The following is a 57671-nucleotide window of genomic DNA, read 5'->3' as shown; positions in this document are numbered from 1 at the left end:
CCGGGCATGAAGACCATCGACGATGCGCTCGAGCTGCGCGGCCGAATCCTCGGCGCGTTCGAGGCCGCGGAGGTCACCACTGACCCCGCCGAGCGGGAACGCCGACTGACCTTCGTCGTGGTCGGCGGCGGGCCGACCGGCGTCGAACTGGCGGGCCAGATCGCCGAACTCGCCAACCGAACGCTTGCCGGAGCGTTTCGCAGGTGCTCTCCCAGCGACTGCCGGGTGGTGCTGGTCGAAGGAGCCGGCGCGCTGATGCCGCCGATGGGTGCCAAGCTCGGCGCGCAGGCGCAGCGCCGGCTGGAGAAGCTGGGCGTCGAGATCCAGCTCGACTCGCTGGTCACCGACGTCGACTACATGGGCGTGACCGTCAAGCACAAGCAGGGCGGCGAACAACGCATCCAGTGCGCCTGCAAAGTCTGGTCGGCGGGCGTGCAGGCCAGCCCGCTGGGCGCCATGATCGCCGAGCAGTCCGCCGGCACCGAGGTCGACCGCGCCGGTCGCGTGGTGGTGGAACCGGACCTCACCGTCAAGGGTCATCCCAACGTTTTCGTCATCGGCGATCTGATGTCGTTTTCTGGCGTGCCCGGTATGGCCCAAGGCGCGATCCAGGGCGCCAAGTACGCCACCAAGGTAATCAAGCGATCGCTGGCCGGCCACGACGATCCGGGCGCCCGCGCGCCGTTCAAGTACTTCGACAAGGGCAGCATGGCGACCGTCTCACGGTTCAGCGCCGTCGCTCAGGTCGGCAAGCTGGAGTTCGGCGGCTTCGTCGCGTGGCTGGCCTGGCTGGTTCTGCACCTGGTCTATCTGGTCGGCTTCAAGAACCGCTTCACCACGCTGATCAACTGGTTCATCACCTTCCTCAGCCACAGCAGGGGCCAGATGGCGATCACCAGTCAGATGATCTACGCCCGGTTGGCGATGGACATGCTGCAGAACCAACACATCTCCGGCGCCCAGCGTTCGGCACTCGCCGCCGTCGAGGAGGCCGAGAAGCTCGAGCGGGAACGAGGCGCGTAAGACCGCTTCAGCCGGCCACGGGCCTCGGTTCGGGGGCATACGGCGCACCGAACGCCGGCACCGGCCGGTAGCCACGCCTGCGGGCCGCCGCGGCGCCCCGCCGGATCAACGCCGCCGTCGCGACGAAGCCCGCCTGGTCGGTCAGCACGAACGGGGTGAGCAGCCGGTTATGCACATAGCCGAAGGACAAGCCGGTGCTCGGGTCGGCCCACCCGATGGAGCCGCCCAGACCCGCGTGGCCGAAGCCCGGCATCAGGTTCCCCAGCGGGATCGAGTGGTAACCGAGGTGAAATGCCATGGGAAACACGATGTTTCGATCGGGCTGCAGGTTGGGCTTTCCGACCAGGCCGGCCGTCAGCTCCCCGGACAGGAACTGCTTTCCGTCCACCCAGCCGCCGCATGCCAGCGGCGCGTACATCTTCGCCAGGCCACGTGCGGTGGCCGAGCCGTTGGCGGCGGGGATCTCGCCGTCGAGGAACGGGGTGTCGCCCTGCACGACCGAGACCATCTCGGGGAAGTACAGCGCTCCGACGCCGGCCGACCACTGCATCGCGGCGAGCTTCGGTACGAAATTGCCCAGCAGCGCGTTCCTGATGGTGCCCTGCGGGATGATGATCTGCGCCGTCTTCGTGGGCGCGTCGACGGGCGGACGACCCAGGTGCAGGCCGTCGGTGTTGAGCGGTTCGGCGAGCTCCTCGCGGATCAGCTGCCGCATGCCCTTGCCGGTGACCGACCGCGCCAGACCCGACATCAACCAGCCGTACGTCAGCGCATGGTAGGCACCCTTGCCGTAGAGGACCTTGTTCACCGGCGCGGCGGCGAGCCGCTCCTCCATCTTGAGGTGGTCCATCAAGTCGGCCTTGGTGGCGCCGTTGAGGTGGGACAGCCCGGCGCGGTGCCGCATCACGTCGCGGACGGTGATCTTGGCCTTGCCGTTGGCGCCGAACTCGGGCCAGTACTCGGCGACCGGCGCCTCGTAGTCGATCAGGCCGCGATCGGCGAGTCGGTGAATGACCGTCGACGCCATGCCCTTGGTGGCCGAGAACACCATGGCACCGGTGTCGGCCGACCAGTGCGTGGTGCCGCGCCGATCCGACCACCCCGTCCACACGTCGACAACGGGCTCACCGTCGAGATAGACCGACAGCGCCCCTCCGCCGAATCGGGGACCGGGGAACATCGCAGCGAAGGTTCGTACCGCACAGGCGAAGTGCGGGTCGGCCGCGCCTTGGACACCGTGTGGGAGTGCCGCGCTGCGCTCCCCGCTGTCAGAGTGCATCACAATGGATCTAATTTACCTGCAACCCCGGCAAATAAACTCGCCGTTACCAATAAGTTGTCGCTTCGCACGTCAACAACGCCGACACTCCATCGAACAGCAACCTTCGGCCTCAGGACCGCCCGGCGGAGGCGTCGAGAATTCGTTGGGCGGCGAGTGTGGGCGTCAGTTCGCCGTCGCGGACCTGGCGCTCCACATCGGCGCGGATCTTGCGCACGTCGGGGTTGTTCACCACTCGGTCGAGCACGGTGTCGCGGACCATCGACCACGTCCAGTCCACTTGCTGGTTGTTACGACGGGCCTCGAACTCCCCCGCTTCGGTGAGTACCCGGCGGTGTTTGAGCACCGTGTCCCACAGCTCGGCCAGGCCGGTGCCTTCGATCGCGCTCATCGTCAGAACCGGTGGGCGCCAAAGTGTTTCGCGCGGGTAGATCAGCCGGATCGCACCGGACAGTTCGCGGGCGGCCGCCTTGGCCTCGGTGGCGTACTCGCCGTCGGCCTTGTTCACTACGACGATGTCAGCAAGCTCGAGGACGCCCTTTTTGATGCCCTGCAGCTGATCGCCGGTGCGCGCCAGGGTCAGGAACACGAACGTGTCGACCATGTTGGCGACCGCGACCTCCGACTGCCCGACGCCGACCGTTTCCACCAGGATCACGTCGAAGCCCGCCGCCTCGAGCAGCACGATGGTCTCCCGCGTGGCCCGCGCGACCCCGCCGAGGGTGCCCGACGTCGGCGAGGGCCGGATGTAGGCGTCGGGGTGCACGGCGAGCTTCGGCATCCGCGTCTTGTCGCCGAGGATCGAGCCTCCGGTCCGCGTGGACGACGGGTCGACGGCGAGCACCGCCACCCGGTGCCCCTGTTCTATGAGGTGCATGCCCAGTGCCTCGATCGTCGTCGACTTGCCGACGCCCGGCACACCGGTGATGCCAACGTGCATGGCGTTGCCCGCTTCGGGCATCAACTCCATCAGGAGCTGCTGTGCCTGCTCGCGGTGATCGGCGCGGGTCGATTCGACGAGCGTGATGGCTCGCGGCAGCGCTGAGCGATCGCGATCTCTGATCGCGGCGGCGAGGTCGTGTGTGTCGGCCATTCCCGCGGGCGGGCTAGGTCAGCTCGTAGCCCGACCGTTCGGCGAGCTTGTGCAGCAAGCCGATCGCCGCGTCAGCAATCACGGTGCCGGGCGGGAAGATCGCGGTGGCACCCGCCTGATACAGCTCATCGAAGTCGTCGGGCGGGATCACCCCACCCACCACGATCATGATGTCGGGACGTCCGACCTCGGCCAGCGCGTCGCGCAGCGCGGGCACCAGCGTCAGGTGGCCGGCCGCCAGCGATGACACCCCGACCACGTGCACGTCGTTGTCGGCGGCCTGGCGCGCGACCTCGTCCGGGGTGGAGAACAGCGAGCCGACGTCGACGTCGAACCCGATGTCGGCGAACGCCGTTGCGATAACCTTCTGGCCGCGGTCGTGGCCGTCCTGGCCCATCTTGGCGACCAGGATGCGGGGCCGCCGGCCGTCGGCCTCGGCGAACTTCTCCACTAACTCTGTTGCGCTCGCGATGTTGCTGACCTTTCCGACTTCGTCGCGATAGACCCCGGCGATGGTACGGATTTCGGCCTGGTGCCGTCCCCAAACCTTCTCCAGCGCATCGGAGATCTCGCCGACGGTGGCTTTGGCGCGCGCGGCGTTGATCGCAAGCTCGAGCAGGTTGCCGTCGCCATCACCGGCCGCCTTGGTCAGCGCGGCGAGCGCGGCATCGACCGCGGACCCGTCGCGTTCGGCGCGCAGTCTCTCCAGCTTGGCGATCTGCTCGGCACGCACGCGGCTGTTCTCGACCTTGAGGACCTCGATCTCGTGGTCGGTGCCGTCGCCGGTGGCAACCTGGTACTTGTTGACGCCGATGACCGGCTGCTGACCCGAGTCGATGCGGGCCTGCGTGCGGGCGGCGGCTTCTTCGATGCGCAGTTTGGGGATGCCGTCGTCGATCGCCTGCGCCATGCCGCCGTGCTCGTTGACCTCGCGGATGTGCGCGCGCACGCGTTCGGTGAGCTGATGGGTGAGCCACTCCACGTAGTAGGAGCCGCCCCACGGGTCGATCGGACGGGTGGTACCTGACTCCTGCTGCAACAGCAGCTGCGTGTTGCGCGCGATACGCGCGGAGAAGTCGGTGGGCAGCGCCAGCGCCTCGTCGAGGGCGTTAGTGTGCAAGGACTGCGTGTGCCCCTGCGTCGCAGCCATCGCCTCGATGCAGGTGCGCGCAACGTTGTTGAACGGGTCCTGCGCGGTCAGCGACCAGCCCGAGGTCTGCGAATGGGTGCGCAGGGAGAGCGATTTCGGGTCCTTCGGGTCGAACTGCGCGACGAGCTCGCTCCACAGCAGCCGCCCGGCCCGCAGCTTGGCGACCTCCATGAAGAAGTTCATCCCGATGCCCCAGAAGAAGGACAGCCTCGGTGCGAACTTGTCGATGGACAGGCCGGCATCGAGGCCGGCCTTGATGTATTCCACTCCGTCGGCCAGCGTGTAGGCCAACTCCAAATCCGCTGTCGCACCAGCCTCTTGGATGTGATAGCCGGAAATCGAGATCGAGTTGAACTTCGGCATCCGCGCGCTGGTGTAGCCGAAGATATCGGAGATGATGCGCATCGACGGCTTCGGCGGATAAATGTAGGTGTTGCGGACCATGAACTCTTTGAGGATGTCGTTCTGGATGGTCCCGGCCAGCTTCTCCGGAACAACGCCCTGTTCCTCGGCCGCCACCACGTACAGCGCGAGGATCGGTAGCACCGCGCCGTTCATCGTCATCGACACCGACACAGTGGACAGATCGATACCGTCGAACAGCTGGCGCATGTCGAGAATGGAATCGATTGCCACACCGGCCATTCCGACATCACCGGCGACACGCGGATGGTCGGAGTCGTAACCGCGGTGGGTGGCGAGGTCGAAGGCCACCGACAGGCCCTTCTGACCGGCCGCGAGGTTGCGCCGGTAGAAGGCGTTGGATTCAGCGGCGGTGGAGAAACCGGCGTACTGCCGAATGGTCCACGGCTGGTTGACATACATCGTCGGATACGGCCCGCGCAGGTACGGCGGCGCACCGGGGAACGTGTCGAGGGGGTACCCGGCCGTGGCTGCGGCGTCGCGGTCGGCGGCAATGTAGACCGGCTTGACGTCGATGACTTCTGGGGTCGACCACTGCAACTGCTCGGGCGCATATCCGTGCGCCTCGGCCGCGGCAGCGATGTGCTCGGTGACCGCGGACTCGGTGGCGGGTTCGGTGGCGCGCTCGCTGTGCAACGGGACGTCGGCGAAGCTGCCGATGCCCGTTGTTTCGATATCGTTTTCCGGAGCCGCACCGGCGGCGACATCGTTTTCCGGAGCCGCACCGGCGGCGACATCGTTTTCCGGAGCCGCACCGGCGGCGACATCGTTGGAAGTCATTTCAGGCCCCCAATCGGGTGAGCAGGTCCGACAAGGCGGCGACGGCGTCGATCTTGGCCGTCAGGTAGTCGTCGGGCTTCGAATCCGCTTCAGCCACGGCCTTTTCCGAGCCGGCCAGCAGCACCCGCGTGATGCCGGCCTTGCGCGCGGCATCGACCACGCCGGCCGCTTCTGCTCCGTACCGGGCATCGGTGCCGCAGATGACGGCGACGGCCGGCCCATCGGCGGCCGATACGGCGTCGGCGACGCCGGCCGCGTCGACGGGCCCCGGATTGACCGCCTCGATGCCGCCCGAGGCGAGCAGGTTGGCGGCGAAAGTCGCTCGGATGTTGTGCTCGGCCAGCGGTCCCAGCGGCAGCAGCAGAACCTTCGGCCGCGACCCTGTCGCGGTCAGATGCGCGTCGGAGCGGTCCCGCAACGTTTCGAAGCTTGCGGCGTACCGCGCAACGGCGCTGATCGAATCTCTGTGAGGCAGTGGCGCTTCGGCGAGGTTCGGGTATTCGTTGACACCGGTGAGCGCCTTGCGGCGGTGGTTGATGTCGTCGATGCGCCGGTCGCGCACCTCGGCGATCTGGGCGGCGACGAATTCGCTGGCGGCGGCGAACCCGCCCTTGGCCTCGATCTGTTGGAAGTGCTCCCACGACTTTGCCGCCAGCTGCTCGGTGAGATCCTCGACGAACCACGATCCGCCCGCAGGGTCGAGCACTTGACCGAGGTGCGACTCCTCTAACAGAAGCAGCTGCGTGTTGCGAGCGATGCGACGCGCGAAACTTGCTGCCGTGCCGGGCAATCCACCAGGTACGGCCGCATCGAAGGGCAGCACCTGGACGGTGTCCGCGCCGCCCACACCGGCGCCGAAGGCGGCCACCGTCGTGCGCAGCATGTTCACCCACGGATCCCGCTGCGACATCATCGGCAGCGACGTGACCGCATGTACCAGGGCGGCGCCGGCGTCGGGCTCGCCGACCACCTCGGCCACCCTGGCCCACAGCCGGCGCAACACTCGCACTTTGGCGATCGTCATGAATTGGTCGTCGTCTGCCGACAGCCGGAAGCTGATCTGCCGCAACGCATCCGCCGTGCTGAGTCCGGCCTCACCCAGCGCCCGCAGGTAGGCAACGCCCGCCCCGACTGCCCCTGCCAGCTCCCACGCCGCGTTCGCGCCGAGGTTGTGCAGGGCCGGGCCGTCGACGGTGATGGCCCGCACGCCGCCCGCATACTCGGTGACCTTCTGCGCGGTCGCGACGACATCGGCGAGGTCGGCCGCGGCGCGTCGACTCAACGGTGCGGTGAGCGGGTCGGAACCGAGATCGATCGACAACCGCGCGCACTGCTCGTCGTCCATGCCGGTCAATTGCGGCAGCAGCGCGTCGGCGGCGGCGACGAAGTCCGCACCCGCTTCGAGGATCACCGGGACCAGATCGAGGAATACGCCCTCGAGCAAGCGGTCGAGTTCGCCGGCCGGGACGCCGCCCGCCGCGCCCACGCGCAGCACGAGCGCGCTCACCCCTTCTGTGAGGGCGACCAACACCGCGCCGTTGCCGTCGGTAACGGCCTTCTGGCCCGGCGCGGGAAACGCCTCGGCGACCTTCCATCCCGACTTGACGTCGCGCAGCCCATCGGCCCCGCGGACGAACGGCCACGCGCCCGGCAGCGGCGGTTCCCGCAACGCGTCGAGGCTCGTGTACAGCGCCCGAATGGCAAAGCCTTCATAGGTCGGCGAATCGAGCAGGGTCTCGGGTTCGGGGGGCAGGTCGGCCGGATCGCGCCGAGTTGATTTCGCCAAGACGCCCGCAACCGCCGAGCGCCATTGCTGCCGTGATTCAGCCAAGCCCGATTCCTGCACGTCTTTAGGCTAAATGATCACCATAGGGCCAGCGGGCGCCGGGCAGCCGACTCGCGCTCGGCGCGGGGACAGGGATCAGCGTGCGGGCCGTAGTCTTAGTAGACGTGAAGTCCGTCGTCAGCACACTCGCCGCGCTGAGCGCTGCGGTGATCTCGACGGCCAAACAAATCCCCCGTCGCCAGCTGACCGCCATCACCACGACGATTGTGATCCTCGTCGCAGTGTTGTTTCTGGTGCCGCGGCCCGGCGCGGTGGAGCTGCGGGATTGGGCCTCATCGCTCGGCCCGTGGGTGCCGCTGGCCTTCCTCGCCGCGCACATCGTCGTCACCGTTTTTCCGTTCCCCCGCACGGCGTTCACGCTGGCGTCGGGCCTGCTGTTCGGCCCGTGGCTGGGCATTGCGATCGCGGTCGTCGCCAGCGCGGTCAGCGCGTTGCTCGCGCTGCTGCTGGTTCGCGCGGCGGGCTGGCGGCTCGAGCGACTGGTCCCCCACCCGCGGCTCAAGAGCCTTGATACCCGGCTGCGCCAGCGCGGTTGGCTGACGGTGATGTCGATGCGGTTGATCCCGGCCGTGCCGTTTTCAGTGCTCAACTACGCCGCGGCTGCATCGGCCGTGCGGGTGGTGCCCTACACGTGGGCGACGCTGGCCGGGCTGCTGCCGGGCACCGCCGCGGTCGTCGTTCTCGGCGACGCGCTGACCAACCACATCAACCCGCTGCTGATCGCCGTCTCGTTGTTCACCGCCGGTCTGGGTGTCGCCGGCCTGGTCTACGAGATCCGCGCGTACCCGCGCCATCACGCGGCCGACAGAGCGCCCACAACCGAAGAGGCCACGGCCACCCGCTGAGCGGTCAGCCGCTACAGCTCCACGTTGCCGCCGTGGCGGCCCACCGGCGGCGCCTGCGGCGGCTGCTGGTGGATCGGCTGTTGTGTCTGCTGCGAATACTGAACGGGCGCAGTGGAGTTCGTCGGCGCCGAGCCGATGGCGCCCTGGACCGGTGCACGCGCCTCGGCCTCCGCCTTCGCGACGGCCTGCGCGATCGCGGGATCGGTCTCCGTGGAGAACCAGTCGGCTACCTCGTCGGAGTCGTCCTCCGGCTTCGGCAGGTCGTCATCGATCGGCGACGGCTGGTAGCGGAACACGCCGTCGTCGCCGGGTGCGCCGAGCAACTTGGTGAACCCCTGAAGCGCCGCGCCGAAATCACTGGGCACCAGCCATACCTTGTTCGCCTCGCCCTTGGCCATCAGCGGCAGGGTCTGCAGGTACTGGTAGGCCAGCATCTCGGGCGTCGGGCGGCCGGCCTTGATCGCGGCGAACGTCTTCTCGATCGCCTTGGCCTGACCCTGCGCCTGGTAGTACTGCGCCGCGCGCTCGCCCTGGGCACGCAGCATGCGTGACTGACGATCGGCCTCGGCCGCCAGGATCGCGGCCTGCTTGGCGCCCTCGGCGGCCAGGATCTGCGACTGCTTCTGCCCCTCGGCCTGTTTGATCGACGCCTCGCGGGTGCCTTCGGCGGTGAGGATCATCGCGCGCTTCTCGCGGTCGGCGCGCATCTGCTTTTCCATCGAGTCCTGGATGGATGGCGGCGGGTCAATGCTGCGCAGTTCGACACGCGCCACCCGCAGCCCCCAGCGGCCGGTCGCCTCGTCCAGCACCCCCCGCAGCTGGGCGTTGATCTGGTCGCGGGAGGTCAGCGTCTGCTCCAAGGTCATGCCGCCGACGACGTTACGCAGCGTCGTCGTGGTCAGCTGCTCGACGCCGACGATGTAGTTGCTGATCTGGTAGACCGCCGCCTGCGGGTTGGTGACCTGGAAGTAGACGACGGTGTCGATGTTCACCGTCAGGTTGTCCTCGGTGATCACCGGCTGCGGCGGGAACGACACCACACGCTCGCGCAGGTCCACCCGCGCCCGGATCCGGTCGATGAACGGCAGCAGCAGCGTGAGCTGTCCGGACACCGTCTTGCTGTAGCGACCCAGCCGTTCGATGACGGCGGCCTCGGCCTGCGGGATCAACGCGACCGACTTCGCAACAACGATGGCCGCGAAGATCACCAATACACCGACGAGGACCAGCCCGGCGACGGCACCTTCCATGACGGGTTCCTTCCCTGGTTGCCCAGTGTTCTCTAGACGACTTTCTGGACCACGGCGGTGGCGCCGTCGATACGCACGACGGTGACATGATCGCCAGGTTCGTAGACATCGTTGTCGTTGAAGGGCCGCGCCGTCCAGACCTCGTTATCGAGTCTCACCTGGCCTTCGTGCCGCGCGACCCGGTCGAGCACCAGCGCGCTCTTGCCCTCGAGCTCTTGCGGGCGGTCCGGCAGCCCCGGGCCCGACTGGAAATGCCGCCGCAACGCCGGCCGGACCAGAACCAGCAGCAGCACCGACACGACGGCGAACACCGCCCCGTGAATCCACAAGTCGTCGAACAGGAGGCTGGACCCGGCGGCCGCCAGGGCGCCCCCGCCGAGCATCAGCAGAAACAGGTCGCCGGTGAGGGCTTCAGCTCCGGCGAGAGCCAGCGCCGCGACCAGCCAGATCAGCGCAACGGGCATGCCGCGAGCCTAGCGCGTGGGCCGCCTCTAAAGCGGCGAACAACTACACTGCGAGCATCATGTGGTGCCCTAGTGTTTCGCTGTCGGTGTGGGCCAATTCCTGGCTCGCAGGAGCCGCCGCGCCCGACGACGTCCTTGACGCGCTATCGCAATGGGCGCCAAGGCATTCGGTGACGGCGTATGACGCCGTCGCGGCCGGGAGCACCGGCCTGCCCTGGCCTGATGTGAACCACTCGGGAACCATGTCGCTACTGCAGACGCTGCGTACCGCGGCCGGGCCGCCTGCCGGCGTGCCGGCCATCGCCGTGGTCCTTCCCGTGCCCGGCGACGTCCGCGGTCTGCCTGCGGGCACGCAATTTCAGCGCGACGCGGTGGCCGCGGCCGAAGCGATCGTCGTCGACGGCGGGCCGTCGGCGCAGCCGATCGGGTTGGTGCCTGACTTCGAATACGATGACTCCGAGTCCTTCGACGACTCCGACGACGCCGAACTGTCCGGACTCAGCTGGACGGTGTATTCGATGCCCGCCGCACCGGTCGCCGCGCACATCGACCTCGGGGAGGCGGAATTGGCGCTGCGCTCGGCGGTTCGCTCGGCCGCCGAGGCGCTGGGCGCGCTGCGCGCCGAGGTGGGCAGCATGGACGTCGCCGATCCGCGCAGGCTCGTGGAAGAGGTGATGGAGGCCACCGGCCTGCACCGCGCGCCCGATCATGCCCCGTCGCGTGCGCTGCGGGTGTTGGAGAACGCCGCGCACATCGACGCGATCGTCACCGTCAGCTCGGGTCTGATGCCGATCGGTCTGCAGAGTTCATCGGAGGCGCAGATCGCCAACGAGGCGCTGCGGCCGCTGGCCGCGGTGGTGCGCTCGGCGCGGCTGGCCGCGGTCAGCGCGATCCTGAACTCGGCGTGGCGCTGACGGCGTCAGGGCTTTCCGCATTCGGGCGTGCATAGCGCCCCGTCGACCGAAAAGCCATATGCCGGTGGGCAATCCAGGCCGGGGGGCGCTTCGGCGCGTGACGGCTCACGGCCGTCGCGAAGCTCGTCAATCAAGTCGAGCGCCAGTTGAGCGAAGCGGCGGTCGGCGTTGGGTGTCAACACGCGGGCGAACGCCACCCCGAGTTGGTCGGCCTGTTGGCGCAGTTCGTTGTCCAGATCCCAGACCACCTCAATGTGGTCGGCGACGAAACCGATCGGACAGACGATGACGGCCTTTGTGCCGGCCTCGGCCAGCGCCGACAAATGGTCAGCCACATCGGGTTCCAGCCACGGCACCTGCGGCGGACCCGACCGCGACTGCCACACCTGGTCGTGGTCGGCATATCCCGCGCGGTCGGCCACGAGCCGCGAGGCGTAGGCCACCTGGCGAGCGTAAAGGTCGGCGCCGCAATGGGAACGGGCCGACAGCGGGACGGAGTGCGCGGTGAACACCAGCCGGGCCTCGTCACGCAGCTCGGCGGGCAGGGTCTGCTCGGCGGCGGCGACCGCCTCGACGAACATCTCGATGAACAGCGGATGGTCGAAGTACTGCCGCAGCTTGACCAGCTCGGGGGCGCGATCGCCCGCTGCGGCGCGACCGCGGGCGATGTCCTCGTTGTACTGGGCGCAACTGGAGTAACCAGCCCATGCCGATGTGGTGAACACCGCTGCGCGGCGAATCCCGTTGTCGCGCATGGCGATCACCGCATCCTCGACGTACGGCTCCCAGTTGCGGTTGCCGAAGTACACCGGCAGCTCGAGCCCGCGCTCGGCGAGTTCTGCCGCCAGCTGCTCGATCAGTGCGCGGTTGATGCCGTTGATCGGTGACACACCGCCGAAATGCAGGTAGTGCTCGGCGACCGCGGCGAGCCGTTCTGCCGGGATGCCGCGGCCGCGAGTCACGTTCTCCAGGAAGGGCATTACCTGCTCGGGCGCCTCCGGGCCGCCGAACGACAGCAGCAGGATGCCATCAAAGTCCATTAGAGAAGCTGAGTGTGTGCGCCGCCGTCGGCGTAGACCACGGTTCCTGTGGTGGCGGGCAGCCAGTCCGACAGCAGGGCGCAGACCGTCTTGGCGACCGGCGTCGGGTCCTTCATGTCCCAGCCGATGGGCGCACGCTGGTCCCAGCCCTCCTCGAGCAGCCGCATCTGGTCGCCGGCCTCGGCGCCCAACGCACCACCGACGATCGCGCTCATGGCCAGCGTGCGGATCGGGCCCGCGGCAACGAGGTTCGACCGCACACCGAACGGGCCTGCCTCGCGCGCGACGAAGCGGTTCACCGATTCCAGCGCGCTCTTGGCGACGGTCATCCAGTTGTAAGCCGGCATCGCTCTGGTCGGGTCGAAGTCCATGCCGACGATCGAGCCGCCCGTGTTCATGATCGGCAGCGTCGCCTTGGCCAGCGACGCGTAGGAGTACGCCGAGATGTGAATGCCCTTGGAGACGTCCTCGTACGGCGCGTCGAAGAACGGATTGATCCCCATTCCCGTCTGCGGCATGAATCCGATCGAGTGCACCACCCCGTCGAGCCTGTTGCCCTCACCGATCACCTCGGTGATGCGGTCGGCCAAGGTGTCCAAATGCTCGTTGTTCTGGACGTCGAGTTCGAGCAGCGGCGCCTTCTCCGGCAGCCGGTCGGCGATGCGCTGGATCAATTTCATCCGGTCGAAGCCCGTGAGCACCAGCTCGGCCCCGGACTCCTGGGCCACCTTGGCGATGTGGAACGCGATCGACGAGTCGGTGATGATGCCCGTGACGAGGATGCGCTTGCCTTCGAGCAGACCTGCCATGTGAAAGTCCTTCTCTCTATCGAGGATTAATGGCCCATGCCCATGCCGCCGTCGACCGGGATCACGGCGCCGGAAATATAGCTGGCGTCCTCGGACGCCAGGAAGCTGACCACGCCGGCGACCTCGGCGGCGGTGCCGACCCGCTTGGCCGGCACGAATCCGAGTGCGCCCTCCTGGATCCGCTCGTCGAGCGCGCGGGTCATGTCGGTGTCGATGTAGCCGGGTGCCACCACGTTGGCGGTGACGTTCGCCTTCGTCAACTCCCGCGAGATCGAGCGGGCCATGCCGATCAGCCCGGCCTTGGAGGCCGCGTAGTTGGCCTGGTTGCCCACACCCCACATGCCCGACACCGAGCCGATGAAGATCAGCCTGCCGAACCGGTTGCGCTGCATGCTGCGCGATGCGCGCTGGGCCACCCGGAACGTTCCGGTGAGGTTCGCGTCGATGACCTTCTCGAACTTCTCGACGGTCATCCGCATGAGGAAGGCATCGGCGGCGAGGCCGGCGTTGGCCACCACCACCTCGACCGGACCCTGATGCTCCTCGACCTCGGTGAAGGCGCGGTCGACGGCGTCCGTGTCGGTGATATCGCACTCCACGCCGAATAACCCCTCGGGCACACCGGATCCGCGGTGCGTGGCGGCCACCTTGTGGCCGTCGGCGGCCAGCCGCTGGGCGATGGCGAGGCCGATGCCGCGGTTACCACCAGTCACCAGCACTGACCGGGAGACGAAGGGCGGACGACCGCCCGCTGGTTGGCCGGCAGTCTCGGCTTCAGTCGTGTCTTCGCCTTCGCTGCTCCTCGCGTGCGCAGTCATGCCCGCCAACTTAACGTGTGTCGACCATTCTTAAGAAATCGCCTTAGTTGGGCAGGCGGCGGTTGATCAGCAGCGCCGCAACGGCGGCCAGCGCCGCCACCAACGCACCAAGCCGTAGCCAGCCCGTGCTGGCGTCGCCCTTCTGCGTCTCGTAACCAATCTGCTCCTGCAGGTTGGTGAAGACCTCCTTGAGCTGGTCCACGCTCGATGCGCTGTAGGACTGTCCACCGGAGAGCTGGGCGACCTTCTTGAGCATCTCGTCGTCGACGGGCACCGGCGTGCGCTGACCGTTCATGTCCACGGTGCCGTTGGGAGTGCCGAACGACACCGTGGAAATCGGCACACCCTGATCCTTGGCGGTGCGCGCCGCGGTGAACGCGCCCTTGGGGTTGTCCGGGTTCTGCGGCACGGTCTCCTTGCCGTCGCTCATAAGCACGATGCGCGCCGGCGGCGGCGTGTCACCCCCACCGATCACGGCTCCGACGGTGGAGATCGACTGCAACGCGGTGAAGATGGCCTCCCCCGTCGCGGTGCGGTCGGCCACCTGCAGCTTGTCGATCGCGTTCTTGGAGGCGTCGCGGTTGGTCGTCGGCGACACCAACACGGTGGCCGCCCCGGCATAGGAGATCAGCCCGAGGTTGACCCCCGGTGTCATCTGATCGACGAACGCCTTGGCGGCCTCCTGCGTAGCGGCCAGCCGGTTGGGTGAAACGTCGGTGGCGCGCATCGACTGCGACACGTCGATCACCAACATCACCACGGCCCGGTTGCGGGGAATGCGGACGTCATGGGTGGGTCCGGCCATCGCGATGGTGAACAGCACCAGCGACAGCATCAGAAGGACAGTCGCCAGATGCCGCCACCGCGACGGGCGTTGCGGTGCAACGCTTTCGAGCAACTCCGTGTTGGCGAACCGCGTCAGCCGCCTGCGCCGCGCGATCTGCGTGGCGACGTAGAGCCCGATCAGGCTCAGCACCACCAACAGGAACAGAAAAGCCCAGGCATGGTCGAAGCCCGTGAGTGTCATCGCGCCGAGCATCGGTAACGTCATGTGCTGCTTACCATTTCCATTGCTAGTTGGGTAGCCGGCGGTTGAGCAGCATGGCCGCCAGGGCCGCCAGGGCCAGGATGACAGCGCCCAGCCGCAGCCAGCCCGCGCTGGCGTCACCCTTGATGGTCTCGTAACCGATCTGCTGCTGCAGGTTCGAATAGACCTCGCGCAGCTGATCCAGGCTGGACGCGGTGTACGCCTCCCCGCCGGAGAGATCGGCGATCCTGCGCAGCATGTCGTCGTCGACAGGCACGGGCTGGCGTTGGTCGTTGATCTCGACGTAGCCGTAGGGCGTGCCGAAGGAGATGGTCGAGATCGGCACGCCCTGGTCCTTTGCGGTGCGCGCCGCGGTGTAGGCACCCTTCGGGTTGTCCGGGTTGGACGGCACCGTCTCCTTGCCGTCGGAGAACAACACGATGCGGGCCGGCGGCGGCTCGTCGCCTCCGCCGATCACCGCTCCGACGGTGGCGATGGCCTGTAGAGCGGTGAAGATGCCCTCACCGGTCGCGGTGCGGTCGGCCAACTGCAGCTTGTCGATCGCGTTCTTCGTCGCCTCCCGGTTGGTGGTCGGCGACACCAGCACGGTGGCGGTCCCCGCGTAGGCGATCAGCCCGAGGTTGATGCCCGGGGTGAGCTCGTCGGCGAACTGCTTGGACGCCTCCTGCGCGGCGGCCAGCCGGTTGGGTGACACGTCGGTGGCGCGCATGGACTGTGACACGTCAATCACCAGCATGACCACGGCGCGGTTACGCGGGATGCGCACGTCGTGGGTCGGTCCTGCCATCGCGACGGTGAAGAACAGCAGCGAGATGACGAGCAGGATCGCGGGCAGGTGTCGCCAGCGCGTAGGCCGTTTCGGCGCAACGCTTTCCAGCAACTCCATATTCGCAAAGCGCAACATCCGTCGTTGCCGGCCCAGCTGAACGACGATGTAGAGCACCGCTATGGCGGCGACCACGAAGAGAAACAGGAAAAACCAAGCGTGTTCGAATCCCGACAACGTCATCGGCCCGAGCAACGGTAAAGTCATGTGGCAGTTGTCATTTCGATGGTTTTACGAGCTGAGCAATCTTCTCTTCGCGCAAGCACTCATCGGCCCGCCAACGCTCCCCGCCGGCGCTGGGCAACGAACCGGACCACGTCGGCGATCCAGTCCCGGTCGGTGCGTAGCGTCAGCAGCGGCGCGTCACAGCGGCGCAGAGTGCGGGCCACCTCTTCCCGATGCGCGGCCGCGGCCTTCTCGAAGTCCGAACGCAGTTGTTCGTCGATGGTGAACTCGCGCGTGACGCCGGATTCGGTGTCCTGCAGGATCACATCGCCGACGGGCGGCAGTTCGACGTCGCGCGGATCGATGACCTCGATGCCGAGTACCTCGTGCCGACCGGCGATGGCGCGCAGCGGACGCATCCAGTTGATCGGGCCGAGGAAGTCGCTGATGATCACCGCCATCCCCCGGCGTCGTTCGGGCCGCCGCAACGCATCGATCGCGGCGGCCAGGTTGCCCCGCACGCCGGGCGGCGCCTTGGGCATGGTCGCGATGGTGCGCAGCATCTCCTGTTCGTGCATGCGGCCCGACAGCGCGGGTACCCGCCGCATCGAGTCGCCGTTGGCGATGATCGCGCCGATACGGTTACCCCCGCCGCTGTTGAGGAACGTTATGGCCGCGGCCGCCGCGACCGCGAGATCACGCTTTTCACAGCCGGTGGTGCCGAAGTCGAGGCTGGCCGACATGTCGACCACCAGCCAGGTCTCGAGTTCCCGGTCCGCGATCATCTGGCGGACGTGCGGGTGCGTGGTGCGCGCGGTGACCGACCAGTCCATCCGGCGCACGTCGTCACCGGGCTGGTACAGCCGCGACTCCCCCGGCTCGGATCCCGGGCCGGGCAGCAGGCCGAGGTGGTCGCCGTGCAGCACGCCGTCGAGCTTGCGGCGCACGGTCAGTTCCAGCTTGCGCAGCGCCGCCGTCAGGGCAGGGTCACGGATCTCCCCTCGCTTCAGCGACGGCAGATCGACGTTGCGTCCTGAGGTGGTCACCGACCGCTGGCCGCCCCCGCTGCGGCGGGCACGACGGGCGGCACCGAATGACCTTGCTGCGGAATGGCATTCACTTGCGGCAGCGCCACGGTCTGCAGGATGCGGTTGATCACCGTCTCTGCGGAGATCTCGTCGGCGAGCGCGTCATAGGTCAGCACTAGGCGGTGGCGCAGCACGTCGGGGATTACCTCGACGACGTCCTGCGGTACGACGTAGTCACGCCCCCGCACCAGGGCCAGTGCCCGGGCAGCGGCGATGATGCCGAGCGACGCGCGGGGCGAGGCGCCGTAGGCGATCCACGCCCTGGCGTCGGGCATGCCGAACTTCTCCGGGGTGCGGGTGGCGGTGACGACCCGCACGACGTAGTCGACGAGTGCGTGGTGGACGAACGTGTTCGCCGCCACGTCCTGCAAGCGCAGCAGGTCGCCGGGGGCGAGCACCTGCTTGGGCTCCGGCGGCTTGACGCCCATCCGGTAGATGATCTCGCGCTCTTCCTCTGGCGAGGGGTAGTCGATGTTGAGCTTGAACAGGAAGCGGTCGCGCTGCGCCTCCGGCAGCGCATAGACGCCTTCCTGCTCGATCGGGTTCTGGGTCGCCATCACCAGGAACGGCGCGGGTAGCGGGAAGGTCTTGCCGCCGATGGAGATCTTGCGCTCGGCCATGACCTCCAGCAGCGCGGATTGCACCTTGGCCGGCGCTCGGTTGATCTCGTCCGCGAGCAGAAAGTTGACCACGACCGGGCCGAGCTCGATGTCGAACTCCTCCTTGCCCTGTCGGTAGATCCGGGTACCGATGATGTCGGTGGGCACCAGGTCGGGGGTGAACTGGATACGGGCGAACGTGCCGCCGACCACCTTGGCAAAGGTTTCCACGGCCAGCGTCTTGGCCACACCCGGCACGCCTTCCAGCAGCACGTGTCCTTTCGCCAGCAGGCCGACGAGCATGCGCTCCACCAGTTGGTCCTGGCCAACGATGATGCGCTTGACCTCGAAGATGGCGCGTTCCAGCGTGTGCACCTCGCCTTGCAGGCCACCGGAGTTCGCGGGCGGCGGCGAAGCAGCGTGAGTGTTAGGGGGGTAACCCTGCGCCGGGCCTTGCGGCCCACCTGCTGACGTCATCGACGATCCTCTTGGTTGTTCTGAAGTAAAGACGCAGGTCGTGCGCCGCGGGCCGGGTGCCCGCCGTCAACTATTCCAGGCACTACGAAATCCGTCGACGTGGCCCGGGACAGTTCAGTGTCCCCTCAGGGCTGTCTCAGGATTCGATAATCCGCGCGGCGAACGGCTGCAATCCGGCGGTCCGCACGGGGCTGACCGTCACCTTGCCCGCGCTGCCCGACGCCTCGAGCATCCGGCCGTTGCCGAGGTACATCGCGACGTGCTGGCTTCCGCCAGGGCCCCAGAAGATGAGGTCCCCGCGCTTGGCCTGAGCCACCGGCACCTGGCGACCTGTCTTGTACTGGTCGCCGGAGAACCTCGGGATCGGCACACCGACGCCGGCGAACATGTAGCGGGTCAACCCCGAACAGTCGAAGCCGATCTTGCCCTCGTCACCGTCGACACCGGGTCCGGGGCCGGTGAGAGTGCCGCCTCCCCATGAATACGGCACTCCCATCTGCGATCCGCCGCGACGAATCGCGTACTCGATCGCTTGCGGCCCACGGACCCGGCCCCCGGGCATGGCGCCCTGGCTCTTGTTGCCGCCCAGCCCGATGCTCTGAAGGAACTGCTGTCCGAGGTTTTGGGTGGTGGTGAGAGCGAGCTGGCTCACTTCGAACGAGGCGTTCGCGATGGCCACCGGATCGCCGGGAGCCCCCGCGCTGAAGACCTTCGGCAGCGTCGGATCCCACTGCCCGTCGTCCGGTGCGGCCGCGGCGGGCAGCGAAAGGCCCAGGGCGGTCACCACCGCGGCGAGGACCGGCAGGACAATCCGGGTGTAGTTGATTCGGTTGTGGCGCAACAATTTCAAGGAAACCACTCGCATCAGAACTCGATGTACCGGACGACGTAAGGCGTCATGCCGCTGGTTCGCACGGGCGAAACCTTCACGTGTGAACCGGTGTACGGCGCCTCCAGCATCTGGCCGTTGCCGAGATACAGCGTCACGTGCTGACTGCCGCCGGGGCCATAGAAGATCACGTCACCGCGGCGCATCTGCGATGACGGGATCTTGCGGCCCATGTCGTACTGGGCGCCCGAGTAGTGCGGCAGTTTGATGCCCACCCCGGCGAAGGCGTACAGGATGAGACCCGAACAGTCGAAACCGACCGTGTTGGAACCAGAGTCGATACCAACGCTCTTCCCGGCGGCGTTTCCCCCGCCCCACGAGTACGGCACACCGATTTGGGACATCGCACGCTGAATCACGTACTCGGAGGCCTGTCTACCGTAGACACGCGGGATGGCGCCGTTGGTGTAACCGCTCGGCGTGGGCAGAATGCCCATCTTGCGCAGGAAATTGCGGCCCATGTCGGCGGTGTATTGCGCCGACGTCGACGAGATGCCGAGCACTGTGTTGATGATCGCGATCGGATCGCCGCTGACGAACGCGCTGGGGATGGCGGGCAGGGTGGGGTCCCACAGGCTGGTGTCCCAGTTGGCCCCCGCAGGCGCAGGCGCTCCCGGCACACGGTCCCAGTTGCTCGACGAGTTCGCTTGTGGGGCAGCCGGTTTCGGCTGAGAACTGGCTGACGCCGACCAGGTGCGGGCCTCGGCGAGCTTGGCCTGGGCGGCGTTGCGCTGCGCAGTCAGCTCGCTGAGCTGACCCTGCTGGTCCTTGAACGTCTGCTGAGCCGACTTCAGCGCCTCCACCGCGGCGTCCTGGCTGGACTGGGCGTCGACGGCGGCCTGATCGGCCTTCTGCTTGGCCAGCCTCGCCGCGGACTCCTTGTTGACCTGCTCGGTGCGCGCACGCTGCAGATCGGCGACGACCTGCTGTGCGCTGGCGGCCAGCGTCTGGCCGGCGGAGGCGGTGTCGATCATGTCGGCAGGGTCGGCCGCCGTCAGATACGAGCTCGACGGGCCGTTGACATATGTCGACGCCGCGAAGGTGTCGAACCGCTTCTGCGCCGCGGTGATCGCGGCGTCCGCGTCATGAACCGCGCGCGCGCTCGCGTCGACCTCCTGTTGTGCGGCCGCGGCGTTGTCACGCGCGTTCTGCACCTCGACGATGGCCTTGTTGACGCTCTCCTGCTGAGCCTGCACCGACGCGCCGAGGTCCTGCAGCTTTTGGTTGACGTTGGCGATCGCGGCGACGAGCGAACCGACGGAGTCCGGGCTCACCGGCTCTGCGCCGGCGATCCCCGAGGTCGTCGGGATCGCAGTTCCCAGCAACACGCCGACGGCCACCGGAATCGCGAAGGCGCGAGGGGTGCGTCTCATTCGACTGAAGTCTCCTCGCAGAAGTAACACGAACCACACTTACACCAGTAGGTACTTCTGCACCGTACGTCACAACTGACGCTAAGGAAACTTTAGTCACGAACTACATATCTGTAATTAGACCGAGCGTGACCAAATGGTGATATTCGAATTCGGCTGGCCGTTCTGCCCGCCGTTATGCGCGGCTTATTCGGAGACTTTCGCCTATGCCTCTGGCGCGCTGCGCTTCGCCCTCACCTGCAGAAACCGGGTCGCGACGGCCGCCAGCAGTACCAGAAGAGTGAGCGCAATAGAGAACGTCGCCCACGGAAAGTGCGGCGTCGTCAACTCGCTGACGAAATTCTTCGACGACTGCACGGGATCGCCGTTCTTGGCGATATCTTGACCGGCCTCTAATGTCACGCGATCGAATTTCGTGCTGTAGGTGCCCGCCCACGACGGGCTCATCGCCAGCACGGTGGAACCTGGGTTCGCCTGCCCCACTTCGGTCGCGATATCCCGCAGCGGAGTGTCGATCGGCGGGTTGTTGGCGATGACCACAATCTTGAGGTCGATGCCGTGCTCGCGGGCGTCGGCCACTACCTGACGCAGTTCGGGTACGGCTTTCGCGTTGGCGGCCGGAACACTCACCCCGTCGTCGCGGACATCGGCAAGAACTTGGTTCATATCGACGTCGGGCGGGATATACGACGGAAGGAACGGAATCACGTGCGGGCCCGCGGACGTGAGGAGCGAAATGACACCGGTCACAGGAGAACCGTACGCGACGCCGGTCACAGGACGCGGCGCCACGCACCCGCGAAGACGAGACTGCAGCCACCGGGCTTGCCTTACAGGACAAGCGTACTGTTAGATTGGATGAGCCGACGACGACAGCCCGTCGCGGCGAGAAAATAGCCGGGAGTTGATGTGAGCAGCAAGGATTCGTTTGGAGCCCACGACACCCTCAAGGTCGGGGACAAGAGCTACGAGATCTACCGCCTGGACGCGGTGAAGGGCACTGAGAAACTCCCCTACAGCCTCAAGGTGCTCGCCGAGAACCTCCTTCGTACGGAGGACGGCACGAACATCACGAAGGAGCACATCGAAGCGATCGCGAACTGGGACGCCGACGCCGACCCGAGCGTGGAGATCCAGTTCACCCCTGCCCGCGTCATCATGCAGGACTTCACGGGTGTGCCCTGCATCGTCGACCTGGCCACCATGCGCGAAGCGGTCGGCGACCTCGGCGGAGACCCCGACAAGGTCAACCCGCTGGCGCCGGCCGATCTGGTGATCGACCACTCGGTGATCGCCGACCTGTTCGGCACCGAGAACGCCTTCGAGCGCAACGTCGAGATCGAATACGAGCGCAACGGCGAGCGCTATCAATTCCTGCGCTGGGGCCAGGGCGCATTCAATGACTTCAAGGTGGTGCCGCCCGGCACCGGCATCGTGCACCAGGTCAACATCGAGTACCTCGCCCGCGTGGTGTGGGAGCGCGACGGCGTCGCCTACCCCGACACATGCGTGGGCACCGACTCGCACACGACGATGGAAAACGGCCTAGGCGTGTTGGGCTGGGGCGTCGGCGGTATCGAGGCCGAGGCGGCCATGCTGGGTCAGCCGGTGTCCATGCTGATCCCCCGCGTCGTCGGCTTCAAGCTGACCGGCGAGCGTAAGCCCGGTGTCACCGCCACCGACGTCGTACTTACCGTCACCGAGATGCTGCGCAAGCATGGCGTGGTCGGCAAGTTCGTCGAGTTCTACGGTGAGGGTGTGGCCGAGGTACCGCTGGCCAACCGCGCGACGCTGGGCAACATGAGCCCCGAATTCGGTTCCACCGCAGCCATTTTTCCGATCGACGAAGTCACGATCGAGTACCTGAAGATGACGGGCCGCAGCGAGGAGCAGTTGGCCCTGGTGGAGGCCTACGCCAAAGAGCAGGGCATGTGGCACGACCCGAAGCGCGAGGCGAAATATTCCGAGTATATCGAGCTGGACCTCGGCGACGTGGTCGCCTCCATCGCCGGCCCGAAGCGTCCGCAAGACCGCATCGCGCTGTCCGATGCGAAGTCGGCGTTCCGCAAGGACATCCACAACTACGTCGAGAACGGCGACTCCCCCGCGCATTCCAAGCTGGACGAGGCCGTCGAGGAGACATTCCCGGCGAGTGATCCGGCGTCGAACCTTGCCTTCGCCGACGACGACGCGGTGGTGCCCTCGGCAGCGGTGGGGTCCGACGGCAGGCCGACGAACCCGGTCGAGGTCAAGTCCGACGAGCTCGGCGAGTTCATCCTCGACCACGGCGCGGTGGTGATCGCGGCGATCACGTCGTGCACCAACACCTCCAACCCCGAGGTCATGCTCGGTGCGGCGCTGCTGGCCAAGAACGCGGTGGACAAGGGGCTGACAACCAAGCCATGGGTGAAGACCACCATGGCGCCGGGCTCGCAGGTGGTCACCGATTACTACGAAAAGGCCGGCCTTTGGCCATATTTGGAGAAGCTCGGCTTCTACCTGGTCGGCTACGGCTGCACCACGTGCATCGGCAACTCCGGGCCCCTGCCCGACGAGATCTCCAAGGCGGTCAACGACGCCGACCTGTCGGTGACGGCGGTGCTGTCGGGCAACCGCAACTTCGAGGGCCGAATCAACCCGGACGTGAAGATGAACTACCTGGCGTCGCCGCCGCTGGTGATCGCTTACGCGCTGGCGGGCACGATGGACTTCGACTTCGACAACGAGCCGCTCGGCAAGGACACCGAGGGTAATGAGGTGTTTCTCAAAGACATCTGGCCGTCGCAGAAGGACATCAGCGACACTATCTCCTCGGCGATCAACACCGAGATGTTCACCAAGAACTACGCCGACGTGTTCAAAGGCGACGAGCGGTGGCGCAACCTGCCGACCCCCAGCGGAAACACCTTCGAGTGGGACGACAACTCGACGTATGTGCGCAAGCCGCCGTACTTCGACGGCATGCCCGCTGAGCCGGAGCCGGTCAGCGACATCAAGGGCGCCAGGGTGCTGGCGCTGCTGGGCGACTCGGTCACCACCGACCACATCTCGCCTGCGGGCAGCATCAAGCCGGGCACGCCGGCCGCGCAGTACCTCGATGAGCACGGAGTCGAGAAGAAGGACTACAACTCCTACGGCTCCCGTCGCGGCAACCACGAGGTCATGATCCGCGGCACATTCGCCAACATCCGCCTCAAAAACCAGCTGCTCGATGATGTGTCGGGCGGCTACACCCGCGATTTCACGAACGGCGGCGAGCAGGCGTTCATCTACGACGCCGCGCAGAACTATGCGGAGCAGGACATTCCGCTGGTCGTGTTGGGCGGCAAGGAGTACGGATCGGGCTCGTCACGCGACTGGGCGGCCAAAGGCACCAGGCTGCTCGGTGTGCGCGCGGTCATCGCCGAATCATTCGAGCGCATCCACCGCTCCAACCTGATCGGCATGGGCGTCATTCCGCTGCAGTTCCCCGAGGGTGAGTCGGCCGGGTCGCTGGGCCTCGACGGCACCGAGACCTTCGACATCACCGGCATCGAGGAGCTCAACGAGGGTAAGACGCCGAAGACAGTGCACGTCGAGGCGAGCAAGGACAGTGGGGATCCGATCGAGTTCGACGCCGTGGTCCGCATCGACACCCCGGGCGAGGCGGATTACTACCGCAACGGCGGCATCCTGCAGTACGTGCTGCGCAACATGCTCAAGTCGTAGGAAGCGGCGCTCGCGAGGAGAGGGGTTCTCAGTTGCCCCGGGTAACCGACGACCATCTGGCTGCCCGCCGCCGTCAGATCCTCGACGGTGCCCGGCGATGCTTTGCCGAGTACGGCTACGACAAGGCCACTGTACGCAGGCTCGAGCAGACGATAGGGCTCTCGCGCGGCGCGATCTTCCACCATTTTCGCGACAAGGACACGCTGTTCTTCGAATTGGCGCACGAGGACGCGGAGCGAATGGCGGATGTCGCGTCGCGCGAAGGCCTGATACAGGTCATGCGCGACATGCTCGCCGCCCCCGAGCAATTCGACTGGCTGGCCACCCGTCTGGAGATCGCGCGCAAGCTCCGCAACGATCCCGTTTTCAACAAAGGATGGTCGGAACGCTCGGCCGAATTGTCGGCGGCGACCACCGATCGACTGCGCAGGCAGAAGCAAGCCGGCCGCCTCCGCGACGACGTGCCCGGCGACGTCCTGCACATGTATTTGGACTTGGTGCTCGACGGTCTGGTCGCGCGGCTCGCTTCCGGCGATGACCCCGAAAAGCTCAGCGCCGTACTCGACCTCGTCGAATCATCAGTGCGCCAGCAATAGCTAGCGGCGGGTGCGGTGGTTCGGCCCACCGCGGCTTCGCATTGTGGTGCCGGACTCGCGCAGCATGCTATGTATCGACCCGTACGAGCGTCCCGTTGTGGCCACCAGCGACCGAATGCTCGCACCCCCCTCGTACGCCTGCCGCAACTCTTGCAGCAACTGCTCGCGAGATTTATTCGGTTTCTTCATCGACACCTCCCCACTGTGATGCCCCGACTAGTACCCAGCGTAAGAGACCCGAAACCCCGGGTACGAGATATTCGTGAAACGCGGCGGGGAGCCGCGTCAGGCCAACTCGATGAGTTCGGCGTAATCCTGCGACCAGAAGTCTTCGGTGCCGTCGGGTAGCAGCAGCACCCGCTGCGGATCCAGAGCTTCTGCGGCACCGGGATCGTGGGTCACGAGCACCACCGCGCCTTGGTAGCTGCGAAGCGCATCAAGCACCTGCTCGCGCGATGCCGGATCGAGGTTGTTGGTGGGCTCGTCGAGCAGCAGCACGTTTGCCGTCGACGCCACCAGACCGGCAAGGGCAAGCCTGGTCTTCTCGCCGCCGGATAGCGTGCCCGCGGGCTGATCCAGCTGCGGACCGCTGAACATGAAGGCGCCCAACAGGCCTCGCAGCTCCTGCTCCCCCGTATCGGGAGCGGCGTGACGGATGTTTTCCCACACGGTGGCGAGGTCGTCGAGCGTGTCGTGCTCCTGCGCGAAATAGCCGATCTTGAGCCCGTGGCCCGGCTCCAAACCACCGGTGTCGGACGTTTCCACCCCAGCGAGCAGGCGAAGCAGCGTCGTCTTTCCCGCGCCGTTGAGGCCCAGCACCACCACCCGGGAGCCGCGATCGATGGCCAGGTCAAGGCCGGTGAAGACCTCCAGCGAGCCGTAGGTCTTGGTCAGGTCCTTGGCCACCAGCGGGGTACGGCCGCACGGCGCGGGGCTCGGGAACTTGATCCGCGCGACCTTGTCGGCCACCCGCTCCTCGTCGAGCGCGGCCATCATGCGGTCGGCGCGGCGCAACATGTTTTGTGCGGCAACGGCTTTGGTAGCCTTGGCGCCCATCTTGGCGGCCTGGTTGCGCAACGCAGTGGCCTTGCGTTCGGCGTTGGCACGCTCGCGGCGGCGGCGCTGTTCGTCGGTCGCGCGCGCGTCGAGGTATTTCTGCCACGTCATGTTGTAGACGTCGACCTCGCCGCGCACCGCGTCGAGGAACCACACGCGGTTCACCACATCGGCCAGCAGCTCAACGTTGTGGCTGATCACGACGAGCCCGCCGGCATGGTTGTGCAGGAAATCGCGCAACCAGCCGATCGAGTCGGCGTCGAGGTGGTTGGTCGGCTCGTCGAGCAGAAGCGTCGTCGTGGAATTGGACCCGGCGCCGGCTCCTTCGCTTGCGGCGAACAGGATGCGCGCGAGTTCGACGCGACGACGCTGACCGCCGGACAGCGTGCGCAGGGGTTGGGTGAGGATCCGATCGGGCAGGCCGAGGCTTGCGCAGATCCGGCCGGCTTCGCTTTCGGCGCTGTACCCGCCGAGCGCGGCGAACCGCTCCTCGAGCTGACCGTAGCGTCGCACCGCACGATCGCGGGCGGCGTCGTCGGCCACCTCGGCCATCAACGCCTGCTGCTTCTCGAGATCGGCCAGCAGAGTATCGAGTCCGCGGGCCGACAAGACCCGGTCGCGAGCCAGCGTGTCGAGATTGCCTTCCCTGGGATCCTGTGGCAGATAACCGATTTCACCGGTGCGCGCGATGGTGCCCGCATACGGCTCACCTTCGCCGGCCAGGATGCGCATGGTGGTGGTCTTGCCCGCTCCGTTTCGCCCGACCAGCCCGATGCGGTCGCCGGGCTGCACCCGCAGTGCGGTTCCATCTGCGGACAGCAGCGTGCGCGCGCCTGCGCGGACCTCGAGGTCCGTTGCGGTGATCACGCTGCTGTCTCCTAGTTACTTGTCGTCGGTAAAGACGGGGGCCCGCTTGTCCGCGCGCGCGGCCACCGCTTCTTCGAAGTTGGCGGTGAGGAGGCGCACGAAGAGCTGGCCGAGGCCCTCGGCCTGCATGTGTCCCTCCAGGCTAGCGGCGTCCAGTCCAGTCCACAGTGTGCGCTTGGTCAACTCGATTCCCGGCCGCGAGAACCCCGCGATCCGCTCGGCCATCTCGTAGCACGTGTCGAGCAGCTCCTCGTCGGGCACGCTGCGCGACACCAGCCCGATGCGCTCGGCCTCCTCGGCGTCGACGTCACGGCCGGTCAGCATCAGCTCAAACGCCCGCGACGTGCCGATGGCCTTCGGCAGCAGATAGCTCAGGCCGAGCTCGCTGGCGGTGAGCCCGTTGTTGATCCCCGCCGCGCGGAAGTAAGCACCCGCCCCCGCCACCCGGATGTCGGCGGCCAGCGCCAGGCACAGCCCGCCGCCGATGGCCGCACCGTTGACGGCCGCGATCACCGGCTGGTGCATCTTGCGCAATCCGAGGATGACGTCGTCGAGCACCTGCATTGATCGAAGCGCGAAGGTCGGCCGGGTCAGCCCGTCGATGTGGGGCACCGAGCCCGCAGACTTATGGTCGGCGCCCGACGAAAACCCGCGGCCCGCTCCCGTGAGCACGACCGCCCGCACCGAGTTGTCGTAGGTGAGCTCGTCGAGCACGGCCTTGAGCGGAACCATGACGTCGAACGCCATGGAGTTCATCCGCTCCGGGCGATTGAGCGTCACCAGCGCCACGTTCGGGCGCGGACGGTCGACGAGGACGAAGTTGTTCTGCTCGCTCACGCAGTGCACGCTATCGCGTGCACACCCTTAGGCCTGTTCGCCGTCGCCCTGGGCAGCGATCGCGGCGTCGATATCGAACGCCTTTATCTGCTGAACCAGGTCCTCGAGGGCGGCCGGAGGCAGTGCTCCGGCCTCGTTGAACACCAGCTTGCCCTTCTTGAACGCCATCAGCGTTGGGATCGAGCGGATATCGGCGGCTGCGGCGAGCTGCTGCTCGGCCTCGGTATCGACCTTGGCATGCACCACGTCGGGGTGCTTCTCGGCGGACTTGGCGAAGGTCGGGGCGAAGGCGCGACACGGACCGCACCATGACGCCCAGAAATCCACCAACACGATGTCGTTGCCGTTGATGGTGTCGTTGAACTCGGCTGCGGTGATGTCTCGGGTGGTCACGGTTCTCCTAACGCTGGGCTTTCGGCGGGTGTTCCCACTGGAGTGGGCGGGCGGCAGAGCCCGTAGCGCGGTACGACTCCATCATCCCGCACCGCAAGCCGGCCCGTGAGGTTCCTCACCCCGACGTCGCCGCCGAATGCGGGACCGCCGCAGCGTGGCCGCTTGTGTCAATATGTTTCGCATGACGCGCCAGGTTAGGCAAGCCTATCCAGACTTCGCTGAGCCGATCGCCGTTGTGGGTCTCGGCTGCCGCGTCGCCGGCAGCATCAGTACCCCCGCCGATTTCTGGACCTTTCTCGTCGAGGGCCGCAGCGACGTCCGGGAAGTTCCCGCCGAACGGTGGGAGCCGTACCTGCAGAGGGATCCGCGCAACGCCGCCGTGCTGCGCGAGGTCACGCGGTTGGGCACGTTTCTCGACGACCTCGCCGGTTTCGACGCCGACTTCTTCGGCGTCTCTCCGAGGGAAGCCGAGCTGATGGACCCCCAACAGCGGCTGGCGCTGGAGGTCAGCTGGGAAGCCCTCGAACACGCGGGGATACCTGCCCGGTCGTTGGCGGGCAGTGATGTGGCGGTGCTCATGGGCGTCAACTCCGACGACTACGGCAAGCTGATCATGGAGGACCTGCCCGGCATCGAGGCGTGGACCGGCATTGGTACGTCGTTGTGCGGCATCGCCAACCGTGTTTCCCACCTGCTCGACCTGCGCGGGCCCAGCGTGGCGCTGGATGCGGCGTGCGCCGCGTCGCTGGTCGCGATCCATCAGGGTTGTCAGATGCTGCGCGCCGGCGAGACGTCGCTCGCGTTGGCCGGCGGCGTCAGCGCGCTCATCGGCCCCGGGCTGACCCGCGTGCTCGACGAGGCGGGCGCCACGGCGCCCGACGGCAGGTGCAAGACCTTCGACGCGTCAGCCGACGGATACGGTCGCGGTGAAGGCGTGGGAGTCGTTGTGCTCAAACGGCTTTCCGATGCGCAGGGGGATGGCGACCGCGTGTTGGCGGTGATCCGCGGGGGCGCCGTCGCGCAGGACGGCCGCACCATCGGCATCATGTCGCCCAACGGCGAGGCGCAGGCCGACCTGTTCCGCCGGGCTTGCGAAACCTCCGGTGTCGCACCTGAATCCGTCGGGTATGTGGAAGCGCACGGCACCGGGACACCCGCCGGCGACCCGGTCGAGGTCTCGGCGCTGGCCGCCGTCTACGGCCACGGCCGAGCCGACGACGATCGGTGCCGCATCGGATCGGTGAAACCCAACGTCGGTCATCTCGAGGGCGGGGCGGGCGTCATCGGGCTGATCAAGACGGTCTTGGCCCTCCACCACGAAGCGATCCCGCCGACCGCGGGCCTGCGGAGCCTCAGCCCCGCCGTCGACTGGGCCGCCAGCGGGTTGCGCGTGCCCACCGAGGTCGAGAAGTGGGCCCGCGCAGACGAACCCCGCCGCGCGGCGGTGTGCAGCTACGGCTACGGCGGGACCATCGCCCATGTCCTTCTCGAGGAGGCTCCCCCGGCCCCGGCGCGCATAGTCGCCGCAGCGGCGGACCGCATCGTCGTGCCGCTGTCGGTGAAGTCCTGGTCACGGCTCGCCCGGCAGGCCGACGCCCTCGCCGACCGGCTCAGGTCGAGCCAGAGCGCCGTCGCCGACGTGGCCGCAACGATGTGGACGCGCCGCGGACACGAACCGGTGCGGGCCGCGGTCGTCGCCGCCGCGCCGCATGAACTGACGGCTGGTCTGGACGCGCTGGCCCGGGGCGAAACCGCCGGCAACGTCGTCACCGGTGCTATCCCAGCCGGCGGCCCGGAAAACCCGGTATGGGTGTTCTCGGGGCACGGCTCGCACTGGCCGGGGATGGGTGGTGAGCTCATCGAGACCGAACCGGTGTTCGCGCGCGTCATCGACGAGGTCGACACGGTTTTCCATGCCGAATTGGGATTCTCTGCACGCGAAGCGCTTTCGACCGGAGAGCTCGGTGGCACCGACCGCGTGCAGGCACTGACCTTCGCCATGCAAGCCGGTCTGGCCGCCGTGCTGCGCGACCGCGGCATCACGCCGGCGGCCGTCATCGGCCACTCCGTCGGTGAGGTGGCGGCGTGCGTCGCCGCAGGCGTGTTCGACCTTCGCCACGGTGCCGCCGTCGCGTGCTACCGCGCCAGAGGCTTCCGATCGGTGGCAGGTGAGGGCGCGATGGCGCTGGTAGGTCTTCCGTTCGACGTGGCCAACCAAAAGCTGGCCGGGCGGACCGACGTGGTGGCGGCGATCAGCGCGTCGCCGGGGTCGACGGTCGTCTCGGGCCTCACCGCAGCGGTCGAAACGGTCACCGCCGCGTGGGCCGACCAGGGCGTCGAAGTGCGCCGGGTCAACACCGACGTGGCCTTCCACAGCCCCGCAATGGACGCACTGACCGGTGAGCTTGGGCGGCTGACCGCAGCGTTGCCGCCGGCTCGGCCGCCGGCTGTGCCGTTGTACACCACCGCGCTGGCCGACCCGCGCTCCGTCGCGCCTCGCGATTCCGACTACTGGGTGGCGAATCTGCGCGGCCGGGTACGGTTCGCCGAGGCGGTCACCGCCGCGGCCGAAGACGGCCATCGGCTCTACCTCGAAGTGTCGGCCCACCCGGTGGTGTCCCACTCGCTCGTGGAAACGTTGCTGCACAACGGGTTCGACGAGCACGCTGTGGTTCCGGCGCTGCGCCGCGACAAGCCCCAACGGCACTCGCTGGCGCTTGCGGTCGCGTCGCTGTGGTGCCACGGCGCCGACTACGCGCATGGCGTCACCGCCGCGCAGCCGTGGGCAGCCGACCTGCCCGGCACGCAGTGGGAGCATCGCCGGTTCTGGCGCGAGACGACACCGCCGCCGAGCGGCCGCCACCTGCACGATCCCGCCGCGCACACGCTGCTGGGCGGGCGCACCGCGGTCACCGGCTCCGCGGAGACGTGGCTCTGGGAAACCCGGTTGCACATGGGCACGCGGCCGTACCCGGGCGATCATCCCGTGCAGGGTACGGAGATCGTCCCGGCCGCAGTCCTTTTGAATACCTTCCTCGCGGCCGCCCACGGTGGTGAACACGGTCCGTCTTCCCAATGCACCGGCGTGGGATTGGCGAATGTGCGCCTGCGCACTCCCGTGCCGCCGGGGCGCCCGCGTGAGCTTCAGGTCGTACGGCACAACCGTGAGCTGACGCTGTCGACGCGCCTGGTCGAATCCGACGCGGGGCAGGACAGCGGTTGGCTGACTCACAGCAGCGCACTGGTCACCGTCGCCGACGACATCGGCGAGCTGATGCAGACCCGCCTCGACCTCGACACCACCCGGTCACGCTGCAGCGAACAGCTTCCGCCCCGACATATCGTCGACGCGTTATCCGAGCTCGGTGTCGCGGCGATGGGATTCGATTGGGAGATCACTGATCTCCGGCGCGCCGACGACGAACTGCTCGCGACGGTCGCGGCACCACTCGATCGCTCGGAGACGACTTCCTGGGCCTCGCTCATGGACGCGGCGACCTCGACGGCCAGCACCGTATTTGATTCCCGTCTCCGCATGCCCGCCCGCATCGAGCGGCTCTACGTCCACGGCGCACCTCCCGCGGAGGCGATCGTGCACGTGCGGCGCAGGCCGGACACCACCACGACCGACGTGGCCATCGCCGACCTGAACGGCGTTTTGCTGCTGTCGATGACGGGGATGACGTTCGAAGAGCTGGAAGCCTCCGACCGCGGATCGATGATCAACGACATCCGTCGCATGGTGCACCGCGTGGCCTGGCATCCGGTGGAAGTCGACAGCGATCAACGGCCCAGCGGGGTCGTCATCGTCGGCGGCGATGCCGACGGGTTGGGTGGCGCGGTAACGGATCTGGCGTCAGCCGCTGTGCCCTACCTTGCGGTCGAGGATCCGGCCGAGCTCGGGCCGATACCAACCGACCTCGGGCATTTCCCGGTGGTTCTTGTGCTGCCGCGCGCCGACGACGCCCCGGAGACATCGGTTGACCTTGTGCTGCGCACCCTGGTGCAGATGCAGGAGCACGGCAGCCAGGGCAGGCTGTGGGTCGGCACCAGCGGTGTCTACGAGGGTTCAAACCTCACCCATGCGCCGCTCTGGGGGCTGACGCGGGTGGCGGCGGCCGAACACCCCCAGTTGTGGGGCGGCGTGATCGATGTGAACGACGGCCATTTTGCGCTCGCGGTGCTCGGGTCGCTACACGGGCATGGAGTCGTCGCTGTCCGCGACGGCGTCCCGCATGTAGCACGCTTGGCCGCAACGGATCCCGCCACGGCGGCACCGTCGTTGCCGTGTTCGCCTGGCGGCACGTACCTGATCACCGGTGGAACCGGTGTGCTCGGCCTGCGGATGGCGCAGCGCCTGGCCGACCTCGGCGCGCGACGGCTGGTGCTGCTGTCGCGCTCCGGCATAGCTGAGCGGTCCGCGTGGGACGACGAGCGGCGGGCCGAGTCGGTCGTAGCGATCTCGGCGCTCGAACAGCGCGGGGTCTCGGTGCACGTGGCGCCGATCGACATCGCCGCCGACGACGCGGTCGAGCGGCTCAACGATGTGCTGCGGCATCTGCCGCCGGTGCGCGGAGTGATTCACGCCGCCGGCGTGGAAGCCGGTGCGCTGCTCATCAATACGACCGGCGAGGACATTGCCGCAGTGATGCGGCCCAAGGTGGCCGGCACCCTCAACCTGCACAGGATCTTTCCGCCGGAGCAGCTCGACTGGATGGTGCTGTTCTCGTCGTGCGGCTACCTGGCGGGCTTCCCGGGCCAGGGTGCATACGCGTGCGCCAACTCGTTCCTCGATGTGATGGCCCGCCATCGGCGCGCTCTCGGCGACCGCACCACCGCCGTCGCGTGGACCGCGTGGCGCGGCCTCGGCATGGGGTCAGATTCGGGGTTCGTCGCCGCACAGCTGGAGGCGCTGGGCATGGGAACGGTGGCCGCCGACGACGCTATGCGCGCTCTCGATCTGGCCATGCAGGACGACGACCCGAATGTCGTTGTGCTGCCTCCGCATCCCGCCGCCGCCATGGTGCCCATTCTCGCTGACGTGGCCCCGGCCGACGACGCCGATGAGCCCGGCTGGCAGACGCAAACCGCAGCGGTCATGGACCGTGACATGTTGGCGCAGCAGGTACTCGACGCGGTCGCCACGCAACTCGGCGTCAGCGGCGCGGACGTGGACCCGGGCCTGCCACTGGTGGAGCTCGGCGTCGACTCGATCATGACCGTGCGGCTGCGGCGTCAGCTCGAGAAGCAGACCGGGCTCTCCTTGCCGCCGACGCTGTTGTGGGAGTACCCCACCGCGGCCGCGGTCACCGCCAGGCTCGCCGACATGCTCGCGTCGTCGCGGGAGCCGCAGCAGATCGACGGATGATCTACGACCGGACCGCCTCGGCGAGCTTCTTCTTGTCCACCTTGCCGACTGCGGTGGTCGGCAGCGACGGCACGGCGACCAACACGTCGGGCCTTGCGTGGGTCGACGCGCCACGCCCGTCGAGGAAGGCGTTGAGCTCGGCCAGGCCGATGGGCTTGCCGCGGAAAACAACTGCCGCGCAGATCTTCTCGCCGAGGTAGTCGTCGGGCAGAGCCACGGCCGCCGCAGCGTAGACGGCGGGATGGGTCAACAGATGGTCCTCGAGGTCGGTCGCCGACACAGTCTCACCGCCGCGATGGATCACGTCCTTGATGCGCCCCGTTACTTCGACGTAGCCCGCCCGTGGACCGTCGGCGAAGACGTGCACCCGGTCGCCGGTGCGGTAGAACCCGTCGGGGCTGAATGAACGGGCGTTGGCTTCCTCTGCGCGGTAGTAGCCGTTGAGGGTATAGGGACCTCGCACCAGCAGCTCCCCCTCCTCGCCCGGCGCCACCGGTTCCCCCGACTCGTCGACGACGCGCATCTCGTCGTGTGGCGACATCGGCCGACCCTGGGTGTTCTCCACGATGTCGACGGGGTCTCCCGGCCGGGTGAAGTTCAGCATCCCTTCGGCCATGCCGAAGATCTGTTGCAGCCCGTCGGTCAGCCCGGTGCGGATGTAGCGTGCCTCCTCCGGCGACATGCGCGAGCCGCCCACCTGAACCAGGCGCAGCGATGTCGGCAGCACGGGCTCCCACTCACACGCCTGCGTCCATATCTTGGCCAGCGCGTTGACCAGTGCGGTGACCGTCACGCCATGACGGTCGATCAGCGCGAAGGCCGACTCGGGGCTGGCGTCGTCGGTGAAGACCACGGTCGCGCCGACGGTCATCGAGCCGAGTAGGCCGGGACAGGCGAGCGGAAAGTTGTGTCCCGCAGGCAGCACGACGAGATAGACGTCGTCGTGCACGAGCTCACAGGCGCGCGCGGCGGCGACGGCGTTGTAAACGTAATCGTCGTGCGTGCGGGGAATCAGCTTCGGCAGTCCGGTCGTGCCACCCGACACCAGCAGCACCGCGGGCGCCGCGGTATCGACCGGCACAGCCGTCGGCAGCGGGTCGTAGTCGGCGAGTGAAGACCAGGATTCGAAGGACCCCGGGTCGCCGTGGACCAGCACGTGGCGAAGCGCGCGCTGCGACTCTATGAGTTGGCCGGCCATCGCGCGATGATCGAAGCCGCCCGCGACGTCGGGAATGACGAGCCCGACCGCCCCGCTGACTTGGGCGAAGTGCCTCAGCTCCGCGGTTCGGTGGCCGATCAGGCACATCACCGGCACCACACCGGCGCGCAGCAGAGCGAACAGCGCAACGGCGAACTCCCGGGAGTTAGTCAGCTGCAACAGGATTCGATCTCCCGGGGCGATTCCACGCGCGGCCAGGCCGGCGGCCCTTCGATCGGCCATGGCGTCCAGCTCGGCGAACGTGTAGGCGCCGGATGCGTCGACGACGGCGGGTTTGTCGGGCCAGGTGGTCGCGGCGTCGCGCAGGATTGAGTCGAGTGGCCGGCCCTGCCAATACCCCGCGCGCCGGTACTCGTCGGCGCGGTCGGCGGGGAACGGCACGAAGCCCCGGAACAGATCGGATTCTCCACGGTCAGGGGCGGCGCTCATAACCGAAGAATATAGGGTAGCCTTCACAAAGTTAGGGCACCCTATCAATTACCGGGAGATTCAACGGATGTGGCAGACTCCGACTGGCCTCGAGGACGTTCTGACCCAGGTCGCGGAGCTTCTGGGCGTTGAGCCGGGCGACCTCGACCCCGATGTCGACCTCATTGCGTCCGGGCTCGACTCCATTCGGATGATGTCGATTTCGGGCCGCTGGCGACGGCAGGGCATCGACATCGGTTTCGCCGCACTGGCGGCCAACCCGACCGTCAACGCATGGGTGGAGTTGCTTGCCGAACGCGCCCCGGCCCAGCCCCCCGACGCAGCCGACGAAGCGACCGCAGATGATCCGGAGGCACCGTTCCCGTTGGCCCCGATTCAGCACGCGATGTGGGTAGGGCGCCACGAGCACCAGCAGCTCGGCGGCGTCTCCTCACACCTCTACGTCGAGTTCGACGGCGCGGGTGTCGACACGAACCGCCTGCGCACTGCGGCCGCGAAACTCGCTGCGCGCCATCCGATGTTGCGCGTCGAGATCCTGCCGGACGGAACGCAGAAAATCGGCGACCGTGAGCTGCCGGTGACCGTTCACGATCTGCGTGCGCTCGTCCCGTCCGAAGCGGAGCGGGAACTGGAGCGCATTCGCGACGAGAAGTCACACCAGATGCTCGATCCGGACGTGTTGGAGATTTCGTTGTCACTGCTTCCCGGCGGCGGCACCCGGCTACACGTCGACATGGACATGCAGGCCGCCGACGCGGTGAGTTACCGCAATATCATGGCCGACCTCGCGGCCTTTTACCGAGGTGTCGATCTGCCCGAGCTGAGTTACACCTATCGCGAGTACCGCGCGCGGTTGACCGCATCCTCGCCCCCGCCGTCACCGCAGGACGTGCAGTGGTGGGCCGAGCGCATACCGGACCTGCCGGAACCGCCTGCGCTACCGCTGATCCCGCTGTCCGAGCAGAATGAGCCTGTACGCAGCATGAGGTTGTGGCACGTCTTCGATGTGGCACACCGCGACGCCCTATTCACCGCCGCACACCGGCGCGGCATCACCCCGGCCATGGCGGTCGGCGCGTCATACGCGAACGCGCTGGCGCACTGGTCGACCGCCAAGCGGTTCCTGCTCAACCTGCCCATGTTCGGCCGCGAGCAGTACCACCCCGATGTCGAGAAACTGGTTGGCGACTTCACCTCCTCGCTGATGTTGGATATCGACCTGACCGACGCCGCCACCCCCGCGGCCCGCGCCCGAGCCGTGCAGGAGGTGCTGCACGCAACCGCGGTCCACTCGTCGGTGTCGGGCCTTGATGTGCTGCGAGACCTAAGCCGCCACCGCGGGGTGCAGACGCTCGCGCCGATCGTGTACACCAGCGCGCTGGGACTTGGCGATCTGTTCGCAGGCGACGTCACCGATCAGTTCGGCAAGCCGGTGTGGACCATCTCGCAAGGACCGCAGGTGCTGATCGACGCCCAGGCCACGCCGCTGGCCGACGGTCTGATGATCAACTGGGACGTGCGGATCGAATCCTTCCCGCCCGGTGTGCCCGAGGCGATGTTCGCCTACCACATCGACGAGCTGACCCGCCTGGCCACCGACGATGCCAGCTGGGATGCGTCGGACCCCTGTGCTGTGCCGGAAAGTTCGCGCGCGGTGCGGGAGGCGCTCAATTCCCGCCATGCACCGGCCAGAGCAAACGCACTGGCGGACGGCTTCTTCGCCAAGGCCTTCACCAATCCCGATGCGCCCGCTGTGATCAGCACCGACGAGGTGCTCACCTACGCACAGTTGCACAAAAAGGTGCTGTCGGTTGCCGCGGCGCTGCAGTCGCGCGGCGTGATGCACGGCGAAGTGGTTGCCGTCATGGGCCCGAAGAGCGCTGAGCAGATCACCGCCCTGCTGGCGATCCACGCGGTCGGTGCGGCCTACCTACCGATCGGCTTCGACCAACCCGCCGACCGCGCCGCCCGCATCCTGGATTCCGCCGGGGTGGAGTTCGCGCTCATCACCGGATCCAATTACGCGGACCACCCCGCCCCGTCGCTCACCGTCGCCGATGCCGAAATCATCGGAGACCCCGCTGATTTCACGCCGGCGACGGTCGGGCTGCAAGACCTGGCCTATGTGCTGTTCACCTCGGGGTCGACGGGTGAGCCCAAGGGCGTGGAGCTGACCCACGACGCGGTCATGAACACGCTGGAGTTCATCAATACGCACTTCGACATCGGTCCGGACGACCGTTGCCTCGCGCTGTCCACGCTGGAGGGTGACCTGTCGGCGCTGGACATCTTCGGCATGCTGACCGCGGGCGGCTCGATCGTTGTCGTCGACGAGCAACATCGGCGCGACCCCGACCACTGGGCCGAGCTGATCGACACCCACAAAGTCACGGTGCTGCACTGGATGCCCGGTTGGTTGCAGATGCTGCTCGATGTCGGAGCGGGGCGGCTGTCGTCGTTGCGGGTGGTGCCCACCGGCGGGGACTGGGTCAAGCCGGCAATGGTTCGGCGACTGGTCGCCGAGGCACCAGGGGTGCGCTTCGCCGGCTTGGGGGGCGCCACCGAAACCGCCGTGCACAACACGATCTGTGATATCACCGATCCCCCTGCGCACTGGGCTTCGGTGCCGTTCGGTATTCCATTGCCCAACAACGCGTGCCGGGTCGTCGACGCGAACGGGGACGATTGTCCCGACTGGGTGCCGGGTGAACTGTGGGTCGGGGGCTGCGGCATCGCCCGCGGATATCGGGGCAGGCCCGATCTTACGGCCGAACGGTTCGTCACGCATGCGGGCCGCACCTGGTACCGCACCGGCGATCTGGTGCGGTACTGGCCGGACGGCACGCTCGAGTTCGTCGGACGCGCCGATCACCGGGTGAAGGTCAGTGGTTACCGCATCGAGCTGGGCGACGTCGAAGCGGCATTGCAGCGTGTGCCGGACGTCGTGGCGGGGGTGGCCACCGTCGTTGCGGTACCAGGCGATACCGGCCCGGAGGTGCTGGCCGCGGTGGTGCAGGCCGGCCAACCGGAGCTTTCGCCCGCCGCGGTGGCCGCCGCGCTCGCCGACATTGTGCCGCCACACATGGTTCCGCAGCGCATCATGGTCGTCGACCGCATCCCGTACACGGTCGCGGGTAAGACCGACCGCAGGGCGGTCGCGCACCTTCTCGCCGACGCAGAGCCGTCTGCCGGAGCCACTCGCCGCGAGCCGACGACACCGTTGGAGCAGGTGCTCACCGACCTTGTCGGCGATGTGCTGGGCCGCCACGACGTCGGCGCGACAGACGACTTCTTCGCTCTTGGTGGGGATTCGGTGCAGGCCACCACTTTGGTCGCCCACATCAGGGACTGGCTCGACACGCCCACGGTGATGCTGTCCGACGTCTTCGCGGCCAGGACAGTCGAGGCGCTGGCCGAGCGGCTGTGCTTTCGCGAGGGTCGCAGTGACCGCCTCGATCAGGTCGCGCAGCTGTACCTGGAGATCTCGGCGATGGACAGCGCCGAAATCGACGGCGAGCTAAGCCGCGCCTCCTCCTAGCGCCGCCGCAAGCGCTGCGACGCTTCGCTGCCACAAGCTCATCAAGCGGTCGATATCGGCGGGCGTGAACAGCGCCTCGCTCCACCGCACGTTGGTCACCAGTTGCGCACCTTCGGTCGTGCCGCTGACCAGCGGGCTGACGTGTAGGGCGAACCGCAGTGGCAGGTCGGGCTCCGGGGCGACGGGCAGCGCGTCGGTGTACGGCGTGGTCAGCAGTGCCCACGGCTGCTCGGACGCCGCCGCGAGGTCGAGCCGGCCGAGATAGCTGAACAGGATCTGGGGTTCGGTGGCCACCTGCAATTCGGGTATCCGGGCCACATGGCGAAGGAGCCCGTAATCCAGCCCGTCGCAAGGGATATCGGCGAGATGAGCGGTCACCGATTCCAGTAGCGCACTTGCTGCCGCCGGGTCCCGTTCGGCGCGGCCGATGTCGAAGGCGGCCTCACCGGCCCCGATGCGCACCGGGTATGAAGTGATGAACGAGCCGACGGTGTTGGTGGTGTCGGCGTGCAGTAGGGAGTCGGCGCGGCCGTGCCCCTCGAGGGCTATCAGCGTGCCCGCCGCGGTGTCCTGCTGACGGTCTCGACGCCAACTGGAAACCGTCAGCGCCGTTGCCGCCAGCAGGAACTCGCGCATTCCCTCATCGGGTGTGACGGCCGCAAGGACACTCTCGGTGATGTCGACAGGGGTCGCGGCCTGATTTACCCGCAGGCTCGACCAGGTGTCGAGCGTCGGGTCGGGTCGCCGTGTACCCAGGGCCGGGTCCGGCTCGCCGATCACAGCGGCCCAGTACTCACTCTGCGCCCGCACCGCCGGCTCGGCCGACCGTGCCCACATCAGCTCCGACCAGCGGCGGTAAGAAGTGAACTCCGGCAACACCTTTGGGGCAGTGCCGACCTGCATGGCGCGCCAGGCCTCGGTCACGTCGGCGAGCATGATGTACCACGACACCGCATCCACAACCAGGTGATGAGCGCTCAGCAACAGCACCTCACCGAAGTCGGCGCCGCGGAACCACACCGCCCTAAGCATCGCCCCCGTGTGTGGGTCGATCTCATCGATGGCCGTGCGCGTCGACTGCTCGATCGCCGAGCGCAGCCCGTCGTCGGTCGTATCCGGCACGGCTACTGCGGTCAGCAGATCCGCGGCGGTGACGACACCGGGTTCGCGGGTGACCAGTCGCGGCCCGTCGGCGGTATCGGTCATCACCGACCGCAGTGTGTGGTGGTTGTCGAGCAGGACTTGCAGGACCGTCTCGACGGCATCCCGGTCGATGCCGGACGGCAGCCGCAGCAGAAAGCTGTGTGTGAAGCGACGATAGCCGCCGTATTCGCACAGCCAAGACACCATCGGCAGGGGCAGAACCTCGCCGACGTCGGCGCTGTCGATGTCTTCGTCGGATTCCGCGCCGCTGTCGATCGCGGCCGCCAGCTCACTAATCGTGGTGTGCCTCATCATCATCCGTGGGCTCATGTGCAGCCCCCGCCGCCGCGCCTGCCCGACGATGGCGATGGCCACGATACTGTCCATGCCGAGCACGAAGAAGTCGTCGTCCACGTGTGGCACGGCTCCGCCGAACTGTTCACCGAACAGCTCGCAGAGCGCCCGTTCGGTGTCGGTGGCGGCCGACGCCGCGCCGCTTCCACTTCCCGCAGACAGCGCAGCGTCGGCAAGCCGGTCGATTTCGTGGTTGTCCAGCTTGCCGTTGGCTGTCACCGGCAGCCGCGGTAACCCAATGATCCGGGCGGGCACCATATAGGACGGAAGGCGATCGGCCAGTGCGGCCCGCACGGCGGCCGGGTCACCGTCGGCGCCCGATTGCCAGACGGCGAATCCGACGAGCGTTGCGCCGGCATCGCGGCGCAGCACCGACACCGCCGCGTCGTGCACCTCCGGTACCGTACGCAGCGCCGCCTCGATCTCGCCGACCTCGATGCGGTAACCCCGGATCTTCACCTGCATGTCTGCGCGACCCAGATACCCGAAGCCGCCGTGCGGAAGGCGACGCACCAGGTCACCGGTCCGGTACATGCGCTGGCCGGGCGAGAACGGGTCGGCGATGAAACGGTTCGCGGTCATCGCGGGCTGGCCCAGGTATCCGCGGGTGACCTGGACGCCGGATAGATACAGTTCGCCGACGACGCCGGTCGGCACTATCCGTAGAGCCGAATCCAGCACGTAGGCCCGGGTTCCCGCGTTCGGTGTGCCGATCGTTGGCGTTGCGTAGTCACCCACGGGGGCGACCACCGCCTCAACCGTGGTCTCCGTCGGCCCATAGCAGTTGAACACCGCGGTGCCGGGCAGCGACCGCAGGTCCTGCCACAGCGTGGTGTCGATCGCTTCGCCGCCGAGCGCCAGCACGGACAGCTCACGATCCAGCAGTCCGGCCGCACTCAGCTGGACGAACATCGACGGCGTCGTGTCGATCATGTCGATGCCGTTGTCCACCAAGCCTTTCACGAGAAGCTGTGCATCGCGCATCTCTTCGGTGTCGAACAGGTGGTTGGCGTGACCATCGAGCAGACCGACCAGCGGCTGCCACGACGCGTCGAAGCTGAACGACCAGGCGTGCGCGATGCGCAGCGGCCTGCCGACGCGTGCGCAAGCAGATCGGTAGACGCGGTCGCGGTGATCGGCGAAGTACCCGAGCAGTGCGGCATTCGTGCCGACGACGCCCTTGGGCTCGCCGGTCGAACCAGACGTGAAGATCACGTAGGCGCTCTGGTCGGTGTGGCGGTCGACGGTCGGCGCCACGGGCTCATGACGCGAAATGCGTTCGACCACAGCGGGATCATCGAGTTGAACAACTGGAATGTCCTCGATCAGCTGACCACAGCCGGTTTCGGCGACGATAACCCGGGGGTTGCCCTGCCGCAGGATGTTTCGGATGCGGGGAGGCGGCAAGGTGATGTCCACCGGCAGGTACGCTCCACCCGCGGCGAGCACGGCCAGGATCGCGGCGACGAATGCCTTCGACCGTGGCAGCGCCAGCGCAACGATGGTTTCCGGGCCGACGCCGTGGTCCGTCAATTCCGCCGCGAGTCGGCACGCATCCGCGTGCAGCTGCGTGTAGGTGCGGCGCTCACCGCTGCCCGCTGTCAAGGCGGTGGCGTTGGGAGTGGCCTGCACCTGCCGCTCGAAGGCCTCCCACGCCGTCTCCGCAACAGCGACACAGCGATCGCTGCGCAGGTGGGCGCGCTCATCGGCGGTCAAGACGTCCAGCGCGTCGGGTGATTGGTCGCCGATGTCAGGCAACTGCGACAGCACCGCGATGAGCCGCTCGCAGATGTCGGCTGCCGGCAGGTGCGGCAACGCTTCAGGCATCACCTCGACGACGACCATCAGTTCGTCGCCGCTCATGTGCGACACGACTGTGAGCGGATAGTGCGTCAGGCTTTCCATCTCGACCGGTGTGAACGTCGCGCCGTCCGGTGTGGTCACTGCTCGAATGGCATCGGCGACGGGTGCGTTCTCAAACACGAACATGGTGTCGAAGAGGGCTCCGCGTCCGTCGGCGCGGTGCAGTTCCGACAGGCTCAGATAGCCGATGTCGCGCATCGCCGACGACTCGCGCTGCAACCGCGCACATTGTTCGACCACCGAGGCGGCGCGGTCGACGTAATGCACGACGGGGACGCTGTTGATGAAAAGCCCGACCATGGTCTCCACGCCGGCTAGCTGTTCGGGCCTGCCTGAGACGATGCTGCCGAACACCACGTCGCGGCGGTCGGTGAGCCTGCTGAGGATGACCGCCCATGCGAACAGAACGGCGGTGTTTACGGTCAGGCCGTTGCGGCCGGCCCAATTCCGCAGCCGCACTGTAGCTTCCGCAGACAACACCCGTGTCGTCGCTTGCGGCAACGCGTTCGCAGTGCTCGCCGCATCGGCGATCATCAGCGGCCCCGACACCCGGCGCAGGTAGTCCCTCCATGCGGCCAGCGCTGCGGCGGTGTCCTGCGCGCCCAACCAAGCGATGTAATCCCGGTACGGACGCGGCTTCGGTAGCCCGTCGAGTGATCCGGCGGCCCTGTACACGGCCAGCAGTTCGGTGAAGAACACGCCGAGCGCCCACCCGTCCATCACGATGTGGTGCGCGGTGAAGATCAGCCTGCGCCTGAGCTCGCCGGGCACTGTGAGCAGCACAACGCGCAGCGCCGGTCCGCGGCTCAAATCGAACGGCCGCCGCCGTTCGGAGCGCGCGATCGAATCGAATTCCGCAGGGGTGGCGGTGCGCTCGAGCCATGGCAGCTCGGCGTGGCTGGGCACGATCTGGACCGGCCGTGGAACGTCGCGGTCCCAGAAGGCGGCGCGCAGGTTCGGGTGTCGATCCAGCAGTGCTGCGGCGCTGCGGCGGAGCAGATCGACGTCGGCGGGGCCGTCGATGTCCACCTTCAACTGCATGGTGTAGTGGTCAATGCCGTCCTCGGCCAGATGGTAGAGCGCGAACAGCCCCTCTTGAAGCGGGCTGAGTGCAAGGACATCCTCGATCGCCGGTGTGGTCATGGCCGCCTCAGGCCTGCTCGAGCCACGCCGCGGTGAGACCGGACAGCGCCGCTTCGCTCAAGCCCGATGCGCTCATGGGCGCGCTGGCCGCCGGTTGCGGGACCGCTAGCTGACCGGCGTCGACCACGGCGGCCAGTGACGCGATCGAGCTGTGCTCGAAGACCATCACCGGCGTGAGCTCACGCCCCTGCGCGGTCGCCCGCGCCGCGAGTTGGACGGCGATGATGCTGTCGCCGCCCAACGCGAAGAAGTTGTCGTCACGATCGACGTCGTCGATGTCGAGCAGTTCTTTCAGCAGCGCGATGAGCGCCTGCTCGGTTTCCTCTGAACCACTGCCGATCGGATCCGCCGGTCGTACCGCAGACGGCACGGGCGCGGTGCGCAGCTTCTCGAGGACATCGGCCGGCAGCACCTGCATTTCCGACACGGTGATATCGGGCGTCATCGCGAACCCTTCGAGCACAGAGTCCAGCGCGTCGGCGATATGCCGAACCGTCTGCGGCTCATACAGATCGGCGTTGCCGATCACGCGCACATCCAGCCCCCCGTCCGTGGTCACGTCGATGCCGACGTTCAGGTCGAGCAGCGAGACCTCGAAGTCGAGCTGAACCGGCACCACACTGGTCCCGTCGGCGAGCGCGCGCGGCCTGGGCGCCCAGTCCTCACCGCGGAAATGGATCGAGCTCTGGAACAGCGGATGGTTGCGCGAGGTTGAGCGTCGCGGGTTGATGGCCTCGACCAGCCGGTCGATCGGCAGCTCCTGGTGCGTCAGCGCGTTGAGGACGACTTCGCGGCTACGGGCGATCACCGTGCGCAGGCTCGGGTCGCCCGACAGGTCGTTTCGCAGCGCGACGACGTTGGCGAACGGTCCCACCACCCGTTCGGCCGCGACGTCGATCCGCGCGGAGACCGGGCTGCCGACCGAAATATCTACGGCCCCACCGAGTTTGTGCAGTGCAACTGCCAGGGCGGCCTGGTAGACCATGAATTCGCTGGTGTCGCTCTGTGCGGCGAGCCGGGTGATGGCGGCGCGGCGTTCGGCGGGCACCGCGAAGCTCACCACTTCGCCGCGCGTCCCGAGAATCGGTGGCCGCGTGTAGTCGGCAGCCATCGGGATCTCCTCGGGCAATCCGGCCAGCGCCTGACGCCAGTATGCGAGCTCGCCATCACCCCAGTCACTCGTCTGCCCGAAGGCGCTGTGTTGCCATAGTGTGTGGTCGACGAACTGCAGCGGAAGCGGATCCCATTGTGGCGCCGTCCCGTCGGCTCGGCCGCGGTACGCATCGACGAGGTCCTCGAAGATCACCCCGAGCGACACATGGTCACAGACGATGTGGTGGATCAGCAGAAGCAGCACATGCGAGTCCGACGCGAGCTTCAGCACCGTCGGCTTGATCATCGGCCCCGCCTCGAGCGCGAACACATGCCGACGCAACTCGCGGATGTCGTCGTCGACCCGGTCGGGGTTGCTCTCGGCCATCTCGACGGCAACGCTCATGGCCGGGTGCACAACTTGATGCGGGACGCCGTCATGCTCAGCGAACGTGGTGCGTAGGGGTTCGTGTCGCGACACCACGTCGTCGATGGCTGCGCCGAGCGTAGTTAGGTCCAGCCGGCCGTCGATGTGCAGCGAAAGCGCCAGATTGAAAACATCATTCGCGCCCCGCAGCCGGTGCTGGAACCACATCGCAAGCTGCGAATAGGACAGCGGCGGCCGAACCGGGCGCTCCGCCGGGACGAGCGGCGGACGGTCAGCCGTGCGGGACCCATCGAGGAGCGTGGCCGCCAGGCCGGCGGGAGTCGGCGCGTCGAACACGGCGCGGGCAGTGCACTCCACCCCGACCTCGGCTCTGATCAGTGCCACCAGCCGCGCCGCGAGAAGTGAGTGGCCACCGAGCTCGAAGAACGAATCGTCTGCGCCGACGCGGTTGCAGCCGAACAACTTCGCGAAGATCTCGCACATCCGCCGCTCGGTTTCGGTGGCCGGTTCGCGGTGCGTGCGCACCGCGATGGATGTCGGGGCGGCCAGGGCCCGCTTGTCCAGCTTTCCGCCGACGGTCAGCGGAATATGGTCGATCACACAAAAAGCGTTCGGCACCATGTAGTCCGGCAGCACCGACGCGGCGTGCCCTCGGAGGGCGTCGAGATTCACATCGCCATCCGATACCAGGTAACCGACGAGGGTCGGGCCGATCTCGGTGTCCTGGGCGACGACCACGCTGTGGCGGACCGACGAGTGGGCCGTGAGCACCGACTCCACTTCGCCCAGCTCGACCCGGAATCCCCGCACCTTGACTTGCTCGTCGGACCTGCCGACGAATTCGAGATGACCGGAGAGGTTGCGGCGCACCAGATCTCCCGTCCGGTACAACCGCATTCCGGAAGTGAACGGATCGGCGATGAAGCGCTGCGCGGTCAAGCCAGGTCGGCCCAGGTATCCCCGCGCCAGCTGCGTGCCGCCGAGGTACAGCTCCCCCACCACCTCGGCAGGCACCGGCTGCAGATCACCGTCGAGCACATAGGTGTACACGTTGCGGTTCGGCACGCCGATAGGCACCGTGCTCCCCTGGCTCCCCTGCTGGACGCCCCGGATGTCCATATGCGTGGAGCAGACGACGGCCTCGGTCGGCCCGTAGTGGTTACGCAACTGCGCGTCGAAATAGTCGCTGAACTTCTCCGCGACGTCAGCTGACAGGGCTTCCCCGCCCACCGGCACGTGCCGAAGCTGACGCCATTGCGCGGCCCGCGGCAGCAACAGCAGGGTGCTGAGCATCGAGGGCACCATATGAAGGACGGTGACCCTGTGACGCTCGATCAGATCCGCGATATACGAAAGATCGGTGAACGCATCGGGTTTCGGTACGATCAGCCGGGCCCCGAGTGACAGCGTCACGAAGATATCCAGCAGCGATGCGTCGAAACTCACCGACGACGACTGCAACAACCGGTCGTCTGCGGTCATGCTCCATTCCGCGGTGAAGCACTCGACATGCTCGGCGATCGCCTGGTGCGAAACGGCCACCCCCTTCGGACGCCCGGTCGAGCCGGAGGTGTAGATCACGTAGGCGAGATGTTGCGGACGCAGCGGTTGCCGGCGGTCGGCGTCGGTGAGCGCCGCGTCGCACAGATGTGCCGCCGCCTCTTCCGTGGCGTCGAAGTCCGTCCTGGTGATCACCGCTGTAGGAGCGGCATCCTCGATCAGGTAGTCGATGCGCTCCTCGGGATAGGCGGGGTCGATCGGCAGGTAGGCAGCGCCGGCCTTCAGCACGGCAAACAGCGCGACGATGAACTCCGTCGACGTGGTCATGCGAAGGGCGACGATGTCGTCGGCGCCGATCCCTTTACCGATCAGCCAGCGCGCCAACCGGTTCGAGCGCCGGTGCAGGTCGCTGTAGGTGAGCTCGGTGAGATCCGAGGTCAGCGCAACCGCATCCGGCCTGGCGTCGGCCGCCGCCTCGAGCATCGCGACCATCGTGGTGGCCGGGGTGTCGACGAGGTCGCCGTGTGACTGGGCGAGGATCTCGTCGCGATCGAGCATGGCCAGACCGCCGAGGCGGACACGCGGGTTGGCAAGCCCGCTGTCGAGCAGCCGCAGGTAGTGGACGAGCATCTGATCGACCAGCGCATCGGCAAGCACGTCGCTGTGATATTCGAACTCGATCACCGCACCGTTGTCGGAGTAGTCGATGGTCAGCGTCAGCGGAAGCTGTGCGGTCACCGCGCCCAACCCGAGCTGGTGCACCTCGACTCCGTCCAGTGCCAGCATGTTGGCGCTCTTGCGCATGCTGAAGCCAAGGCTGACGAGCTGTTCCATGCCGTCGCGGCCCATCGTTCGCGCCGGGTTCACCGCGCGGACCACGTGGTCGATGCCCACTGACTGGTGGGCGAAGCCGTCGAGGCAGGTGCCGCGAACGGCCGAGACGAGCGACGCGAACGTGTCGTCGGACTGCGGGTTGACGCGGATCAACAGCGTGTTGCCGAAGTATCCGATCGCCGTGGCGGCCGCTGCCGCACGGTCGGTGACGGGAACGGAGACGAGAAATTCGGATGCGCCGGTGTAGCGGCGAATCAGCGCGCCGAATGAGGCAAGCAGCACCATGAACGGCGTGGCCGACTGTTTTCGAGCGAATGCCTCTGCGCGGCCGAGCAACTCGGCAGGAAGCGCCCGTGATCGACGTCGTGCCAGCTTGGTCGGATTCGGCACGGGCAGGCCGGGTAGCTCGAGGGATTCGGGCAGTGGCCGAAGCACGTCGCGCCAGTAGGTGAGGTCCTGTTCGGTGGGCGCCGCCACCGACATATCGGCCCCGTCGGCCACGTCGACAAACTGGACCGCGGGCCCCCGCTTGCCGTCGCCCTTGTACACCGCGCTCAGATCGGAGAAGAAGATGCCGAAGCAGTCGTCGTCCCAGCAGATGTGGTGCACCACCAGCAGGAGCAGGTAATCCTGCACACTGGTGCGGACGAGGGTTACCCGGAGCGGCACGTCGTTCGCCAGATCGAACGGCCTACCGAATTCCTGGCGCGCCACATCCTCGGCCTGTCTGCCGGAGCCGACGAGATCCTCTATGCGCCACTGGATTTCGATGTCGTCGTGGATGATCTGGTACGGGTCACCGTCGGCATCCACCCCGTACGTCGTGCATAGCACGCTATGCCGCCCGACGACCTCGTTGACGGCGTCTCGCAGGCGACCCTCGTCGAGGGCGCCGGTCAACCGGTAGGCAACACAGATGTTCAACGTGGCGTCGGCCGGATCCCGCGTCTGCAGGAACCACATGCGGCGCTGGCCGGCAGACAGCGGAAGGCGCTCACCGACGCGGGCGCGCGTGACCGATTGCGCTGCGGTGAGGCCGCTTTCGGCGATGCGGCGACGGAGCAGTTCGCGACGGCGGTCCTGCAGCGTCATGACATCGTCTGGCATGGGTCGTCCTACTCCTGAGGGTCGATCGGCGGGGCGCGCGCTTATGTTAGCCTTTGCTAACTTGCAGGGAGGTCCTACGTGGGGTTGTCGGGTGAGTTCTCGCTGCGGCCGCTGGACCACGATCGCGATCTGGCCCGCGTCCATGCCTGGATGAACGACGCCGAGGTGGCTCGCTTCTGGCATCAGGCCTGGCCCGTCGACGAGGTCGCCGCCTACCTGCGTGACCAGCAGGCCAGTTCCCACTCGGCTCCGTACGTGGGTGAGCTCGACGGTGTCCCGATGAGCTACTGGGAGCTCTACCGCGCCGATCACGATCCCCTCGCGAAGTACTACGCCGCACGCGAGCACGACGCCGGGATACACCTGCTTCTCGGCCCCGCCGAGTGCCGCGGCCGGGGGCTGGCAGGCCCACTGCTGCGGCTGGTCTCGGACTGCCTACTGGCCACCAACCCCCGGGCGACCAGGGTGGTCGCCGAGCCCGACGTGGAGAACATGCGATCCGTGCGGGCGTTCGAGCGCGCGGGTTTCCGTCGTGCCGCCGACATCGATCTGCCCACCAAACGCGCCGCGCTCATGCTTCGCGACCGCGAACCGAACCCAGAGGTCAACGCACCGCGGTAGACCTAACAAAGGGGGGAGGTTATGTTAGCCTGCGCTAAGTTTCGATCGGAGAGGTGACACTGCATGCCGCGCAACCTGGGATGGATCCGGCAATTCCACAAGCCCGAAGACCCGGATAGTCCCCCTCTGCTGGTCTTCCCGCACGCGGGTGCGGGCGCGTCGGCGTACCGCGAGTTCTCGAAGGAACTCAGCAAGAGCTTCGAGGTCCTGGTGTTGCAGTACCCGGGGCGGCAGGACCGCGCCACGGAACCACCGCTGTCGTCGCTGACCGAGATTGCCGAAGGTGCATTCGCCGAGTTCGCCGCGTCGGAATACCACCGCGGCAGCCCGATCGCCACCTTCGGCCACAGCATGGGCGGCTGGGTGGCGTTCGAGTTCGTCCGCGTCGCCGAAGCGCACAACGTCGCGGTTCGCAGGCTCACCGTCTCCGCCGCGGTCGCGCCATGCCACGCCGCCGCCAAACCACCCCATCCGACCGCAGACGAGGACATCCTCCACCACCTCGGCGCGCTCGAGGGCACCACATCCGACGTATTCGGCAACCGCGATCTGATGCGGCTGGCGCTGCCGGTGATCAAGGCTGACTACCGGGCCTGCGATGCCTACGAGCGCGGCGAGGATGTCAAAGTGGCAGCGCCAATTCACGCGCTTGGCGGCGACCAGGATCCGATCGTGACGCTGGGTGATCTGTACGGCTGGCGCAAGCACACCGACGTCATCGAGGTATCGATGTTCGACGGCGGGCACTTCTTCTTAGATACGCACATCCAATCGGTCGCAGCGCTGCTGTCTTCGTCCGTGGACTGCGAGCAGACGGCGTGAGCGACCCCATCGTCATCTCGGGGATGGCGGTGGAGGCGCCCGGCGGCATCGACACCCCCGCCGCGCTGTGGACGGCGCTGACCGAGTCCCGGGAATTGATCGGAGCTTTCCCCCGTGACCGCGGCTGGCCGGTCGATGATCTGCTGTCGGTCGACCGGCTCGACGGGTGGGGCCACGTGTGCGATGCGGGTGGATTCCTCAGCGACGCAGCCACATTCGACCCTGTCTTCTTCGGAATCACGCACCGCGAAGCCGTCGCCATGCATCCCCAGCAACGCGTGGCCATGCGAGTGGCCTGGATGGCGCTGGAGAACGCCGGTGTCAACCCCGGCGCGTTGGCCGGTAGCGAGGTCGGCTGCTACATCGGGATGTCGATGACGGAGTACGGCCCGCGGGTGGCCACGGTCGACGAAACCAGCGGGCACCGCCTCGTCGCCATGGGGCAGCTCGGTGGGGCCGCCCGCATCTCGCACGGCCTCGGCTTGATCGGCCCGTCGATCGCAGTAGACACCGCGTGCGCCTCCTCGTTGACCGCTCTGCAGATGGCGGCCAACGCGGTGCGCGACGACGAATGCGAGTGGGCGATCGCCGGCGGCGTCTGCGTCATGGGTTCACCCGCCGCGTTCTACGAATTCGCCCGCATCCACGCGTTGTCCGACGACGGGCATTGCCGCGCGTACTCCGACGACGCCACGGGCACCGTCTGGGGTGAAGGCGCCGGCATGGTCGTCGTCGAACGCGAATCGCGGGCACGGCAGTTGGGACACCGCGTCTTCGGCCGCATTCTCGGCATCCGCACCAACCACAACGGAAAGGGCAGGCCCATCCTGGTCCCCCGCACGCGTGCGCAGGCTGACCTCGTTCGCAAGACCTTAGACGCGGTGGACATCGAGCCTGCCGATGTCGGAATGATCGAAGGCCACGGCACCGCGACACCTGCCGGCGATCCGGTGGAACTGAACGCGCTCATGTCGACCTACGGCGCGGCGGGGTGCCGGGCATTGGTCGGATCGCTGAAGTCGAATCTCGGTCACGCGCAGGCGGCTTCGGGCATCCTCGGGCTCATCAAGGTGCTGCTCGCGGGCCAGCACGGCCAGATTCCGCCGACGTTGTTCGCCGACAATCCCACGACGAAGGTGGGCTGGGACAATACCGATCTGCGGCTGGCCACCAAGCTGCACCCGTGGGAACCGAACGACGGTGTCCGGTACGGCGCCGTGTCGTCGTTCGGCGCGGGTGGCGCCAATGCACACGCCGTCATCGCGATGCCGGAGGCGCACTCCGTTGCCTAGTCACCGCCTGCCCGACGGCACCGTTCCCATCCTGTTGTCGGGTGATACCCCCGAGTTGGTTTCCGCCGATGCGGCAGCAGTTTTCGGTTACGTGCAGGAACATCCCGAAGTGGCGCCCGACCGGATCGCCGACATGATCTTCCGCGTCCGTGTCGCGCGCCGGTATCGTGCGCTGGCGATGGTTGCAGGCGCAGACGATCTCAGCAGCGCGCTGCGGGCCGTCGCCGATGGCCGTGAACACCCTTTGGTGGTCCGAACGAATACGCCGGCCACGGCGCGCCGCGTCGGGTTGGTGTTTCCCGGCCAAGGCAGCCAACGGCCGGGTATGGGCCGGCTCTTCTACGAATCGGTGCCCGCATACCGTGCCGAAGTCGACCGCTGCGCGGAGGCGTTCGAGCACCACTTCGGTGAATCGCCGCTGAAATACCTTCTCGATGACAATGTTCCGGGCAACGGCGCATGTACCGTCCAGCCGGCCTTGTTTACGCAGATGGCCGCGCTCGCCGCGATGTGGCGATCGTTTGGCCTCAGCCCGCATGTCACCGTCGGCCACAGCCAGGGTGAGATCGCGGCGGCCTACGTCTGCGGTGCGGTATCGCTTGCCGACGCCACACTCGTCGTCGGGAGCCGCGCCCGCGCCGCCGACGAGGTCGCCTCTGGCGACTATGCGATGGCCGTCATCGCGGCCGACCGCGACACGTGCGACGACCTGCTCGCGCGCCGCTGCGGCTGGGCCGAGCTGTCTGTGGTGAATTCCACTGGTATCAACGGTATTTCGGGTGATCGCGCCACTGTGCAGGCGATCGTCGACGAGGTAGCCGAACGAGCCGTGTTCGCGCGCGTGATCGGCGTTTCCTACCCCGCCCACACCAGCATGATGAACGGGCTCGCCGACGAGCTGCGTGCGGCCGTTGCGTACCGACTGAAGAATTCGACGTTCCTCGACACCGATGTCGACTGCATCGGCGCCACGCTCGGTGGCCCGGTTCCCATCGACATGCCCGCCGACGAGTACTGGTTTCTGAACCTGCGCAACGTCGTCCGCTTCGACAAGGCGATCGCCGCCGCGACGGCGCTGGGGGTCAACACGTTCGTCGAACTCGCCGAACACCCGACGCTTCAGCTTGCAATCCACGAGAACCTCCGCGGTGTCGAGTGCGAGCAACCGGCGTTGGTGGTGGGTACCTCCGACCGGGCGGCCGCCGACCTCGGAGTGCTGACGCGCAACCTGGCGACCCTGGCGGTGCACCATGCGGACTACCCGTGGGACTGTTTGCGCGCCGAACCCGATGGCCGGACTGCCCTGCCGCTGATGGACTTTCCCAATGCGCCCATGGCTCGGGTCCACCTGTGGCAGCCCTATGCCACCGTCACCACAGCGCCGCCGGTGCCACAGCAGCCGACGGCCAAACCGACACCTGCGCGGCTGCTCGTCGAAGACTGGGTTCGGTTGTCGCGCCGCACACTTGTCCCTCCGCGTTCGATCGGGATCGTCGATCACACCGGAGCCTGCGCCGAGCTCGTCGCGGCGGTCGTAGACGCGGCGACCCAAACCGGTGCGACCGCTGCGCTGATCGATCACGTGAGCGCCGACCTGGACACTTACGTCGTCCTTCTTCCGCCGTCGTCGCAACGCGACGTCGCGAGGGCCGCGGCCGAGGTGACGACGTTCTTCGGTGAACACACCTGGTGGCGCGGAATCAGCGACACGGTGAGCGCATGCTGGCTGGTGACGGTGGGCGGTGAGGCGGTCCTCGCGGCAGACCCGCCGCCGAACCTCGTGCACGCAGCGGCCAGCGCAGGCTTCCGCAGTCTCGGCGCACAACATCCCGGCGTGCGTTTCCGCCACCTTGACCTGCCCGGGGGGTTGGGCGCCGCAGACGCGGGTGCGGCGATCGTGTCGGCGGTGCATACCCGGGAGGAGTCGGAGCTCGCCCTGCGCGATGGCGGACTGTACGCCAAGAGAGTCGTCGCGCCCGACGCCACGATTGTCGATCCGGACACGACGTTACCGGCGCACGTCCTCATCGTCGGCGGCGCCGGACACCTCGGCCTGGAGTTCTGCGAGCACTTCGCCCGCCGCGGCGCCGGGCGGATCACGTTGGTGAACAGATCGGGAAAAACCGTCGCGGTTGCTGATCGACTGCGGCGCATCCGGTCTGCCACAAAGGCGCAGATCCGGGTGGACAGATGCGACATCACGGACGCGGACGCGGTCTCGACGCTGGCAGAGCTGCACCGTGACGATCCCGCGGATCTGATCATCCATGCCGCTGTGGACTATTCGGGCGTCGAGCTCGAGGACATCACCTCCGCCGCCGTTGATGCGGCGCTTCAGGGCAAGGTGGTCGGCATCTCGCGCCTGCTCGAGGTGTTTCCGCGCACCCGTGACGGCCGGGTGCTGCTGTGCTCGTCGATTTCGGCCACCGTCGGCGGCCGCGGCATGATCCTCTATGCCGCATCAAACCGGATGCTGGACGCGCTGGCCCTGTCGCTGCAATCCGAGGGTGTGAACTGTATTTCGCTGCAGTGGGGGCATTGGAACGTCCATGCCGACGAGGACGGGTCCGCTGCCGCCATGTTGGCCAATCTCGGCGTCATCCCGATGCGTCCGGCCGACGCGCTGGCCGTCGGGATGAATCCGCTGCGACGCAATGCCATCGTCGCGGCGTTCGACTCAGACCGCGCCCGCTCAGTGCTCGAAACGTGCGGCCGAGGCGAATTGCTGGCGCAGTTGGAGTCACGGCCCGCGGCCGAGCTCCCGGCTGCCGGTGACGATGCCGAACTGTCCAAACGGTTTCTGAAGCTGCTCGCCGAGACCATCGGCGTCGACGGGGTGGAAGCGATAGACAAGACCGTTCCGATGGTGGCGATCGGTCTCGATTCGTTGCAGGCGTTGGAGGTCCGCCGTCGGGTCAAGGTCGAGTTCGACCACGATCTCGAGGTGGCGGATCTACTCGGCGGAGCCTCCATCGAAAAAGTGCTGGCCCGACTGGGCGCGAGCTAGCCGTCGACCATCGCCTCGCGAGGGCTCCTCGGCCGCATGTCGGTCCAGCTCTGCTCGACGAACTCCAAGCAGCTACCGCGGGTGTCCGCGCCGAAGGCGACCCGCCAACCGTCGGGCATGGGTCTAAATGTCGGCCACAGTCGTTCCTCGTCGTTGACCAGGACGCAGAACGTGCCGCCGTCGTCAAATGGGTTGATACTCATCGCTTCTCTTCGTCGGGGTTTCGGCAGCGCCCGCGTCCGCGCCCAGCACGCGTTCGGACATACGCCCCAAACAGCTCAGGTTCGGGAAGCCGGGGCCCTCATTGAGGCCGGCCAGATTCGGCAGGAAAAGCTTCGGTGTCACCCCGGTAACTGATAAATCGTGTGCGATCGACCCCTCGAGTCGCTCTCTGGTGACCGGGCCGCCCAGGCCCAGCTCCAGGAGATCGAGTGCGTCCTGGCGCAGAAGCGAGGTGAACCACAGTGAGTCCGCGCCGGAGCCGTCGATCACCAGATCGAAACCGTGGACGGTTTCGGCGCGCTCGCCGTAGCTGTCAGTCTGCAACGTGATACGGATCTGGCCGTTGTAGTCGACGGCATGTGCGACGCGACCTCTCAGGTGCCTGATCCTGTCATCGGCGAGCAGCGATTCCTGAACGCGCGCCGAGAACACGCCGCGGTCGGTGCGGGAAATGGCATCTCGTCGTTCGGCGCTGGTAAGGCTGTGCCATTCGGCGGGATCGGAGAACATGGTGTTCTCGAAGAAGCCCTCCCCGCGGGTGAACAGCGTGGCCTGCGGTGAGATAACCGTGATCGCCGAAAACCTGTGGTGGAAAACCTCATTGAGGATCGACGCCGCGGACTCCCCGCCCCCGATCACCGCAACACGCGGCGCCACGATCCGCTCGTGGCCCGCCGCTCGCTGCCAGAACTGCGCGATCGACAACACGCGCGGGTCGCCGGGGAGGATGGAATGGCCTGGCTGCCCGGGTCCGCTGATCAACACCGATTCGGCGGATACGGTCGAGTCGCGGGTGTGCAGAACCCAGTGCGAGCCCTGGACCGACATCCCGATCACGTCGCCGCGGATGATCGTCATTCCCACCGCATCGGCGACCCAGCGCAAATAGCCGGCCCAGGTCTCGTGGGTGGGTGCCGGTCGTCCTCTGTCGATCCACCCCGCGAATTCTCCTGTGGCTACGAGGAACGACTGCCAGCTGTAGCGCAGCATCCGCTCATCGAGTTCGCTGTTGCGGCCGGGCACCAAGGTGGACCGGTACGGGAAGCCGACGTCCTTCTCGGGATTGGTGCCCAGGCGTTGCCTGCCGTCTGTCCAACCGCCACCGGCCTGCCAGTTGGCGGCCACGCCGCTGCGCTCGATGGCGACCACGTCGCTCACCTCGAAACCCATCTGACGCAGGACCACGGCCTTGGCCGCGATCGCTACCGCCTTGGCGCCCGCGCCGACAATCGCCAGTGTGCCGCTCATCGGCGGCCCGCGCGCAACGCGTCGCGGTCGACCTTGCCGTGGGTGGTGATCGGAATCTTCTGCAGCACGACGTAGTCTGTGGGCTGCATGTGGACGGGCAGGGCGGCGCTGACGCGCGCGCGCACCCGGTTGACGTCCACGGTGTCGCAGTCGGCCGATGGTGTCAGGTAAGCCACCAGGCTCCGTCCTGACCCCGGCAGGTCGTGCGCCATCACCACACATTGGCCCACGCTCGGGTCGACGGTGGTCGCGGCGGCAATCTCGCCGAGCTCGATTCGGTGCCCGTTCACCTTCACCTGCTCGTCGGCGCGGCCGACGAACTCGAGATCACCGTCGCCGTTGCGGCGGGCCAGATCACCCGTCCGGTACATCCTGCCGCCGGCACGATACGGGTCGGCGACGAAACGCTCGGCCGTCGATCCCGGTCGGAGGTGGTATCCGCGCGCCAAAGCCGTTCCACCGATGTAGATCTCACCGATGGCGCCGACGGGCACCGGCTGCAGCATGTTGTCGAGAAGATGCACGGTGGTGTTCACCTTGGGACGGCCGATCGGCACGACGCGGTTGCCCTGCTTGGTCGTCACCCGGTAGCGAGTCGCCGCGATCGTGGTTTCGGTGGGCCCGTAGAAGTTGTGCAGTGGTGCGTCGAAGGTCGCGCGGAACCTGTCGGCCAATCCGCCGGGCAGCGCCTCGCCGCCGATCGGAATGCGACGCAGCGTGCGCCATTTCGATGCGCCCGGCAAGGACAAAAAGAGACCGAGCAACGAGGGTACGAGATGCACGGCCGTAATGGCTTCGCGCTCGAGGACGCTGGTCAGGTATCCAACGTCGCGGAGCCTGTCGGGGCGCGGAATGACCAGCCGCGCGCCGTTGCCGAGTGTGCCGAAGATCTCTTCGATAGACGCGTCGAAGCTCGTCGAGGCCAGCTGCAGGACCGATTCGCGGGTGTTGCGCTGGTAATCCGCGCCGTACCAAGCCAGGTAGTCGATCACCGGGGCATGGGACACCGCAACGCCTTTGGGTCTCCCCGTCGAACCCGAGGTATAGATGACGTAGGCGAGGTGGTCGGGCAGCAGCGGGTGCATCCGGTCGTCGTCTGTCGGGTCGACGTCGGGGAACTCATCGAGCCCGCCCACGGGTTGACGCAGGGTCAGCCGTGGCGAGGAGTCGGCAAGGATGAAGTCGATCTTCTCGGCCGGATAGTCGGGGTCGATAGGCAGATACGCCGCCCCGGCCTTGGCGATCCCGAGCGCTGTCACTACAAGCTCGGGTGATCGCGGCAGGAGCACCGCCACCAGGTCTTCGGCACCGATTTCCTGGTGAATCAGCCAGTGCGCCAACCGATTCGCTTGCTCATTGATTTGTTGATAGGTGTAATGCCGGCTTTCGTAGGTCACTGCGACAGAATCAGGACTGGCGTTGGCTTGCCGCTCGACGAGGGCGGTGAGCGTGGTCGGCGCCCGGCGGTGCGCGTCGCCGGCGGCCACCCGCTGGAGCCACGACCAGTCTGAGCCGAGCATGTCGAGCTTGTGGACGGATGTATCCGGTTCGCACACAGCACTGTTGAGGAGCTGCTCGAGGTGGGCCAGTAGCCGCGTCACCAGCTGCCCATCGAGTACGTCCACCTGATATTGCGCGTGGATGACGGCGTCGTCGGCGGTGAACTCGACCGTCAGCACCAGGGGTAGGTGCGCAACGTGCGCGCGCAGCGTGGTGCGCTCACATCTCACGCCACGCGGCGTGAACCCGTAACTGCCCTGGGCGCGGGCCGCAAAACTCAACCGTGCCAACCGGTCTGCGCCGCCGTGCAATCCGTCGAGGGCGATCTCGCGGATCAACTGGTCAAGTGAGTCCCCGGTATGGGCCAGGGCGCCGTCGATGGCGTGGTGTGTTTGCGCCGCCAGCTTTCGGAACGTCATCTGAGCATCGACCCGGGCGCGCAGCATCGCCTTGTGCCCGAGGTAGCCGATGCCCGCTTCGTTTTCGCCGGATCGGTCCAGTGCGGGCAGCGCGATCAGGAAATCGTCGGTCTGGGTGTATCGGGCGATGAGCGCCGACAGGGCCGCAGCCATGACCGCGAAGGGGGTAGAGCCGGTCTCCTCGGCGAGATGGTTGATGCCGCGGACGAGGTCTGCCGGAACGTGCCTGCTGCACAGGTCCGCCCGCAGGGTGCTCGATACGGCAGAACCGTTGGGCCCCGGCAATTCCAGCGGCTCGGGCAGGTCGGGCAGCACCGTCTGCCAATACCGCCGGTCTGCTGCCGGGTCACGGGCAGGTGCCTGATGCAATTCGGTGAGCGGCCTTAAGGGACGTTCTGCGTATCGGCAGGGATCCTCGTAGGCCGCCGTGAGGTCGGCGAGGAAGACATGCGTCGACGCATCGTCCCAGGCAATCTGGTGTGCGGCGACAAGCAGCACGTGCTCGTCGCGGCCCACCCGGATCAGCGTCAGGCGCAGCGGTGCTTCGACCGCCAGCTCGAACGGGGTGCCGAACTCCCGCTGTGCGAGCACTTCCACGCGCAGCCTGGATGCCTGGTCAGCAAGATCGGTCAGGTCGTGCTGCGAATATGTGGGCAGCAGGTCCGCGCGCACATGTTGTTGAAGCGTGCCGGCCAGATCCACCTGATAGGTGGTGCGCAGGATCTCATGGCGTTCCGCCACGGCAGCCAGCGCGTCTTGCAGCCGGTGGCCGTTCACATCGCCGCGCAGCCGGAAGGACGCCGACGTGTTGTACATGGGGCTGTCCGGGTCGAACGACTGGACCAGCCAGACCCGGCGCTGCCGGTCCGTCGCGGGCATCACCGCGATCGACGGCGATTCGAGGCG

At 67.3% G+C, this 57671-nt stretch carries 37 protein-coding genes (2 of these 37 only partly in view); 11 read left to right on the top strand and 26 right to left on the bottom strand.

Features of this window, described 5'->3' with window-relative positions; genetic code table 11:
• Nucleotides 1-1023: the 3' portion of an NAD(P)/FAD-dependent oxidoreductase gene (locus A5651_RS24240; RefSeq protein WP_066987260.1), read on the top strand. The gene continues 393 nt to the left of window position 1, outside the view; 1023 of the gene's 1416 nt are visible here — the last part of the coding sequence; its start codon lies off the left edge, out of view; the stop codon is at nt 1021-1023.
• 7 nt (nt 1024-1030) lie between these two features.
• On the opposite strand, the gene A5651_RS24235 is transcribed toward A5651_RS24240, so the two are convergent.
• The 4 genes from A5651_RS24235 to mutA form a co-directional block, all read right to left on the bottom strand.
• Nucleotides 1031-2302, bottom strand: coding sequence for a serine hydrolase domain-containing protein (locus A5651_RS24235; RefSeq protein WP_066987257.1), 1272 nt, complete (start codon nt 2300-2302; stop codon nt 1031-1033).
• A 112-nt stretch (nt 2303-2414) separates the two neighbouring features.
• Nucleotides 2415-3395: a methylmalonyl Co-A mutase-associated GTPase MeaB gene (gene meaB / locus A5651_RS24230; protein ID WP_066987254.1), complete on the bottom strand. Its 981-nt coding sequence runs from the start codon at nt 3393-3395 to the stop codon at nt 2415-2417.
• Nucleotides 3396-3408: 13 nt separating this feature from the next.
• The gene (scpA, locus tag A5651_RS24225; protein WP_231988811.1) at nt 3409-5748 is read right to left on the bottom strand and encodes a methylmalonyl-CoA mutase; all 2340 of its coding nucleotides are present in this window, start codon (nt 5746-5748) and stop codon (nt 3409-3411) included.
• 1 nt (nt 5749) lies between these two features.
• Nucleotides 5750-7594 carry a methylmalonyl-CoA mutase small subunit gene (gene mutA / locus A5651_RS24220; RefSeq protein WP_066987251.1) on the bottom strand — a complete coding sequence of 615 codons (1845 nt, stop codon included), beginning with the start codon at nt 7592-7594 and terminating at the stop codon, nt 5750-5752.
• A gap of 104 nt (nt 7595-7698) precedes the next feature.
• On the opposite strand from mutA, the gene A5651_RS24215 reads away from it, so the two are divergent.
• A complete protein-coding gene (locus A5651_RS24215; protein ID WP_066987248.1) occupies nt 7699-8439 on the top strand; it encodes a TVP38/TMEM64 family protein in 741 nt (246 codons plus the stop codon).
• 11 nt (nt 8440-8450) lie between these two features.
• On the opposite strand, the gene A5651_RS24210 is transcribed toward A5651_RS24215, so the two are convergent.
• Both A5651_RS24210 and A5651_RS24205 read right to left on the bottom strand, forming a co-directional pair.
• Nucleotides 8451-9689 (bottom strand): SPFH domain-containing protein, encoded by a 1239-nt coding sequence (locus A5651_RS24210; protein WP_066987245.1) that lies wholly within the window; start codon nt 9687-9689, stop codon nt 8451-8453.
• A 32-nt stretch (nt 9690-9721) separates the two neighbouring features.
• Complete coding sequence (locus tag A5651_RS24205; protein ID WP_066987243.1) at nt 9722-10153, bottom strand: NfeD family protein; 432 nt, start codon at nt 10151-10153, stop codon at nt 9722-9724.
• A 59-nt stretch (nt 10154-10212) separates the two neighbouring features.
• Between A5651_RS24205 and A5651_RS24200 the strand changes: the two genes are divergently transcribed.
• Entirely contained in the window at nt 10213-11067 is an 855-nt protein-coding gene (locus tag A5651_RS24200) for a hypothetical protein (RefSeq protein WP_066987240.1), read from the top strand.
• A gap of 5 nt (nt 11068-11072) precedes the next feature.
• On the opposite strand, the gene A5651_RS24195 is transcribed toward A5651_RS24200, so the two are convergent.
• The 10 genes from A5651_RS24195 to A5651_RS24150 all read right to left on the bottom strand — a co-directional run bounded on the left by A5651_RS24195 (nt 11073) and on the right by A5651_RS24150 (nt 20949).
• A complete protein-coding gene (locus A5651_RS24195) occupies nt 11073-12107 on the bottom strand; it encodes a ferrochelatase (RefSeq protein WP_066987237.1) in 1035 nt (344 codons plus the stop codon).
• On the bottom strand, nt 12107-12916 hold the full coding sequence (gene inhA / locus A5651_RS24190) for an NADH-dependent enoyl-ACP reductase InhA (protein WP_066987234.1): 810 nt from the start codon (nt 12914-12916) through the stop codon (nt 12107-12109). The genes A5651_RS24195 and inhA overlap by 1 nt, the downstream gene beginning before the upstream one ends.
• Nucleotides 12917-12942: 26 nt before the next feature.
• Nucleotides 12943-13734, bottom strand: a complete 792-nt coding sequence (gene fabG1 / locus A5651_RS24185; RefSeq protein ID WP_066987231.1) for a 3-oxoacyl-ACP reductase FabG1 — start codon at nt 13732-13734, stop codon at nt 12943-12945.
• A gap of 43 nt (nt 13735-13777) precedes the next feature.
• Nucleotides 13778-14785 carry a VWA domain-containing protein gene (locus A5651_RS24180; RefSeq protein ID WP_066987228.1) on the bottom strand — a complete coding sequence of 336 codons (1008 nt, stop codon included), beginning with the start codon at nt 14783-14785 and terminating at the stop codon, nt 13778-13780.
• 22 nt (nt 14786-14807) lie between these two features.
• A complete protein-coding gene (locus A5651_RS24175; protein ID WP_066987225.1) occupies nt 14808-15815 on the bottom strand; it encodes a VWA domain-containing protein in 1008 nt (335 codons plus the stop codon).
• 59 nt (nt 15816-15874) lie between these two features.
• On the bottom strand, nt 15875-16819 hold the full coding sequence (locus tag A5651_RS24170) for a DUF58 domain-containing protein (protein ID WP_066987222.1): 945 nt from the start codon (nt 16817-16819) through the stop codon (nt 15875-15877).
• On the bottom strand, nt 16816-17937 hold the full coding sequence (locus A5651_RS24165) for a MoxR family ATPase (protein WP_066987219.1): 1122 nt from the start codon (nt 17935-17937) through the stop codon (nt 16816-16818). The genes A5651_RS24170 and A5651_RS24165 overlap by 4 nt, the downstream gene beginning before the upstream one ends.
• Before the next feature lie 136 nt (nt 17938-18073).
• On the bottom strand, nt 18074-18802 hold the full coding sequence (gene ripB, locus A5651_RS24160) for an NlpC/P60 family peptidoglycan endopeptidase RipB (RefSeq protein ID WP_082943952.1): 729 nt from the start codon (nt 18800-18802) through the stop codon (nt 18074-18076).
• A complete protein-coding gene (gene ripA / locus A5651_RS24155; RefSeq protein ID WP_066987217.1) occupies nt 18802-20199 on the bottom strand; it encodes an NlpC/P60 family peptidoglycan endopeptidase RipA in 1398 nt (465 codons plus the stop codon). The genes ripB and ripA overlap by 1 nt, the downstream gene beginning before the upstream one ends.
• A gap of 204 nt (nt 20200-20403) precedes the next feature.
• Nucleotides 20404-20949, bottom strand: a complete 546-nt coding sequence (locus tag A5651_RS24150; protein ID WP_369803999.1) for a DUF6676 family protein — start codon at nt 20947-20949, stop codon at nt 20404-20406.
• A gap of 159 nt (nt 20950-21108) precedes the next feature.
• On the opposite strand from A5651_RS24150, the gene A5651_RS24145 reads away from it, so the two are divergent.
• Together A5651_RS24145 and A5651_RS24140 are read left to right on the top strand one after the other, a co-directional pair.
• Nucleotides 21109-23907, top strand: a complete 2799-nt coding sequence (locus A5651_RS24145; RefSeq protein WP_066987214.1) for an aconitate hydratase — start codon at nt 21109-21111, stop codon at nt 23905-23907.
• A 32-nt stretch (nt 23908-23939) separates the two neighbouring features.
• The gene (locus tag A5651_RS24140; RefSeq protein WP_066987212.1) at nt 23940-24503 is read left to right on the top strand and encodes a TetR/AcrR family transcriptional regulator; all 564 of its coding nucleotides are present in this window, start codon (nt 23940-23942) and stop codon (nt 24501-24503) included.
• Here A5651_RS24140 and A5651_RS25110 read toward each other — a convergent pair whose 3' ends face one another.
• From A5651_RS25110 to trxA, 4 genes are all read right to left on the bottom strand, one after another.
• Complete coding sequence (locus A5651_RS25110) at nt 24504-24692, bottom strand: helix-turn-helix domain-containing protein (RefSeq protein WP_082943954.1); 189 nt, start codon at nt 24690-24692, stop codon at nt 24504-24506. It lies immediately after the preceding gene.
• A 96-nt stretch (nt 24693-24788) separates the two neighbouring features.
• Nucleotides 24789-26426, bottom strand: coding sequence for an ABC-F family ATP-binding cassette domain-containing protein (locus tag A5651_RS24135; RefSeq protein WP_066987209.1), 1638 nt, complete (start codon nt 26424-26426; stop codon nt 24789-24791).
• Between the two features lie 15 nt (nt 26427-26441).
• Nucleotides 26442-27272 carry an enoyl-CoA hydratase gene (locus A5651_RS24130; protein ID WP_066987206.1) on the bottom strand — a complete coding sequence of 277 codons (831 nt, stop codon included), beginning with the start codon at nt 27270-27272 and terminating at the stop codon, nt 26442-26444.
• Nucleotides 27273-27290: 18 nt separating this feature from the next.
• On the bottom strand, nt 27291-27656 hold the full coding sequence (trxA, locus tag A5651_RS24125; protein WP_066987203.1) for a thioredoxin: 366 nt from the start codon (nt 27654-27656) through the stop codon (nt 27291-27293).
• A 172-nt stretch (nt 27657-27828) separates the two neighbouring features.
• Between trxA and A5651_RS24120 the strand changes: the two genes are divergently transcribed.
• Nucleotides 27829-33024, top strand: a complete 5196-nt coding sequence (locus A5651_RS24120; RefSeq protein ID WP_066987200.1) for a type I polyketide synthase — start codon at nt 27829-27831, stop codon at nt 33022-33024.
• Nucleotide 33025: 1 nt separating this feature from the next.
• Here A5651_RS24120 and A5651_RS24115 read toward each other — a convergent pair whose 3' ends face one another.
• On the bottom strand, nt 33026-34672 hold the full coding sequence (locus A5651_RS24115; protein WP_066987197.1) for a (2,3-dihydroxybenzoyl)adenylate synthase: 1647 nt from the start codon (nt 34670-34672) through the stop codon (nt 33026-33028).
• A 67-nt stretch (nt 34673-34739) separates the two neighbouring features.
• Here A5651_RS24115 and A5651_RS24110 point away from each other — a divergent pair, with 67 nt between their 5' ends.
• Nucleotides 34740-38210, top strand: coding sequence for a non-ribosomal peptide synthetase (locus A5651_RS24110; protein WP_066987194.1), 3471 nt, complete (start codon nt 34740-34742; stop codon nt 38208-38210).
• On the opposite strand, the gene A5651_RS24105 is transcribed toward A5651_RS24110, so the two are convergent.
• Both A5651_RS24105 and A5651_RS24100 read right to left on the bottom strand, forming a co-directional pair.
• Nucleotides 38190-42713, bottom strand: coding sequence for a non-ribosomal peptide synthetase (locus A5651_RS24105; protein ID WP_066987193.1), 4524 nt, complete (start codon nt 42711-42713; stop codon nt 38190-38192). The genes A5651_RS24110 and A5651_RS24105 overlap by 21 nt on opposite strands.
• 7 nt (nt 42714-42720) lie before the next feature.
• Nucleotides 42721-47634, bottom strand: coding sequence for a non-ribosomal peptide synthetase (locus A5651_RS24100; RefSeq protein ID WP_066987189.1), 4914 nt, complete (start codon nt 47632-47634; stop codon nt 42721-42723).
• A 78-nt stretch (nt 47635-47712) separates the two neighbouring features.
• Here A5651_RS24100 and A5651_RS24095 point away from each other — a divergent pair, with 78 nt between their 5' ends.
• From A5651_RS24095 to nbtC, 4 genes are all read left to right on the top strand, one after another.
• On the top strand, nt 47713-48255 hold the full coding sequence (locus A5651_RS24095) for a GNAT family N-acetyltransferase (RefSeq protein WP_066987186.1): 543 nt from the start codon (nt 47713-47715) through the stop codon (nt 48253-48255).
• Between the two features lie 63 nt (nt 48256-48318).
• Nucleotides 48319-49077, top strand: coding sequence for a thioesterase II family protein (locus A5651_RS24090; protein ID WP_066987184.1), 759 nt, complete (start codon nt 48319-48321; stop codon nt 49075-49077).
• Nucleotides 49074-50369 (top strand): polyketide synthase, encoded by a 1296-nt coding sequence (locus A5651_RS24085; protein WP_255361851.1) that lies wholly within the window; start codon nt 49074-49076, stop codon nt 50367-50369. The genes A5651_RS24090 and A5651_RS24085 overlap by 4 nt, the downstream gene beginning before the upstream one ends.
• Nucleotides 50323-53376: a nocobactin polyketide synthase NbtC gene (gene nbtC, locus A5651_RS24080; RefSeq protein ID WP_082943950.1), complete on the top strand. Its 3054-nt coding sequence runs from the start codon at nt 50323-50325 to the stop codon at nt 53374-53376. Before A5651_RS24085 ends, nbtC begins: the two co-directional genes overlap by 47 nt.
• Here nbtC and A5651_RS24075 read toward each other — a convergent pair.
• The 3 genes in view from A5651_RS24075 to A5651_RS24065 are tightly spaced (each overlapping or abutting the next) and all read right to left on the bottom strand, a layout consistent with a single transcriptional unit that may run on beyond the window.
• A complete protein-coding gene (locus A5651_RS24075; protein WP_066987181.1) occupies nt 53373-53579 on the bottom strand; it encodes an MbtH family protein in 207 nt (68 codons plus the stop codon). The two genes, nbtC and A5651_RS24075, sit on opposite strands and share 4 nt — an antisense overlap.
• Nucleotides 53560-54846: an NADPH-dependent L-lysine N(6)-monooxygenase MbtG gene (gene mbtG / locus A5651_RS24070; RefSeq protein ID WP_066987177.1), complete on the bottom strand. Its 1287-nt coding sequence runs from the start codon at nt 54844-54846 to the stop codon at nt 53560-53562. Before mbtG ends, A5651_RS24075 begins: the two co-directional genes overlap by 20 nt.
• Nucleotides 54843-57671 carry the 3' portion of an amino acid adenylation domain-containing protein gene (locus tag A5651_RS24065; RefSeq protein ID WP_231988809.1) on the bottom strand. The gene runs 18 nt beyond the window's last position, so only the last 2829 of its 2847 coding nucleotides appear in the window; the start codon falls outside the window, past its right edge; it ends in the stop codon at nt 54843-54845. Before A5651_RS24065 ends, mbtG begins: the two co-directional genes overlap by 4 nt.

Origin of the sequence: Mycobacterium sp. 1274761.0, from assembly GCF_001668615.1 — a bacterium.
In the GTDB taxonomy this organism is placed as follows: Bacteria; Actinomycetota; Actinomycetes; order Mycobacteriales; family Mycobacteriaceae; genus Mycobacterium.
This window is presented reverse-complemented; position numbering and strand designations above follow the sequence as displayed.

Excerpts from the sequence above, each read along its gene's own strand:
- A5651_RS24235 (WP_066987257.1), bottom strand. The coding sequence starts at position 2,302 with ATGCACTCTGACAGCGGGGAGCGCAGCGCGGCACTCCCACACGGTGTC.
- meaB (WP_066987254.1), bottom strand. The coding sequence starts at position 3,395 with ATGGCCGACACACACGACCTCGCCGCCGCGATCAGAGATCGCGATCGC.
- scpA (WP_231988811.1), bottom strand. The coding sequence starts at position 5,748 with ATGACTTCCAACGATGTCGCCGCCGGTGCGGCTCCGGAAAACGATGTC.
- A5651_RS24210 (WP_066987245.1), bottom strand. The coding sequence starts at position 9,689 with ATGGAAGGTGCCGTCGCCGGGCTGGTCCTCGTCGGTGTATTGGTGATC.
- A5651_RS24205 (WP_066987243.1), bottom strand. The coding sequence starts at position 10,153 with ATGCCCGTTGCGCTGATCTGGCTGGTCGCGGCGCTGGCTCTCGCCGGA.
- A5651_RS24200 (WP_066987240.1), top strand. The coding sequence starts at position 10,213 with ATGTGGTGCCCTAGTGTTTCGCTGTCGGTGTGGGCCAATTCCTGGCTC.
- A5651_RS24195 (WP_066987237.1), bottom strand. The coding sequence starts at position 12,107 with ATGGACTTTGATGGCATCCTGCTGCTGTCGTTCGGCGGCCCGGAGGCG.
- inhA (WP_066987234.1), bottom strand. The coding sequence starts at position 12,916 with ATGGCAGGTCTGCTCGAAGGCAAGCGCATCCTCGTCACGGGCATCATC.
- fabG1 (WP_066987231.1), bottom strand. The coding sequence starts at position 13,734 with ATGACTGCGCACGCGAGGAGCAGCGAAGGCGAAGACACGACTGAAGCC.
- A5651_RS24180 (WP_066987228.1), bottom strand. The coding sequence starts at position 14,785 with ATGACGTTACCGATGCTCGGCGCGATGACACTCACGGGCTTCGACCAT.
- A5651_RS24175 (WP_066987225.1), bottom strand. The coding sequence starts at position 15,815 with ATGACTTTACCGTTGCTCGGGCCGATGACGTTGTCGGGATTCGAACAC.
- A5651_RS24165 (WP_066987219.1), bottom strand. The coding sequence starts at position 17,937 with ATGACGTCAGCAGGTGGGCCGCAAGGCCCGGCGCAGGGTTACCCCCCT.
- ripB (WP_082943952.1), bottom strand. The coding sequence starts at position 18,802 with ATGCGAGTGGTTTCCTTGAAATTGTTGCGCCACAACCGAATCAACTAC.
- ripA (WP_066987217.1), bottom strand. The coding sequence starts at position 20,199 with ATGAGACGCACCCCTCGCGCCTTCGCGATTCCGGTGGCCGTCGGCGTG.
- A5651_RS25110 (WP_082943954.1), bottom strand. The coding sequence starts at position 24,692 with ATGAAGAAACCGAATAAATCTCGCGAGCAGTTGCTGCAAGAGTTGCGG.
- A5651_RS24120 (WP_066987200.1), top strand. The coding sequence starts at position 27,829 with ATGTTTCGCATGACGCGCCAGGTTAGGCAAGCCTATCCAGACTTCGCT.
- A5651_RS24115 (WP_066987197.1), bottom strand. The coding sequence starts at position 34,672 with ATGAGCGCCGCCCCTGACCGTGGAGAATCCGATCTGTTCCGGGGCTTC.
- A5651_RS24110 (WP_066987194.1), top strand. The coding sequence starts at position 34,740 with ATGTGGCAGACTCCGACTGGCCTCGAGGACGTTCTGACCCAGGTCGCG.
- A5651_RS24105 (WP_066987193.1), bottom strand. The coding sequence starts at position 42,713 with ATGACCACACCGGCGATCGAGGATGTCCTTGCACTCAGCCCGCTTCAA.
- A5651_RS24100 (WP_066987189.1), bottom strand. The coding sequence starts at position 47,634 with ATGCCAGACGATGTCATGACGCTGCAGGACCGCCGTCGCGAACTGCTC.
- A5651_RS24090 (WP_066987184.1), top strand. The coding sequence starts at position 48,319 with ATGCCGCGCAACCTGGGATGGATCCGGCAATTCCACAAGCCCGAAGAC.
- nbtC (WP_082943950.1), top strand. The coding sequence starts at position 50,323 with ATGCACACGCCGTCATCGCGATGCCGGAGGCGCACTCCGTTGCCTAGT.
- A5651_RS24075 (WP_066987181.1), bottom strand. The coding sequence starts at position 53,579 with ATGAGTATCAACCCATTTGACGACGGCGGCACGTTCTGCGTCCTGGTC.
- mbtG (WP_066987177.1), bottom strand. The coding sequence starts at position 54,846 with ATGAGCGGCACACTGGCGATTGTCGGCGCGGGCGCCAAGGCGGTAGCG.